The sequence below is a fragment of the Acidilobus sp. 7A genome (assembly GCF_003431325.1).
In the GTDB taxonomy this organism is placed as follows: Archaea; Thermoproteota; Thermoprotei_A; order Sulfolobales; family Acidilobaceae; genus Acidilobus.
On sequence record NZ_CP010515.1, the window covers coordinates 862,662 to 920,332 of the forward strand.

Here is a 57,671-nt window from a genome sequence, read left to right on the forward strand (position 1 = left end):
TGGCGACCTCCTCTGGCACCTCGAAGGCGGGGGAGGCGCCGCAGGCGCTGGAGCTGCCGGCAACCACGCAGGTGAACGTTATGACATACCAGGAGCCTGAGACGCTGAAGAGACCCGACTCCACGCCGACGCCGTGATCAGCGCCCCTCGACGCCAGCGAGGCCCTCAGCATAGCAAGCCTCCTCGTCTCCTCGAGCCCAACTGGCTGGGGCGGCAGGCCGCTCACGGCCACAGGCGTAACCCTGGCGCAGCTGTAGATGAGTTCGTAGGCCTCCCTGACGCCCTCCAGCTTAACCGGGTTGGAGCTCCCCACCGCGGCGCTTGGGCACGTCAAGCTCCCACGCCCTGGCACACGGCGCCGTACCTTGTTATTAGCTGGCGCCTAAGAGGAGGTGGCGCCGCGGGCGGGATTTGAACCCGCGCGGGGTTTCCCCCACCGGCTTAGCAGGCCGGCGCCCTAGCCAGCTAGGCGACCGCGGCACCGCTCTTCCGTAAAAAGCAAGGAACTTATAACCTTTAGCATCCTTGAGGGCGCGCCTCCCATGGTTAGTCAGGTGCCCTGGCGGTGACGCTGGCTCGCAGGCGCCCTGGCCGGCCTGCGGCGCCCCTGTGCCCCTCTGGCGCCTGCGGGGCGAGCGGTTGCGCTGACCCCGGCGCTGGCAAGGTGCCTGTTTTAAGGTAATTAAGCTCAAGGCACCTAAGTTTAACGGCCTCTGTGATGTGTTACCTCCGGCACTGAGCGGTGAAGTCAAGGCATTTGGCTGAGAGGCCTTAAGAGGACGGTGGAAAAGAAAGCGTGGCTTAAAGGAAAGGCCTGAAGGCTAGCTCTTGGCGACCCCCTCGGCCTGGCCCGCCTGCTGCGTCACCAGCTTCACCTTGGGCGCCTTGGAGGTCAGCTCCTGCCAGTCCTTGAGGTTGTATATGCACCCTGGGTCCGGGGCCAGCGGGTCGCCGTAGTAGCCGTAGGCCCTGGCCCTGCAGCCGCCGCATATGTTCCTGTATGGGCAGACCCTGCAGTAGCCCTTGAGGTTGTCCCTGTTCCTAAGCTGCTCAAAGAGCGGGCTCTTGGTCCATATGTCCCAGAAGCTCTGCTTCCTCAGGTTACCCACCACGGCGGGCAGGAAGACGCACGGCGACACGTCCCCGTTGGGCTGTATCGCAGCGTATATCCTGCCGGCGCCGCAGCCGCCCACGAACTCAGCCACGGCCTTAACTATTGGGTCTCCGCTCACCGCGAAGTGAGTCGGCGCCACCTCCTGGCCGCCGCTGACCTGGAGGGCCACCCTGCCGTACTGGGGGGCAGTGCTAACTATCTGGAGCCCAGGCCTCTTCTTCATCTCGAGGTAGATCTCCCTCAGGAACTTCTCCCTCTCAACAGGGTCCAGGTCAAGCCACGCGTTCTCAAGGCCCCTGCCCGTTGGAACGAAGTTGAAGAATATCACCCTCTTGACCCCTATCTCCTCAGCAAGGTCGAGCAGGTTCTTGACCTCACCTATGTTCATCTTCGTTATTGTGACTGCCATGCCGTGGTCCATGCCCAGCTTGACCGCGTTCTCAAGCGCCTTTACGGCCCTCTCCCATGAGCCGGGCACGCCCCTGAACTTGTCGTGGACCTTGGGGTCGGCGCTGTCTATCGAGACCTCGACGTACCTCAGCCCCTCCTCCTTAGCCTTGGCCAGCTCGTTTATGTCAGCGAAGAGCCAGCCGTTGGTCGCGACGGCGGTGTGTATGCCCCTTGATGACAGCTCCCTCACTATCCTGTGGAAGTGGGGGTGTATAGTAGGCTCGCCGCCGCTTAAGGCCACGGAGGCCACGCCCGCCCTGTCGAGCTCGTCAACGACCCTCAGCTTCTCCTCCAGGGTCAGCTCGTCAGGGGTCGGGGCTCCAGCCCTCTGGTAGCAGTGTATGCACTTCAGGTTGCACATGTTTGTGAAGTTCCAGACTATCAGGAAGGGGGCTGGCATCTTCTGCGGCACGGTGACGCCGTAGAGGCCAAGGCCCTTCATTACGAGCGCTACCCCCCTCCTTATCGCTGGGTCGCTTATGGACTTCTTGGCGGACTCGACGTCACCGTGAAGCGCCTTTATGCCGACCTCTATGGACTTGTTAATTATCGGTATGAGGAACCTGGCCGTGAGCGGGCACTCGACTATCTGCTCGCCGACGAAGGCGCTCAGTGAATGATATATGAGCGGCGCCTCCTTCTCCGTGCCGTCAGCATACTTAACCTTAACTGTCCTTGAGGCGAGCCTCAGCGACGCCCTTGTGACGGGGTTGTTAAAGATGAGCCTTATGCCCGCCAGCAGGTGGCCTATGTTCCCCTTATCCTTCTTATTACCTCCCTCCTCGCCCTCAAGCTTCTCAACTACCGGGTTACCGGCCTCGCTCAATCCCTCTCACCCCCTCCCCACCTCAGGGGCTCAAAGACGCGCCCAAGCGCGTCGCCAAACGCCGAGAGGGTCTCCCTGGTGATCACCGAGACCAGGTCACCGAACCTCCCGGCCCTCACCTCCTGCCACATGAAGCCGAGCCTCAGGTAGAACTTCCTGTAGGCGTAAATCAGGGCCCTGCCCAGCTGCTCGGCCGTGAAGTTGAAGCCCCTTATGACAGGCCTCACGGTGGTGTAGTGCTCCCAGTTAGTGTCAACTATCAGGTTGTTCTTAACTGCGAAGTCCCATAGCGGGGTGCCAGGGTAAGGCGTCAGTGCCGTGAACTGGGCGTAGTCGGGGCCTAGCTTCACGGCGAGCTCAGCGGTCTGCTTCATGTCGTCAACAGTCTCCCAGGGGAATCCAAGGATGAAGGAGCCTGTGGCGAAGCCCTTGAGCTCCTTCTTCCACTGGAACACCCTCCTGGCCTGCTCCAGGGTTATCTTCTTCCCTATCCTGTTCAGCGTCTCCTGGCTGGCTGACTCGACGCCGAAGTAGAGGGCGTTGCAGCCGTTGTCGTATAGCAGCTTCATTATGTCCTTGCTCATGTGGTCGACCCTGGCGCCGCAGGAGAACTTGATGTCAAGCCCCCTCGTCCTTATCTCGTTCACGAAGTCCCTCACGAACTTCCAGTTAGCCGTGAACTCGTCGTCAGTGAACACTATCTGCTTCGTCCCGTACTTGTTAACGAGGTACTCTATCTCGTCGGCCACGCCCTTGGCGGACCTGTACCTGTACCTCCTGCCCCAGTAGTAGCTGGTTATGCAGTACATGCAGCCATAAGGGCAGCCCCTGCTTGCCATGACGTGGGCTATCCTAATGGGCTTATCGAAAAGCGTGTACTTGTCCATGTCCAGGAGCTCCCTGTCAGGCCACGGCAGCTTGTCGAGGTCCTCTATGAAGGGCCTGTCAGGCGTTACTACGGTCCTGCCCTGCTCCCTGAAGACGAGGCCCTTGATCGCCTTCAGGGCCTCGTAGTCCCTCCCCCTCTTCTCGAGCGTATCCGTCAGCTCAAGCATAGTGAACTCGCCCTCGCCCCTGACGACGAAGTCATAGCCGGCGTCAAGGGCCTCGTCATACATGTAGGTCGCGTGGGTGCCCCCGGCCACTAGGGTGACGTCGGGCATCTCCCTCCTCAGCTCCTTTGCCGCGAGGTAGCCCTTGGGGGCCAGCGGGGTCATCATGGAGACCCCAACTATGTCCGGGTCAAACGACTTGACCTCGGCCATCCACGACTTCAGGTCGAGCCTCCTGGTCGGGCTGTCAACTATCTTGACCTTGTGGCCAGCCTGCTCGAGGACTGACGCTATGTATGCCAGCCCCAGGGGAGGGGCCCTCATACCTGTTACCTTGTAGATCTCCAGGTTGTGAACATCTGGGGGCAGGGCCAGCAAGACTTTCGTTTCTTATCCCCTAGTTACTAATTATATTGTTTTGAGAGATATATGTAAAACTGTAGATGAGACAAGGGAGTAGTCTAAGGAAGCCTGTAGATGAGCCCTCTCCTTTCTCCCCTTCCAAGGCCATGGGCGTCAGCAGAGCGCCAGCACCCTGGCCATGGCTCCCTCTGCGCCCCTCACCCTGAGCGGAGCTATGACGAGGGTCACGTTGTTGCAGCCTACCAGCTCCTTAAGGTTGCAGGCGCCCTCAACTATTATGACGCCTGAGGAGAGCAGCCTGGCGTGAACGTATGACACGTCGTCAGGGCTCACCGTTGGCTTCCACGGGAAGCCCTCGGCCCCAGCCCAGCCGGCCACGCTCATTCCCTCAGTTACAACCGCGCTCACTTTGACCTCAGCGAGGTAGTCCGCGGCGCCCCTGTCAAGGTAGGGCCAGGCGTAGAGGTAGAGCTCTGAGCCCCTCATTGACGAGAAGCCCGTGTAGAGGACCGCCGCCCTCCCCTTCCTAACCTTGCCTTCGAGGTCGCGCCTCGTTATCGGTTCCCCTGGCCTCTTGTTGCTGAGGTCCACAACGTCCGCCCCTGCTATGAGCCTCGAGGGCTCTATTGAGTCAACGGACCCCCCTCCAGGTATGAAGTGAAGAGGGGCGTCAACGTGCGTGCCTGAGTGGGAGCCCGCCTCAAGCCTTGAGAGCGTCACCTCGCCGGGCCTCGAGCCCCTCATCACGAACTCGTGCTTAAACGGTGGGTCGCCTGGGTAGGTTGGCATGCCGTTGAAGAGGTCGCACGTCAGGTCAACGACCCTACCGAGGCTGAGTCCCAAGGCAGTCCCTCGCGGCTGGGGTAGAGCTAGCTTAAACGCCCTCCTGTAGCCAGAGTATGCCAGAGGCCCCGGGAAGTAGTCCCTCACTGTTCGGGACCGCGAACTGGCATCGCCCTATAAGAATTGATAAGAGGGGGACCGTAATATCTGTAGTTATGCGTGAGGTTGTCCCTGATCTTAACTTAACTAAGGGCGCATCACCCTCTTCCCATAAACCTCTACCACCTCAGGGGAGATGATGGAGCCTGAGGACTGGGGCCTGTTCTTCCAAGAGGATCACGCCCGTGGGGCCGATGACTTCTGAGATAACTGGCGAGGGAGAGGGGGTCACGAGGGGGCCCTCTGAGCTGTTAAACAGGGCTGAGAAGAGGTGAGAAGCTCTAGGGGCCGAAAAAGGACGATATCGGTAGGTGGTAAGAAAGCGGTTCAGGTAAACAGGCCCTGGGTTGCGTTCTCTAACGTAACTGAGTAGGCCTCAACCAAGTAGAGGCCCTGGACCCTCCCCTCGACAAGGCCCAATGTCACTGCGCCGACCGGTAGCCTTGACGCCGTCAGGTTGCCCGTCACTTTGGTTGAGCCCGTGATCTCAACGAGCACAAAGACCACGTGGTGGGACGAGAGGTTGACAACCTTAGCTATGCCTATGTAGGCGCTGGAGTTAACCTCGTAGAGCAGTACGGCCCTCAGCTCCACCACCTTGCCAATTATGTTCTGTGAGCTGATGAAGGCGTAGAGCCTCTCGTCAAGCTTTATGACGAGCTCGTCTGCACTGGCTATAGCGTGGCCGACCGCCCTTGCCGGCCCGTGGGAGCTTGAGCTCAGGTTCCCTGCAAGGCCCAGGCTCTTGTTAGCTAGCACTATTGACTGGTTAAGCATAACAAGGGAGCCCGTGTCGTTGCCCCTGGCGAACAGGAGCACGGCCGTGTAGGTGTCGTTCAGCGCCTCCTCGAGCAGGTTGAGGGCCCTCTCAGCTGTCTGGTTCTCGCTGCCGCTTAGCTGCTGGAGCAGCGGCTGTACGGCCTGGATGCTCTCGTTAATGCCCCTAATTACGTGGGCCTGGGCCTCAACGACCATCACGCGGCCTGAGGCGTTGGGGAATGGCATCAGCTCAGGGGCCTCGGACTCCAGCTCCTCAGCCGTCCTTGCCATCTCAACCAGCTGGGCAGGGGTCGCGTTGACAGCTGACCTGTTGAGGAGCCCCTCGATTGCCCCGAAGACCTCCTCCGCCTCGTCTGACGGGCTCACGTTGGCCTGCTGCAGGAAGGCCCAGGCCTGCTCGGCCTCGTGCTTTGCATGCGCTATGTGCTCCGCTATCCTCCCTATCATCGCCTTCTTGGCGTACTCTGAGACGTTTATTGAGAGGTTGGAGAGCTGTTGCTTAAGCTGGGAGAGAACCTGGGCGGCGGCGCTGGCGTTGCCCTGCGCCGCGTACCTAAGCCCCTGCTCCACCATTGAAATTAGCTGCTCCCTCTCCGTGCTGTTGAGGGCTGGGTTTGATGACACGAAGGCCTCTATCGCCCTGAGCTGGGCCTCAACGCCTATGGCCTGAGGCATTGGGGCCGGCCTTGCCTTCTTGAGCTGCGTCGCCAGGACCTTCATAATGCCTATGGCGACCCCTATGCACTGGCTGTAGTTCCCTTGCCTGTAGTAGGAGAGGGCCTCAGAGTAGAGCTCCTCGGCCTCCGTCACGTTAACACCCTGGGCCTTGGCAACAGCTATGGCCCTCTGGGTTATGTTAAGTAGCACCTCAGCTGACGTTGCCGTGGCGTTAGCGCCGCCCTGCTGCCCCTGGGTCGTCTGAGCCGCCGCCTTTATCAAAGATAGAGGGGAGAGCAGCGCCAGGCCAACCATAAGGGCCAGCGCAGCTGCCATCAAGCCGCTCCTCACTTGCACCACCGCTCGCGCTCACGCTGGCCTTGCGGCGCCTATTAGGGCCGCGGCGGGAGTCTGCTCCCGCCCCCTCCCGGGGCTTCCCGCTACCCGTCGCGAGCGGCTCCCTAAAAGGGGGTCCCTCAACTACTGGGGCGGGACTGCGTGATGAGAAGGTCCGTCTCAGCGGCAGTGGCGGCGGCCGTGGTGGTAGTGGTAGTTGCAGTTGCGGCCGTTGGGGCCTACTACTATTACACCAGCAGGGGAGGCACCGTCTACTTCTACATGACTGACCCAGGAGGCCACTCCAGCTCAGGCTCCGGCGCCTCCAACAACACCTCCTTCGCCATCTACCTCACAGTTACGTCAATAATGATACACAGCGCCTCCAAGGGGTGGATGACCGTCTCTAACAAGACTATAACCGTCCAGCTGAGCTCATCACTGTCACTGATAACATCGAAGAGCCTGCCGCCCGGCAACTACACTGAGATAAGGTTCGTGGTGTCCTCCGTCACGGTCCAGGTGGGGGGCGTCAACGTCTCAGCCAGCCTGCCGAGCGGCGTGCTGAAGGCGCCCATAATCAACGGCGGCCTCCAGGTGACCAGCGGCAAGAGCGCCTACCTAGTGATATATATGGGGCCGCACCTGGTGCTGACCGGCAACGGGCAGTACGTGCTGAGGCCAGTTATAACTGTCGAGGCCTACTACTCGCCGCTCACGTCTAACGCCACAACTACCACGTCGTGAGAAGCCTTAAATTGCATGAGTTTCGCTTTTTTATTAGAAACCCCTCACAGGTGAAGTGATGGCATTGAGGAGGGCCGTGGCGGTAGCGACACTTGCGGTTGCGCTGCTGGCACTGCTGGCGGTCGCCAGGGCCCAGGCGACATCGATTTCAGCCACTGCTAGGATAGATGAGGCCGGCGACCTGGAGCTCTACGCCGTCTACAACGTGACGAGCGCCCCGGCCCTCCTGGTGGTCCCAGCTAAGTCGCCTGCAGCCTACTTCGCCGTCGAGAACGGCACCACCGAGCTGCCAGTGCAGTACAACGGCACCGACCTCCTGGTGGCGGTTGACCAGCCAGGCATCGTTAACGTCTCCTACCTGACGCTCCAGGCGACCTCAAAGGAGGGGGCCCTCTGGGAGGCCAACTTCACCATGCCGTGCCCTGGCGACGTCTTCCTGCCGCCCCAGTCGACGCCAATATACGTGAGCCCCGTGCCTCAGCAGGTGTTCTACGTCAACGGGTCGCCGGCCCTCGTGATGCCCTCGGGCCCAGTTACCATAGAGTACATGATGTCGCCGCCCGTGAGCACCACGACTACAGTGGTTGCACACAGCGTCACGACGACCAGCAGCATAACCCCAACAACGACCACGACGCGCGCCCCCTCACCCTCGTACCTGTTGCCTCTCATAATAGTTGTGGTGATTGTTGCTGCAGGGGGAGCCGGCGCCGCCCTAGTTATGCGCAGGAGGGGAGGTGGCGGCCCGGCCGAGGCCCTGGACGACAGGGACAGGGCAATACTGTCAGCTATATCAAAGCTTGGGGGTGAGGCCACGGCCTCCCAGGTGATGGGCGAGACAAACATACCCAGGAGCCCCCTGTACAGGAGGCTTGACAAGCTGGTCAGGCTGGGCTACCTTGAGGAGGGCGTCAGGGGGAACACAAAGGTCTACAGGTGCAGGAGGCCGGGCTGCTCCTAGCGGGCCGGCCTGAGGAGCAGCGTTATTATCTCCCTGGGCCTGTAGGAGAACCTCACAGCGTCGCCCTCAACCTGTATTGTCCTTGGCACCTCTTCCTCCTCAAGTATGTTGACGCTCCTGGCCTCGGCGACCCTGAAGGGGGCCCTCAGCACGCCGACGCCGGAGGAGTTGTGGGTCTCAAACATCCTGACCACTAGGCCGTCGCCGTCCTCAGGCGCCTTAACGGCCTCAAGCACCAGGTTCTCCGGGGAGAGCTCCATAAGCGACGCCTCCCTGTTACCGCTGGCCACGACCAGCGGGAAGGCGTACTCGTAGGCAGCTCTCGGCACCCCTGCCTGCCTCCAGTCGCCGGCGTGCGCCATCAGCGCGTAGGTGAAGTCCTGGGCCTCAAGGTCGGTGGCCGGGTCAGGGAACATGGGGGTCCTGAGGAGCGTCAGCCCAACTCTGTTGCCCTCAACGCTCGCGCCGTACTTCTTGGGTGAGAGCAGCGCAACGCCCCTGCCGGAGTCGTAGAGGTCTATGAACTTCTGGAAAGGCACCTCAAACATGGCCTTCTCCCAGCTTGTGTTCTTGAAGGCGGGCTCCTCCAGCACCCCCATGGGGGCGCCGTAGGCGTAGCGGTCAGCGTTCGTGTTGAAGGAGTGCCACGCCTTCACCATGAGCTCCCTGTCGACGAACTCGGCGTGCACCTTGAACTCAAGCAGGGGGAGGCCGGCGTAGAGCCTGACCTCCTGGACCAGCCTGTTCCTGCCGAGGCTGTAGCTTATGAGGGCCGACGCCATGAGCGGGCCGCTGTACTTCACGGCGACGGAGTCGGCCCTCAGCCTCAGCTCGCCGGCCCTGTAGCCGGGCTCTATGTCCCAGGCGTCAGCCCAGCCTGGGGAGTTCTGGTAGACGGCGACCTCGTTGGCGGTCCCGCTCACGAGCTCCTCGCCAGCGGCCTTAAGAACCAACGACGTTATAGTGCCATCCCTGGATATCACTGCCCTGACGGCGGAGTTCTCAAGGACTGCCGAGTCCCCCTCGGCCCTCGCCGAGGCCCTGTCGCCGGGGTCCAGGGGCCTGAGCGGGGCGAAGCCCATGGCTGGGGCGCTCACGTAGGCCAGGTAGCCCTCGTCTATGCGCTGTGACCCCTTGATCGGCCTGTCAGTTATAATATAGCCGTGCCTGCGCCACGGCAGGGAGTTGAAGACCGCAAGCCCCTCGCCGCCGGCCGCTGAGGCCATCGCCTTCAGCGCGTCCGCCCTGAGCTCGTCAGTCAGGGACCTCAGCTCCCTGTAGACCTCCTCGTAGACCTCCCTGACCGCCGAGCCCGGCAGCACGTCGTGGAACTCGTCCCTCATTATGACCTTCCAGCGCGCCTGGACCCTCTCCCTGTCGTACGTGCCCGAGAGGGCCTGCCAGGCCTCAAGCTCCCTCATCCACCTCTCAGCCTCGAAGTGCAGCGCCTTCATGAGCGAGTGGCTCGTGTAGGTCCCCCTGTGGGTCTCAACGTATAGCCTCCCCCTCCACCTTCCCGCCGAGCTGAAGTCCACCGCCTTGAAGTACTCCGAGGGGGTGGCGTGCACGAGCCTTGGGAGCCCGGGGAGCTCGTTTACTATGTTGAACTTCAGCTCCATGTCCTCGTTGGGCCCGCCTCCCCCGTCGCCGTAGCCGTAGGACAGGAGCGCCGGGCGCTCCTTGGTTGGCCAGCTCTCCCACTGCTCAAGCACAGCTGAGGCCGTCAGGGGGCTGTTGTAGCCCCCGCCACCGAAGCCGTAGACCACGGCGGGGAGCGGCTCGCCGTCGCCGCCGTCCCAGAGGAAGGGGCCGTAGGGGAACCTGTTGGTGTCGTTCCAGGTCAGCTTGTGGGTGGCGAAGTACTTTATGCCCCCGAGCCTGGCTATCTGCGCCAGCGTCGCCTGGAAGCCGAAGCTGTCGGGCAGCCACAGCACCTCGGCCCTCCTGCCGAAGAGCCTCTCGAAGTACCTCTGCGAGTAGAGCAGCTGCCTCGCCATAGACTCCCCTGAGGTCACGTTGGGGTCAAACTCAACGTAGCTAGCCCCCAGCTCCCACCTGCCCTCCCTGACGAGCTGGGCGACCCTGTCAAGCAGCTCGGGCGCGTCCTGGGAGAGCCACTCGTAGTAGAGGGCTGAGGACTGGACGTACTTCATCTCCTTGAACTTCTCCATGAGGCTGACCACGGTCGCCGTGGTCCTCAGCACCTTCCTCCTCGACTCGCTGAAGGGCCAGAGCCACGCTGCGTCTATGTGGGCGTGGCCAACCGCGTAGATCACGCCTGGCCTGCCGTACCTGCCCTCAAGCGACCTCAGGCCCTCCTTGAGCTCCCTGAGGGCCTCCTCAACCCCGGCTGGCCGCTGCTCCACGTACACCTTCTCAGCGAGGCCGGGGTCTATGGAGATCAGTAGCCTGTTGACGTCATAGCTTGTCCTGTAAACGGCCGAGGCCAGCAGCACCTGCGTCGGCGAGACAGCGTTCACCCTCACGCGCGAGAGGGCCCTGGAGAGCAGCGAGCTGAGGTCGTCCCTCAGCTGCGCGTCCCTCGTGGCCCTGGCCAGCTCCAGGGCGGAGGAGGCGTAGAGGTAGAGCTCGTAGCCGACGGGGTCCCTCTCAACTATGAAGGCCTCGGGCGGCATGGGCTGGGCGGGCTCCCCGAAGTCGCCGTAAGCCGTGGGCTCAGCCATAACTTCGTGGCTGCCGGGCGGCAGGGGGACCTGGACGTGCTCGGCGTCGACCTCGTAGTAGGGCCTGCCGTCAAGCCTTATGAGGGCCGGCGACTGCCTCAAGGTCACGATCATGTAGAGGTTCTGCCCGACCTCGTTGTAGAGGAACCTGTAGTCAAGGCCTCCGGCCGGAGACCAGCTGACGGCCCTGGGCCTCCTGAAGGAGGAGGCCAGCACGAGCAGCGTCCTCAGCTCGATGGCCTGTTGGCTCAGCCTGTCCATCTGGGCACCCAGCTCAGCGTTGCCGGCCCAGAAAAATAGAGGTCCCAAGCCGCCTAGGCCTTTAACATAATAATCTTATTAAAAGAAATATATTTCCCTAGGCAACTGATTTTCAAGGTCAATAGTGATTTTTAAGAAATGCTATTTCTTATCTCTATAAAGGGGATGTCATGGGACATTATCATAAGGGTAAATAAGGACTGTTGGGCCTTGTTCGTCTTTCTTCGGCCTGACTTGAGCCTGTTAGGCTCTGCTTGGTTTAGTTAGACCTTGTTCGGCTTGGCTCGGGCCTGTTCGGTCCTGTCCTAAGCTGTTCGGCTTTTTCTAAGTTTTTTAAGCTAAAAATAACATATATGCTGCAGCTCTGTGCAGCCCGCCCCTGCGCCCTCGCTTGGCCCCCCGAGCGGGCCTGACCCCCTGTTACCTTAGCTCAGTAAGGTAACCGCCAGGACCTCGCCTTGGTCAGGAGGGGCTGGGACTCAGGGCTGGACTTCGAGGAGGCGTATAGGCGAATACTAAACCACATGCTGAGCTCCAGGAGCCCCTATGACGTGGTCCTTCTGGTTCAACTGCGCAACGGCAGCCGTGTAGGGGAGGCAGTTGAGGCCGTCAGGCAGTTCTGCGAGACTGGCCAGGACCTCGTGCTGGTCAGGGTCGAGAAGCACAAGGACAATGATGTGCGCCTAATGGTCCTCCCCGAGGAGCTCAGGTCAGGCGAGGGCAGGCAGCTGCTGAGCGAGGCCTGCGCCGCGCTCTCAGCCCTCAGGAACCCAAAGGCAGCCGTCAAGGTGTACTGCTGCAGGGCCTACGGCTTTAACACTCACGCCCTGAGGTACGCCTTCGTTTCGTACCTTCTGAAGAGGGACGTGTCGCCCTCGATAGTCGCCAAGATAACTGGCCACAGGTCCCTCGACCACATCCTTCACTACACAGAGGTCAGGCTCGCTGAGGAGGTCCTGGCTGGCCTAAGGGGCTGGGGCGCCTCGCCAGCTGAGGGCCAGGCGCCTTGACCTTAGGCTGCAAAACTATATTAACATTTTCATACACAGAAAGTAGCTCGAGGTGCGGTTCTCTTGAGGGCGGCCAGGGCCCTGGCCCTCGTCATTGCCGTCGTTGTATCGGCCTCCCTGCTCGCCGGGCTGTCCTACCTGGTGCCTAGCCTGTTCCACAGGGGGAGAATCATAATAAGGGCATACGCTATGGGGGGCGACGGAGACCCGACCCAGCTCACCAACGCCTCGTTCTCAGTCTGGGCCTGGGCCCCAGCGCCCAACGGGACAGAGTTCATCCCAGTCTTCAACGGGACTGGGGCCCAGGCCGTGATAGACCTGAGCAGGTTAGTCAGCTGGGCCGAGGACTGGATACATGCTTATGGCAGGGCAGCCATAAGGTCATTTGAGCCATCGATAATCATGTGGGTCTCGTACCCCATAGCCCTGCCCAACGGAAGCGTTGAGCTTTTGACCCAGCCCTCCTTCCAGCCCCTTAACCTGAGCCTCCCGCTCAGCGGCAACGGGACCATAGCAGTAAACGTGATGGTGAACCACCCCTTCAGGACTCTCCTGAAGGCAAATGGCAAGGGAGCTGGGATAGCTGTAAGGGGCCTTGGTGAGGCATCGCCAGAGCAGGGCACCGTCACCGTCCCAATAACTACGAGCTTCACGTACTGCGGTATGCCTTGCTACCTAGTACCTCACGTCATGTTTTGGTACCCCAACGACACGGGCACGGCCCCCATAAGCCTCGCCGTGGCCCTGGGGCAGCCCAGCTCTGTTGGTGGAGCAGACGTGGTCATAAGTATAACGGAGTTCTCTCAAGTGGTCAATCAATCCGTTATAAACGGCCTCATGACACCTGGCAGCGCGGTCGAGGCCGCTACAGGGGAGTACGAAGAGACGGGGAATTTGCCCCAGGTTCTCAGTCAGTTTTCCGTAGAGCTGGAGACCACTTTCACGTTCACGAGTGAAGGGGAGGTCCAAGAAGGTAACTCCATAGAGGCCTACGTCCCATGGAATAAAGAGCCTGACATAGGCCAGCTCTACATAGTTGGCCAGGCCGCGCTGGTAAACTGGACTCTGCAGAGTCCTTCAGGCGCGACGGTGGGCTGGTACCTCGGCCTCCAGCTGACGGAGGTTGAGGTCGTGGGGATCGACAACGTCGAGGTCCCCGTGATCTATAATTGGTGGGCCTACGACCCATGCGTCAACCTGAACGAGTGGGCCTACGAGCAGCAGGTCCTCATGCAGGACCCAGGCGACTTCTATAGCAGTGAAATTAACTACTCGTGCCCTCTCCCCAACACGCCCGCGCCAGTCATATGGCAGTACTACGCCACGAACCTGACGTATTTTGATATAGTGAACCCCTACCAGGTATCCTATGCATCCTATGTGGACCTCTCCGTTGGCGTTAACGGGGCCAAGTCGCCCCTGGGCATAGCCATAGACCTTGGCTCGGCCATAGTGAAGTCTGCAGAACCTGTGGTCTCTCTGGCCTCCTCAGAGGTAGGCGACATTCTAAAGGTGATAGGGGCGCTCCTAGGCTCCTTCCAGTACCAGAGCAACTCAGTGGCGGTGAGTGTAAACACTATTACAATAAGCAACCCCTACACGAATTATTACGTTAACGTGTACTACAGCGGCCTGACGCCCGTGTACTATACCGTCGGCGGCCAGAGCTTCACCCTGCCCAGGGAGCTGATACTTATAAACGTGACCTCATAGCCTGAAGGCTAAGGGGCGCCTAAGCGCCTTAGTGAAACTCTTTTTCTTCGCTTTCCCCTTTTCGGCGTGAACCTCTAAACCTCGTGGCCTCAGCCCGCAGAGACAGAAGTGCCAGGAATCTTACGCATGGGGAGCGCCGTGAATGGGGCCCTTGGGCGAGGCGGAGGTCCCTGGGCGCAACTAGTGATCGTAAGCTGACGAGAATGAGCGCCCAGGGACAGACGGCTGGGCGGGCCCTCGAGGCGCCTGTTGAGTTCTACGCACGCTTTTGTGCGTACGGCGTAGGGCTCGAGGCGCCTAGCGAGCGCCCTGGGCCCTCCTGAACTCCCCCTTCACCGTCTCCTGGGTCCTCTTGACCTCTCTGTCTATGTCCTCAGGCGTCAGCTGGGCCTGCGTGGTTACTTGGGGCGCCTCGAGGGGCTGGGCCTTGGCGACAGTCTCGTTAGGGGCAGCCAGGGCGGCAGCCCCCGCCTCCTGGGCCTCGAGCTGCCTCACGTAGCCCTCTAGCCTGTCGGCCAGGGACTGAAGCCTCGCCGCAGCCTCCCTCACGGCCCTCAGCCAGCCCCTGGCCCGCTCAAGGTCTAGGGAGCCGCTCTCAACCTCAGCGCCTAGCTTGCTGGCGAGGCCGTTGATGTAGTCTATGAGCCTCGAGCCTGGGCTCCCAGCCTCATAGGCCATGCCCTTCAGCTCTATGCCCATGTCGCTGTGGGTCTTGGTGGCGTACGTGTACTTATCAGGGCCAAGGTAGCACTTGGTTATCTTCCTCCTGCCGTCCTCCACCTCACGTGGGCGGCGTAGATGTAGGCGCGGCCGTTCACGACCCTGTGTTACCCCAGCCCGCCGCCTGAGGCTTGCCCTGGTGCTCGTGGGCCCCCACCTCCTGCCCGTCATAGTGCTAGGCGGCGGCTCCGTCTACTTTGTCCCCATGGGCGTCGGAGGCGGCGCCAAGTCCACCTTCCCCTGCCTTCGCTACCCCAGCGGCAAGTACCTCTGCGCTGGCTCCCCTAGGCTCATTCAGGAGCTCATGGCCTCCACGGGCGGCAGCCCTCCGAGACCGTGGCCTTCGGCGGCTACGACACCCAGCTAGTTGTAGACATCCCAGGCAGGGGCCTCAGCCCCTATGAGACTGCCCTAGACTTCGCCCCGCGCCTCGAGCCTGGCGTGCAGCTCTTCGGCAGCGCCCTGCAGTCCTGCCTACGCAGGTGGCACATTACTGATCACGGCAGGCCATAAGCTGCCCCAGGAGCTCAAGGGCTGGCCCTCCCTGATTTAAGCTTAAGCCCACCGGCCGCAGAGATACTGCTTGGCGACAGGCTCTGAACGCTAAGACCATATCATTAGTTCTCCTGGCGCTCATCATCGCGTCTGCTGCCCTGCCCGTGAGCCACGTTAAGGCAGTGGCCGGGCCCGCCAGCCCTAATGATATACTATCAAGCTACGTTGGGGACCTGAGGGGCTTCAGGTACGTGGGTCCCCTACCGGGTAACATCAATGTAACTGGCGTCCTCTACGTGCCCCTAAGGGACGTGCCCCTGATATTCTACTACGCCCAGGCAGTCAGCGTCCCGGGCTCCCCGCTCTATGGCATGTTCCTCAGCCCTTCCCAGGCCTCCAGGCTCTTCATACCCAGCAAAGAGCTCAGGGAGGCCGAGGAGTACCTCAGCTCCCACGGCATCAGCGTCCTCCTGGTCGCCGGCTCAATGATAGTGTTCAGCGGGCCTGCCTCCAGGGTGGAGAAGGCCCTGGGGGTCTCCATAGGGGTATTCAGTAACGGAACCGAGAGCTACTACGCCGTCACCGAGTATGGGGGCCAGTTCCCGTGGCCCGTGCCATACATATCCAATATTACAGGAGTAGTGCTGCGCACCCCTAAGTTCCTGCTCACGTCGCAGGACCTTGTCAGGCTCAGGTCCCTCTACGGCGTTAACATCTCTTACCCCGAGGAGGTGTACCCCATGACATCACTTGCAGGGGCCTACAACGCCACGTGCCTGTACTCGCTTGGCGACGAGGGCCAGCGGGTCAACGTGGGAATTGTCGACTTCTACGGCGACCCAACGCTGTCCCAGGACATAGCTTACTATGACTCCCTTGTCGGCCTCCCACGGGCCAACATCACGGTAGTCCCCATAGGGCCCTACGACCCCAACCTGGGCGTGCTCACTGGCTGGAACGTTGAGGTTGACCTGGACGTCGAGGCTGTGCACTCCATGGCGCCCATGGCGCACATATACCTCTATGTGGCGGGCGGCGTCCTCCCCCTCTCCGCTGTAATAGCCTACATAGACCAGCGTGACAACGTGTCTATAGTGAGCCAGAGCTTCGGAATACCCGAGTCCGAGTTCTCCTACTATGGCTTCAGCTTCTACTACTATAACGTCTACCTGGCTGACGTCTACTACGCGCTGGGTGCAGCCGAGGGCATAACGTTCGTGGCCGCCAGCGGCGACGGCGGGGGCATGGGGTACAGCGCGGGCCCAGTGGGGGACGTCAGCTACCCCGCCTCCTCGCCCTGGGTGCTAGCGGTCGGGGGGACCACGACTTACCTGAACCTCTACCCAAACGGCAGCGTAAGCTCATATTACAGCACCGCCTGGTCGTCAGCAGGCTTCGTGCCTTACATGCAGAACTTCGGCGGCAGCACGGGGGGCTACAGCGCCTACGAGCCCATGCCCTGGTGGCAGCAGGGCGTGGTACCGACGCCTCCCCAGGGCTTCCCCTACGGCAGGGCAGTGCCTGACGTCTCAGCCAACGCCAACATATTCCCAGGCGCCATTATGGTCACAGAGGACAATGAGACTGTTCTGGCCGGCGGCACGAGCGAGGCGTCGCAGCTGACCGCGGGCCTCCTAGCCCTGGTCGAGGAGTACGTGGGCCACAGGCTCGGCCTCGTGGCGCCGACACTCTACAGCTTATACTCAAACTCATCTACCAGGAACGCGTTCATACCGATCACATTCGGCTACAACATACCCTGGGCCGCGTCCAACGGCTACAACCTCGTCACAGGGCTTGGGGCTATAAACGCTGGGAACCTGGCCAGGTACCTCTCAAGGAGCGGCAGGCAGGGGCTCTCAATAGAGGTGCTCCTGGGCAACGTGTCCCAGTTCATAGCGTCGGGCACCACAGTTAACGTGAGCGCTAACATAACTTACAGGGACTCCGAGGTTGTCAGTGGCTCCTTCACGGCCAGCCTGGAGCTTATGAACGGCACGGCGGCCGAGGAGCCCATGTACTTTAACTCCACGAGGGGGTTGTGGGAGGCGTCCCTCCACGTGCCCCTGAACTCCTCAGGCCCCGCCTTCATTGAGGTCAGCGGCAGCTACAATGGCTCCCGGGCCTCATATGACGTCGAGGTCTTCGTGGGCTACTTCGGCAACATGCCCCTCCCGACCCCCATGTATCCATACCTGCCGTACCTCGGCGTGCCTCTGGCGGCCTTCGCCACCTCGCCTGCGGGGGCTCCAGGCAACGTCAGCATGAGGGTGGACGTCCTCAAGTATAACCCGCTCAACAACACCTACACGGAGGTCTACTCGCAGCCCATAGGCCTGGGGACGTCAAGCGTGAACTTCACCGCCTCGCCGGGCTACTACATAATCAAGGTGTCCGGCCAGGCCTACGGACTGACACCCATATACGTGGGCTACCTCATGCAGCTCTTCATCCTAGCCCCCCAGGTGCTCTCAATGCCGGGCGCCGTGCCCGAGGGAGGCTTCTTTGCAGTTGAAGGGGTCCCGGTGCCGCCCATAGAGACGACGGCCATGGTGTCCTCCCAGACGGGGTTTGACCTCTTCGATACCATGCTTTACGGCTCCAACGTCACCGTCAGCCTGGTGAGCCCGGCCGGCGGCAGCGTGGCGTCATCGCAGGTGCCGTTGACAGCCTCAGGCCTCTACTACGGGCTCCTCCAGGTCCCCAGGCAGGTCCGACCAGGCCTTTACTGGGTGCTGCTCAACGCCTCCTACAACTCCACCACGCTTGGCGGCCTGGTTAAAGGCTACGGGGTTGACATGATCTACGTGGGGCAGCCCCTGAGCGCCCAGGTCGCCGCGCTCCCGCCCATAGTCGAGGAGGGCGGGAGGGTCACCGTGGAGGCCAGGATTACATACCAGAACGGCACCCCGGTCAGGTGCGGCCTCTTCTCGGCCACTATACTCCCGGCCAGCCTCAGGCAGCTCTACGAGAACGCCAGCCAACAGGTTGAGGTCCCCCTCTACTACAACTCAACCCTCGGCCTCTGGGTCGGCCAGGCCTACCTCCCCGGGCCGAGCTCCATAGGTAACGCGAGCCCGTTCGAGGTCGGCAAGGGCGAGGAGTGGTACATAGTGGTGACCGGGGTCAGCCCCTTCGGCGACGTGCTGGCCTACTCGCAGGCGTCCGTCGTGGAGGGCAGGGTTGTCTACTACGCCAACGAGGTCCTGAGCCCCCCGTTCGAGGCCGCGGGCGCCATGTTTAACAACGTCACCATAGAGGGCTACAGTGGTAACATAACCTGGAGCTACTTCAAGGGCGTGAACCACATAGACAATGGCACCCTTGGCCTTGAATTCGACGACGTGGAGGGGGAGCTCATAATATATGACAGCGTGGTCACTATGAGCTACGTCAGCGCTAACGAGGTTGTGCTCATCGACAGCAGGCTCTACCTCAGGTACTCAAGCGTGGGCAGGCTTATACTTGGGCCAGGCTCCAACTACACCTCGAGCTACTCCACGGTGGGCTCCGTGGGCGGCCAGTACCAGATAGCAAGGATAACAGGCTGGGTGCCGCAGCGCTCCGCGGCGTTGCCATCGTCAAGGCCCTACATTATATCGATACAGCAGGTCCAGGCCTCCCAGCCCAGAGGGGGAGAGCCACGGCGAGCTACGTGAACCTGGCGGTGGCCGCGACTGCAGCGGTCGTCCTCGCGGTGACCGTGCTCCTCCTGATGAGGCGCTCTAGCTGCTGACCTCCTCCCCGCCCTGAGCCCCCTCGAGACCAGTATTGGTACGCGGCCAGGCGTCTGAAACTCCTTCCTGAGCTTCCTCCTGGCCCCCTCCCTGTCCCCACTCAAGTACACGGAGACCACGTTATAGAGCCCCTCACAGTCAAGGCTTCATGAGCATACATAGTGACAGTGCCTGGGTCCATCATCAGCCTCTGCGGGGCGCTAAGCTCGCCGTACGTAGCTGTTTCAACTTTCATATAGTTTTATGAGTTGTCACCGCAATCAGCATATACAACAGGAGGTACGTAACCGAGCACTCAAGATGTGGGGCCCCTGGGGTGGCCCTGAACGCCCCCAAGCCCGATGAAATCCCGAGCGGGGTGCGGGGGAACAGGGATGAGGCGATGACCGTAAGGCATCATGAACCTGAATGAGAGCTGAACCCCTGTGCTAAATCCTGAGCTTCTTTTCTTAAGAGCGCTTACAGTTATGCAAATATAGGTTATCTAGACTATAATAACGCGATTCCCGTCATATTTTAAGTAAAGAGCCCAAGAGGACAAGGGTTAGGCGTGAACCCTCAGCTGATGCAAAGTCCTAGCCTGAGCCTCATTATGACGTCAAGTAGATAATATTGCCTATATTCTTATCCACGTCAGCCTCGTAGAGGCATAGGCTTGCGACCCGTTAAGCCAGCGCGCTAACTCTCAGGTCGGTCGGGCCGAGAGCACAGAGGCCTGGCCCCATCCTGAGGGGCGAAAGCCTCTAACCCCATAACGGGTTTTTGAGAAAAAAGCAAGAAAGGGCTGTCACTCGCCTACTGGGCCCTTTATGCCGAGCTTCTCCCTCACGGCCGCCTGGGCCGCCGCCAGCCTTGCGACGGGCACCCTGAAGGGCGATGCGCTCACGTAGTCGACGCCGGCGCCGTGGAAGAATATCACTGAGGCCGGGTCTCCGCCGTGCTCGCCGCAGACGCCGACCTCAAGCCTCGGGTTGGCCTCCTTGCCCTCCTCGGTGGCTATCTTTACAAGCCTCCCGACGCCCTTGGGGTCTACGGTGTCGAACGGGTCGCTTGGCAGTATGCCCTTCTCAAGGTACTGGGCCATGAACTTGTTCTCAACGTCATCCCTGCTGAAGCTGAAGGTTGCCTGCGTCAGGTCGTTGGTGCCGAAGCTGAAGAAGTCCACCTCCTTGGCGATCTCGCTCGCCGTCAGGGCGGCCCTCACGGTCTCTATCATGGTGCCTATCTTTACGTTGAGCTTGACGCCGTACTCCTTCTCCACGTCCTCCAGGGCGGGCACTATGGCGTTGTTCTTAACGAACCTTATCTCATTGACGTCAGCGACCTGCGGCACCATTATCTCGAGCACCGGGTGCTTGCCCTCCCTTAAGAGCTCGGCGGCCGCCTCGGCCATGGCCCTCGTCAGGTAGTAGTAGATCACCGGGTAGGTGACTCCAACCCTCACGCCCCTGTGTCCCATCATTGGGTTGGCCTCCTGCAGCGCCTTAACCCTGTTGTAGAGATCCTGGAGCTCAGCTATCTTCTGGTCCAGCTGCTTTGCCTCAGCGGAGTTGCCGGAGGCCTCCGCCTTCCCCTTCTGCTCCCTCAGCTCGTAGATCTGGGTCAGCAGCTCCTCGCCTGAGGGCAGGAACTCGTGGAGCGGCGGGTCTATGAGCCTTATCACCACTGGCTTGCCGTCCATTATATCGAGCATCTCCTTGAAGTCAGGCTTTATCATGTCAGCGAGCTCCTTCATGTGGGCCTCCCTCTCCTTGTCGTCGACGGCCAGGATCACCTTCCTGAGGGCCTCGAGCCTCTCCGGCTTCCTGAACATCCTCTCTATCCTCAGCAGCCCTATGCCCTCAGCCCCGAACTTCCTGGCCATCATGGCGTCCTCAGGGACGTCGGCGTTGGCCCTGACGCCAAGCCTCCTCTCCTCGTCAGCCCACCTCAGCAGCTCGTCGAGCCAGCCGCCTATCTCAGGGGTCACTGTGGGCAGCTGGCCCAGGTAGACGTTGCCGCTGTTGCCGTCAATTGTCACCCAGTCGCCCTCCCTAACGGTGGTCCCGTTGACCGTGAAAGCCTTCGTCTCGTAGTCTATCTTTATGGCCTCAGCGCCCACGACTGCGGGCTTACCTATGGCCCTCGCAACTATGGCCGCGTGTGATGTGAACCCTCCCCTCGAGGTCAGCACGCCCTGGGCAGCGTAGAAGCCGTGGACGTCGTCCGGCTTCGTCTCAACCCTAACAAGTATTACCTTCTTGCCCTGCCTCGCCCACTCAACCGCCGTGTCAGGGTCGAAGACCACCTGGCCGCTGGCTGCACCGGGCGAGGCCGCCAGGCCCTTGGTTATGGGGTTCGCCTTGACCTTGGGGTCTATCGTCGGGTAGAGGAGCCTCCTGACCTGCTCGGGGTCGACCTTCAGCAGGGCCTCCTCCTTGGTCAGCAGGCCCTCCTTCACCATCTCAACGGCGGTCCTGACCCTTGCAAGTGGCGTCATCTTGGCGGGCCTGTTCTGAAGGAAGTACAGCTTGCCCCTCTCCACCGTGAACTCTATGTCCATTACGTCCTTGTTCACCTGCTCGAGCTTCTTGCCGGCCTCTATGAGCTGGCTGTAGACCTCAGGCATCCTCTTCTTCAGCTCCTCAAGCCCCAGGGGGGTCCTTATGCCTGCAACGACGTCCTCACCCTGGGCGTTTGGCAGGAACTCGCCGTAGGGCCTGTCCTCGCCGGTGGCCTGGTCCCTGGTGAAGTAGACGCCCGTGCCCGAGTCCCAGCCCATGTTGCCGAAGACCATGGTGACCACGTTTACTGCCGTGCAGTCAGCCATCTCAGGGGTTATTTCGTTGGCAATCCTGTAGAAGATGGCCCTCGGGTTCATCCATGACCTGAAGACTGCCCTTATGGCGAGCTCGAGCTGCACGTAGGGGTCCTGCGGGAAGTCCTGGCCCCAGAGCCTCCTCACGAGCCCCTTGTACTCGCCCACCAGCTCCTTTATGAGCTCAAGGGAGCGGGCCCAGAGCCTGGGGGCCACATCCCTGGGAGGCTGGGCGTCAAGCCTTGGGGTGTACTCAGGGTAGAGCCTCCTTATGGCGTCAAGCTCGTCCTTATAGGTGGTCTCCGCCTCCCTGGCCAGCTGCTCGCTCCTCCTGTCGAAGGCCTCGTTGAAGGGCTTCTCGTCGAGGGCGAGGACTATCCTGGCGAACATCTGTATGAACCTCCTGTAGGCATCATAGGCGAACCACTCGTTGTTGGTGGCCCTCGCGAGGGCTACCACGCTCCTGTCGTTAAGGCCGAGGTTGAGCACAGTGTCCATCATGCCGGGCATTGAGAGGGCCGCCCCTGACCTGACTGAGACCAGGAGCGGTATGCCCTCCTCGGAGCCGAACCTCTTGCCCGTCCTCCTCTCGAGCTCGCGCACGTGCTCCTTGACGTCCTCCATGAGGCCCTGCGGCAGGTCGCACTGGTCTATGAGGCCCCATATCCTCTTTACGACCTCGTCCCTCACGGAGGGCGGCGGGTTGCTCCTCAGCGTCCTCTCGAGCTCATCGATCTCAGCCCTCCTCGAGGCGTAGAACCTCCTGCACGCCTCCGTGGTTATTATGAACCCTGGGGGCACCGGGAGGCCTATCTGGGTCATCTGGGCAAGCGAGGCGCCCTTGCCGCCAAGCAGTTTCTTGTCCTTCCAGTCGGCCTCCTCAAACCACAGCACAAGGCCTGTTCTAGGCAACTCAGCCCACTTCCGACTGGGCAGTGTACGCGTCTTTTTAAAAGCTCAGCTTTCAGATGCTTAAACTTCCGCCGTGAACGGGAGGCAGGATGGAGACGAAGTCGCCGTCTGAGAGCTTAACCTGGGAGGCCGCCGAGGGGCTCACCGACCTGCCGTTGACAAGCACTAGGAGCTTCTCGCCGGCGACCTCGAACAGCCTCCTGCCGTGGGCGGCCTTAAGCCTTGATAGCAGGTCCTCGAGCGTTGAGCCCTCAGCCAGCTCCACGGCCTCCTTTGATGCACCAGCTATTGAGACCAGCTCGCCGCCGTAGAGCACGGTGACCCTCAAGCTTCCCGGCCCGCCTGAGGGAAGCGCCTAGGGCCTTTAAGGGCCAGCACGTAGGCCGCGGACCTTGAAGGCCTTGGCTTAAGGTTTTTAACATGTCGCTCAACCCACGCCAGGGGGTGCCCTTGCCTAAGTTTGAGAACCCCGTGATAAGGGAGCTCCTTGACAGGTACAGGAGGCTCTGGGCCCTCAACCACGCCATGGCCCTCATGGGCTGGGACGAGGAGACCTACATGCCCCAGAGGGGCGTTGAGGAGAGGGCCGTGGCCACCGCCGAGCTCAGGGCCCTCTACCAGGAGCTGCTCCTTAGCGATCAGTTCTCCTCTCTCGTGGAGAAGGCCAAGGCCCAGGAGAACCTCAACGACTACGAGAGGGGCGTCGTGAGGGTAGTCGACAGGGAGCTGAGGATAGCCAGGAGGGTGCCGCCGAGCCTGACCTATGAGATGGCCAAGACGTCCTCGGAGGCCTTCGTGGCCTGGAGCGAGGCGAAGAAGAGGTCCGACTTCAGCGCGTTCAGGCCGTACCTGCAGAAGCTCATAGACCTGAACAGGCAGATGGCCGAGAAGCTGGGCTACGAGGAGGTCCCATACGACGCCCTCCTTGACCTCTACGAGGAGGGCCTGAGGACCAGGGACGTGAAGGCCATATTTGACGTCCTGGGCCCAGGCCTCAGGGGGCTGCTCGACAAGGTAATTAGCGACGGCTACTACACAAAGCCCAGCCCCCTGGAGGAGGCCAGGTATGATGAGCAGGCCATGAGGAGGGTCAACGCTAAAGTCCTTGAGCTCCTCAGTTTCCCTCAGGACAGGGCGAGGCTTGACGTCAGCCCACACCCGTTCACCACAAACATGGGGGTCAACGACGTCAGGATAACGACGAGGTACGAGGGCTTCGACTTCAAGAGGAGCCTCTTCAGCGTTGTCCACGAGTTCGGCCACGCGACCTACGAGCTCCAGGTAGACCCTGAGCTCGCAATGACTCCCATAGGGGGAGGGGTGAGCCTCGGGGTCCACGAGGGGCAGAGCAGGTTCTGGGAGAACGTCGTGGGCAGGAGCAGGGCCTTCGCCTCCCTGATCAAGCCCGCCCTTGACCAGGAGCTGGGGCTGACCAAGGACCTGAGCGAGGAGGACGTCTACCGCTACTTCGCGACAGTGAGGCCCAGCCTCATAAGGACGGAGGCTGACGAGGTGACATACAACCTCCACATACTCCTCAGGTTCGAGCTCGAGCAGCTGATGATAAACGGCGAGGTCAGGGTTGACGACCTGCCCGAGATGTGGAACGAGGAGAGCGAGAAGCTGATAGGGGTCAGGCCCAGGAACCACGCCGAGGGCATACTACAGGACATCCACTGGGCCCACGGCACGATAGGCTACTTCCCGACCTACACCCTTGGGAACATAGTGGCTGCAATGATGTACTTCGCCTTCAGGTCAAGGGTTGGCGACATCTACGAGCGCGTCGCAAAGGGTGACTTTGAGTCCATAAAGGCCTTCCAGAGGGAGCTGATACACAGGTACGGCGGCACCTACGCCCCCAAGGAGCTGCTCAGGAGGCAGCTGGGCGAGGAGTACAACGCGAGCAGGCTCCTGGACTACCTGAGCTCCAAGTACTTGACGCGCTAGCCCTAAGCCCTTTTACCTTCCCCCCTCTATCCTCTTGCGGCGCGCGGGTAGGGCCGGAGGGGCCGCCGCCCTCCCTCTGCCCGAGGGCGCAAGGCGGGGGCCAGTAACCTCGCCGCGGGCCAGGGGGCGGGCCGAGGCTCCCGCAGGCACGGTGAGCGCCCAGCCCGCGGGGTCAGCGGTGGCCGAGCGCCCGCCGGAGGACGGGCGTCGACGGCCTCAGCCGGGCTAACCTGGCCAGGCCCGGAAGGGAGCAACCTAGCCCGGCCGCTGTCGTTCGCGGTGCCTGGGCGCAAGGGGCGGCGGGGTCAAAGCCCGGCCCGTCCCCGAGGAACGCGGCGGGGGTCCGCGCGCCGTAGCCGGCTTATGTCTTCGTCAAACATGGCAGCCATGGAGGCTGTAGGAGGTCCATGGGGTGACATAACGAGCGATAGACCTCACCCCTCAGGGCGGGGAGGAGGCCAGCCCCCAAGTTACAATCACTGTTTGTGATGCTGCCATCTTACACGCCTGCGCGGCCGCGCTACACGCTATCAAACAATTTAACGCGGCCCGCACCTAGGCCCTGGGAGGCCGCTTGGCCAAGCTGTTCGGCACTGACGGCGTCAGGGGAGTAGTTGGGGACCTCATGACCCCCACCTTTGCCCTCAGGATGGGGCACGCCATAGGGGCATACTTCGGCAGCGGCTCAAGGGTGCTCCTTGCCAGGGACGCCAGGGCCGCCGGGGACGCCCTTGCCAGGGCCGTGGCCGCGGGCCTCATGGCAGAGGGCGTCAAGGTCTACTACGCTGGCATGGTACCAACGCCCACCCTGCAGTACGGCGTCAAGGCGCTTGGCTTTGACGGCGGGGTTATGATAACCGCCAGCCACAACCCGAGGGAGTACAACGGGATAAAGGTCATAGAGCACGACGGCGTCGAGATACCGCACGAGAAGGAGGCTATAGTTGAGGACTACTACTTCAAGGGTCACGAGGCCAACCTGCCCTGGAGGTCAATGGTCTACGACGTGGCCGACGTGACTCAAGCAGTGATAGACACCTACGTGAGGGCCGTGGTCTCGCAGGTTGACGCCGAGCTCATAGCGAGGAAGGAGTTCAGGGTCCTGGTTGACTGCGCCAACAGCGTGGGGGCGGTGACGACGCCGCTGATACTTAGGGAGCTCGGGGCCAGGGCGCTCACGCTGAACTGCAACCTCGACCCAGGCTTCCCGGGCAGGAACCCCGAGCCGAACGAGGAGAACCTGGCGCTCACCCTCAGGTTTGTGAGGGAGGCCGGGGTTAACATGGGGGTGGCACACGACGGGGACGCCGACAGGGCCATACTTATTGACGAGAGGGGCAGGCTTATATGGGGCGACAGGGCCGGGTCGCTGCTCACCAGGTTCGTAGCTGGGAGCGGCAGGTGGAAGGGCTACCCGCCCAAGACTTACACAGCGGTGTCAAGCAGCCAGCTCGTGGAGGAGTACCTTAAGCCGGTTGGCATAAGCGTCGTCTGGACCCCCGTGGGGAGCGTGACCATAGCAAGGAGCATACTGAGGGACGGGGGGGCCATAAGCGGGTTTGAGGACAACGGCGGCTACATGCACGTGCCACACCACCCCGTGAGGGACGGAGGCATGACGACGGCCCTGGCCCTCCACATGCTGGCCAGCGAGGGCAGGAGCCTGGGGGAGCTCTACGACTCGCTGCCCCAGTACTACGCCGTGAAGACTAAGGTGGAGGCCACGAGGGAGCAGGCCGCGTGCGGCGTTGAGGCGGTCAAGGAGGCCTTCTCCGGCTACAGGCAGATAACCATAGACGGCGTCAAGGTGATAGGCGACGACTTCTGGGTGCTCGTGAGGCCCAGCGGCACGGAGCCCATAATGAGGATATCAGCGGAGGCCAGGACGAGGGAGAGGGCTGAGGCCATAGCTGAGCAGGTGAAGGAGCTCTTCATGGCTAAGTGCAGGGGCGAGGGGAGGAGCCCTTGAGGTACTACTTCTTTGAGCTGTTGGCGTGCCCAGTCTGCAAGAGCCCTGACCTGGTGCTGGTGGAGTTCAGGGTCGACGAGGTCAAGGCCAACGTTGACCCAGCGAAGGTCAGGTGCAGGGACACCTGCTACTTCCTCAGGAAGCCCGCCTCGCAGGTGCCGCTGGAGACCTGCGCCCAGTGCGTCAACAAGGACGTGGTTGAGGGGGTCCTCGTGTGCAGGAACTGCGGCAGGTGGTACCCAATAATTGACGGCATACCTAGGATGCTGGACGACAAGTTCAGGAAGGTCAAGGAGGACGTCGCGTGGCTGACCTCCCACATAGACAAGGTGCCCGAGGACGTGAGGAAGCTTATGAAGTGGCCTCCCCTTTCCCAGGGTGGTTAGGGGGCAGCCCTCTCATCTCCCTCCAGCTTCATCCTCGCCTTAACAAACAACCGCTGGTGGGGCCTCAGCGCGAGGCAGCCGGTGAGGGGTGCCTCGCCGCTGGGCGCCCCGCAAGACCATGGCACAAAGGTTATGATAGAACGCATTTAATTGCGCCCATTAATTACGCCGTGGTGTAACCTTGGGATCGGACGTCGACGCGCTGTTTGAAGCGATAGACAGGGGCGACGTGGAGGAGGTGCGGAGGCTGCTGAAGGTCCTGGGCCCAAACGCAAGGGGCAGGGATGGCACCACCCCGCTCCACGAGGCGGCGCTAAACGGCCTTGCGAACGTCGTCAAGCTGTTGCTCGACTCCGGCGCAGACCCGAACGCCAGGGACAGGCACAGGGTGACCCCGCTCCACGTAGCCGCGTACCACGGCCATGTGGAAGTTGTGAGGCTGCTCCTTGAGAGGGGGCGGACCCCAAAGCCAAGGACGCCTTCGGCGTAACCCCCCTTCACGACGCCGTGCTCGGCAATAATAAGGGCAGCGCTGACGTCGTCAGGCTGCTCATAGACAGGGGAGCAGACCCAAACTGTAAGGGCAGGGACGGCGATACGCCCCTTCACATCGCTGCGTCCATAGATAACGCGGAGGCAGCTAGGGCGCTGCTTGATAGAGGGGCTGACCCGAACTCAAGGAATATGCACGGTCAGACGCCCCTTCACATCGCCGCGTCGGCGGGCAGCGTGAACGTCGCCAGGGCGCTTATTGAGAAGGGCGCTGACCTCAACGCCAGGGGCAGGGACGGCGAGACCCCGCTCCACGTCGCCGCGCTCAGCAGCAACAGGGGCAGCTCTGAGGTCGCCAGGGCCCTCCTCGGCGCCGGCGCAGACCCGAACGCCAGGGACAGGTATGGTGAGACGCCCCTCCACATAGCTGCATATAACGGCAACGTGGACGTGGCAAAGGCCCTCCTCGACGCCGGGGCCGACCCAAACTCAAGGAAGGAGCGCGGCGTAACGCCCCTCCACATGGCCGCATACCACGGCCATTTGGAAGTTGTGAGGCTGCTCCTCAGCGCTGGGGCCGACCCCGGCCTGGCCGACGAGGAGGGCCTGACGCCCCTGGACGTCGCGGACGAGGAGGTCAGGGAGCTGATGGAGCGGATGGTTAACCGCAAGGCCAGCTAACGGCCCACGCCGTCACTGCGCCTTCACTGGGCCCCCTTCGGCCTCCCGCCGCGGCCCAGGCCCTGGACGACGCCGCCCAGCGTCGGGTCCTCGGACAGGGCGTTTATCACGGTGTCAGGGCTAACCGCGAGCTCAACAACCCTCGTCTTGCCGTACCTGCCCCTGCTTATCACCCTGCTGCTTATTATGCCGAGCATGTCAAGCTCCCCGAGCACACCAGAGGCCCTCCTGAGCGTCACCTCCTCAAGGCCGAGGGAGGAGGCCAGCTGCCTGTAGGCGTCGTATATCTCCCCTGTGGTGGCCCTGCCCTCCGGCGACGACTCCGAGGCCCTAAGTATGGCAGCAAGTATGAGCTTGCCGTGCAGGGGCAGGGTCCTTATGACGTCGGTCGCCCTGTCCCTCTCTATCTCGAGCCTCGCCCTCCTGACGTGGTCCTCCGTGACCTTCGGCGCCCCCTCCCTCTCAGCTATCTCGCCCGCGACCCTGAGCACGTCGAGGGCCCTCCTGGCGTCCCCGTGCTCCCTCGCGGCCAGCGCCGCCACCAGCGGTATGACCCCCTCCTCAAGGGCCCCCTCGTTGAAGGCGGCCGAAGCCCTCTGGGAGAGTATGTCCCTCAGCTGCTCGGCGTTGTAGGGCGAGAACACCAGCTGCTCCTCGCCCAGGCTGCTCTTGACCCTCGGGTCGAGGGAGTCGAGGAGCTTGACGCTGTTCGTTATGCCTATGAGCGACACCCTGGCCCTCTGCAGGTACTCGTTCACCCTGGTGAGGTCGTACAGGACGTCGTCGCCCCTCCTGACGAGGAAGTCTATCTCGTCAAGCACAACTATGTAGACGCCCTCTAGCCTTGAGAGCCTTCTCACGACCCTTGAGAACAGCTCGCCTATGGAGAGCCCGGTGAAGGGCACCCTGAGGCCCAGTTGCTCCCCCATGTCTGCCAGAACCTTGTAGGGCGTCTCCCTCTGCCTGACGTTGACGTAGAGCCAGGAGACGCTGGCGCCCCTGGCCTTGGCCATCTCCTGCAGGCGCCTGAGCACGTACTTAGTGACGGCGGTCTTGCCGGTGCCTGTCAGGCCGTAGATGAAGGCGTTGCTGGGCCTCTCCCCCCTCAGCGCTGGGGCGACGACCTCTGCAAGCCTCTTTATCTCGGCCTCCCTGTGAGGCAGCTCGAGGGGCACGTAGTCAGGCAGCAGCACCTCCCTGTTCTTGAACAGCCTGCTCCTCGAGGCGGCCTCGAATATGTTGTCGATCTCGTCCAAGTGAAACACCGGCTCCAGAGGAAAACTTGGCCTAAGGGGGTGAGCGGGCCTCAGGGCCGGTAACACTGGGCGCGCACCTCTAGAAGTGGCCCCTGGTGGACCGGCCGGGACTTGAACCCGGGACCTCTCGGATGCCAACCGAGCGCTCTTCCAGCTGAGCTACCGGCCCACAGGGACCAGGGTTGAAGTGAATGGGTAGGGCATATAAAGGTTTAGCAGCTGCGCCCCGTGTCCGGCGAGCTAAGCCATGCCGTGAGCCTTAGGGCGTGGGACGTTAACTTTTTATCTTTAATAATATGATATTGTAGTACCATATGTGTTTTTCCAAAATATTTAATTAAGAGCTATAAGCGTATAAGTGTTATATTTAACTCCTAAAAACTTTGAGGTGTATGCAATGGCGAACCCAACTGTCCCGCAGGAGTCGGCCGAGGAGAGGAGGGACAGGGAAGCCTACTGGGCCATGTCGGGCCTGCTGCTGGTGCTGGCCTTCATAATGCTCGGCCTCGGCCTCTACTTCCAGCTCTACAAGGACCATGAGCCTGCCCCCCTGCTCCTCGGCATCCTAGCGGGGTTCACATTGGCCACCCCGCTGGAGATCTGGAACTGGGGGGACCCTGACATAGTTTGGAGGGTCATGGCGTTCCAGGACAGGTTCCTGATAGTCTGCTTCGGCTTCGCCATAGGCCTCGGCGCCCTGCTGCTCTACGGCCTCTACCTGATACCTGGCACCGCGCCCCACTTCGGCATAAAGGACTTCTTCGTGCCAGGCATCGTAGTTGGGGGCCTGCTATTCGGCATAGGCGTTGGCCTCAGCGGCTACTTCCCAGGGCTGATATGGATAGCCCTCGGCCAGGGCAGGAGGGACGCCGTCTACGCAGTGATAGGAGGCCTCCTGGGCGCCCTCACCTGGTCGCTCATATTCGGGGCCGCAAGGGGCTTCTTCTGGAACACCCTTAACTTCGGCCCCATAACCTGGGCCACGCTGGCCGGCTTCAGCCTGTCTGACAGGCTAGGGTACTTCATCGTCGCGGTTGTGTTCTTCATAATAATGTTCAGCATGTTCCTGTTCCTGCCGAGGTACCCAGGGCAGCCCGTCAGGCAGTCCTGCGCCTATCACATAGCGGGCGTCAGCAAGGAGAGCATGGTCTGGGAAGAGGTCGTGGCTGAGGAGATGAGGAAGTACCCGAAGGCAAACAAGTTCATAACCAGGCTCACAAACGAGAGCAGCATAAGGAACTCAAGGTCCATAATTGCGCTTGGCATAGCCTTCACTGTAACTGCCGTGGCAGTGATATACCTGAGGCAGATATTCGGCGAGTCAACTACCTACTCCTGGATAGGCGCCCAGATAGCTTACGCCATAAACCCGAGGTGGGCGGCCGCCAACCCGTACTGGCAGCTCTTCGGAGGCCTCGGCTTCCACAACGGTGTGCCCTATAACAAGCCCTTCAGTGAGATAGGCTGGGAGCCCTTCAGCGACCTCGGCACCTTCCTAGGGGCGCTCATAAGCTCCCTGTTCGTCAGCAGGAGGTTCCTGACCTACAGGAGGCAGGTGCCGAGCCTCTGGGCCAGGAGGTTCGGCAACAGCGAGGCCAAGAGGGCGCTGGGCAGCTTCTTCGGCGCCTACCTGGTGCTCTTCGGCGCCAGGATGGCCAACGGCTGCGCCAGCGGGCACATACTCAGCGGCAACACGCAGATGGCCATCTCCAGCTTCGTCTTCATGATATTCGTGATGATAGGCGCCTGGATAACCCTCTACGGCGTGCTCGGCCTCAAGATAAACAAGTGGGGCTTCAGGAAGTAAGGGGCTTAATCACTCCCTATAACTTTTAATTTTCTTTTTCTTCCTTTTACTATAAAAATGTGTATAGGTCCCTTCGCCCAGCAGCGACAGGGGAGCCATGGAGGACATAAGCGTCAACACTAAGGTGCTGAGGGTTGACCCCCAGAACATAGACATAGACATCATAAGGGAGGCTGCCGAGGCCATAAGGAGGGGGGGCACGGTGGCCTTCCCCACGGAGACGGTCTACGGCCTCGGCGCCGACACTTATAACCCGGAAGCCGTGAAGAAGGTCTTCATAGCCAAGAGGAGGCCCATGGATAACCCGCTCATAGTGCACATACACTCAATGGAACAGCTCTACGAGATTGCAGTGAAGGTCCCGCCGGAGGCGGAGAGGCTGGCCAGGAGGTTCTGGCCGGGCCCCATGACCCTGCTCCTGTGGAAGGCCGAGAGGGTCCCCCCAGAGGTCACCGCCGGGAGGCCCACGGTCGCCGTCAGGATGCCGGCTCACCCCGTGGCCCTGGCCCTCATAAGGGAGAGCGGGGTCCCCATAGCGGCCCCGAGCGCCAACCTGGCCGGGAGGCCGTCGCCAACCACGGGGGAGCACGTCGTTAGGGACCTCTTCGGGAGGGTCGACGTCATACTTGACGCCGGCGAGACGGTCTACGGCGTTGAGTCCACGATAGTTGACTTGACCAGGGACCCGCCGGTGCTCCTGAGGCCGGGGGGCCTGCCTGTTGAGGAGGTGGAGAGGGAGCTTGGCAAGAGGGTTGAGGTGCCCCCGTTCGCCAGGGGCCTCGGGCAGGCCGACGTGGCCCTGGCCCCAGGCATGAAGTACAGGCACTACGCTCCCCTCAAGAGGCTTGTGATAGTTGAGGGCGACTACGGTGACCTGAGGGCGTACGCCTCAAAGGTAATTGATGTAGTCAGGCGGGAGGCGGCCAAGGGAGTTAGGCCCGTTGTGCTGTGCTCATCGGAGACCGCCCCCTACTACGAGGCCCAGGGCATAAGGTACGTAGAGCTCGGCCCCAGGGGCAACATATTCATAGTAGCCAGGAACCTGTTTAAGACGTTCAGGCTGATAGACGAGCTGCCTGACGTTGACGCGGCCTTCATGGAGGGCTTTGAGGAGAGGGGGCTCGGCCTCGCAGTAATGAACAGGGCCAGGAAGGCCAGCGGCTTCAGTATTATTCGCGTGTAAATAGTTCCTTAGGATGCCGCGATGGAGTGATGCCTTCACTTTTAAGGAGCCGGGCGCAAGATTTACTTGGTGCGAGTTTTGGGCGAGGCCCTTAGGAGGCGGCTCGCTGTTGAGCGCGGCCTTACGAAGGTTGCAGCTGGCCTCATAGCTGACCTTGAAGTCTTCTTCAGGGAAAGCACCGGCAAGGGCTTCGTGCAGAGCCTCCTTGAGGACCCTGCGGCAACGTACAGGCTGGCCACCTCTAGGTACCCTAGGAGCGTCATAAGGGCCGCCCTGAGGGCCGCCCTGAGGCTTGCTTTTGGCGCCCCCTCCGAGGACATTGATAGGGCCTTGGACGCCCTTGAGGCCGGCCTGCCCTCTGAGTTCCTAAGGCTCCTCAGGATGAGCGCCAGCTGAGGGCCTCCCAGGCTCAGACCTCCTGCTCGCCGCCAGGGGCCTGCCCCGGCCTGTAGTACCTCATGCCAAGGTAGATCGCCACGACCGTGGCGGCGACGGCAGCCCCTATAACGTAGTAACTCAGGTTAACGCTGACGCGCCTAACGGCTTTAACCGGGGCGAGGCCGATGCTGACGTTAACCGTCTGCCCAGCGCTCACGCTGACGGTCCTGTTGACCTGCCTATAGCCGGCGGCCCTGGCGCTCACCACATACGCGCCGGGGGCCACCCCCACGGCGACCCTGCCTACACCTATAGCGACGGGCGTGCCGTTTGGGAATGCCACCTCTACTGAGGCGTCGCTCACGTTTGTGTAAACCTCTATGGTGCCCCTCGTCGGCCTTGGAGGCGCGGTGGGCGTGACGTTGTAGCTGTAGAGGGCTGGCCTCGTGGCGTTGACCAGGGCCGAGAACGTCATGCCGTTAGCTGACGCCGTTATGTTATAGCTCCCTGGGGCCACGGGCATGTAGACCTCCTGGCCGGCCCCTATGACGCCGCTGAAGACAGTTACCCCGTACTTGGTCAGAGAGAGGCTGGCCTCGACGGCGCTGAAGAGCCTGAGCACGGGCATTGTAAGGGAGCAGCTCAAGTCGATTGTCGCGTTGGAGCTCAGGGCTATGGTCTCGGAGACGGGGGCGCAGACGTTGTAGGGGTAGAAGCCGACAACGTCAACTCTGTAGGGCACCCTGGAGAGGAGCCTAACGCTGCCGTTGACAGCCCATGTCAAGGGGGTGCCGTTGACGTAGGCCTCGACGTAGTTGACTGGCACGGGGGAGCTGACCGAGAGCCTGGCGTAGACGAAGGCGGGGCTTAGGGAAAGCCTCACGCTGGTGTCCGCCAGGGGCACCACCACATATGAGAGGGGCGCGTAGCCAGGCGCCTCGGCTGTAACGTTAACGGGCATAGCGCTGTCGTAGAAGTAGGCGGAGCCAACCCCTATTGGGGTGCCGTTCAGGTATATTGTGGCGTCGCTGGGGCTCGCGCTCACGTTGACCCTCCACTCGCCGCCCACCATGTCGCTGTAGCTCACGACCTCGGCCGTGAAGCTGGTCTCATTATAGATTAACAGCTCGCCGCCCCAGAGGGGCAGGAACTTGAGGCTCCCCTGGGGCGCCGTTATCATGATGTACTCCTCCGAGGAGCTGAGGTTGACTATGTAAAGGTCGCCGTTGGCCCCTGCGAAGGCGGCGGAGAGGCCGTTGACGGAGGCCGTCTGGACGTCGACTGGGATCGTCAGGTTGACCCCTGGGCCCTCCAGGCCGGAGGGGGTCACCTCAAGGCCCGTCATGGGGTCCAGGGCCACGGGCCACGGGAGGCTGAGGCTGGAGGCGCCGCCCGGGCCGTAGATTGTGAGCTTGCAGCCGCTTAGAGTCTCCTCCTCAACCATGACGTAGTAGCCGCCGTAGGCCACGTAGACCCCCATGTATGTTGGCACATATGATATGTTAGCCCTGTAGTAGGCCACGGGCCTACCGGCGTAGTTGAAGACTATAATGGTGTTGTTAGTTGAGTAGAGGGCAACGCCCCCCGGGCCGACGCCGCCGAAGAGCCACTCGCCTGGTATCTCAACTGGCCTCGGCGGCAGGCCCTGGCCGCCGGCCTGGGTGAGCACTATCGCCTCAGCTGGCACGACCAGGAGCGCTGCCCCGGCGCCGGAGGAGGCGTAGGTGACCGGGTAGAAGGTCTCAATTGGCACCAGTGCCCTGGGCCTTACGAAGTAGGCCGTGAGCCTTGGAGCGCCGTACCTGGGCGGGTACTCCACGGCGCCGCCGAGCGCCTCAAGCTGAGTGCCGTTGACGTAAAGCGTCGAGGGCGTTGGTACCTCGTAGGAGCCCGGCGGTAGCCTGAGCGAGACCAGGAGGCCGCTGACGTTGACAAGGACCTGGGCCCTGGCGCTGAGGTCGAGGGCTGTCGGCAGGGCGGGCGCCAGGGCTGACGCCCCCGCGTAGTTCACCACGAAGGCTATGTTGCCAAGGGAGCCAACGACCTCGCCTGGAACGGGCTCCCAGGAGCCCCTGTAGAGGATGTAGCTGTAGCCCGTGAGGGGCATGTAGTAGCCCCCTGGCACAGGCACGGCAGAGCCTATGGGCTGGTAGCTGGCGCCCGTCAGCGAGGCCTTTATGAGCACCAGGCCGGCCCCGCTCAGCGCCATGACGTAGCTGCCAGAGGCCCAGTAGACCCTGAGGGGCACGAGGCTCACTGGGACAGCTGACAGCAGCTGGGCCGAGAGGGGACTGCCGCTCACCCTATATATTAACAGGTAGGGCCCGGCCCCGCCCATGTAGCCGAAGACGTATGCGGTGGAGCCGTTAAGGTAGCCCGAGGGCGCGGGCGAGGTGACGTTGAGGCCCAGTAGGCCCTGGGGCGACTGAATGTAGAAGGCCCCGCCCGGGGCCCTCTCGAGGAGGACGGGGGAGTCGACGTAGCTGAAGGACACAACGCTGAAGTTAGCTGGGAGCTCAAGGGTCGCCTCGAGCCCCCTCGGGCCCTCCACGTAAACGGAGCCGCTCACGTTGTAGGCTATGAGATCACTATAGATGCCCACCACGTCGCTGGCCGGCAGGGCGACCACGCTGGAGACGCTGGCGTTGCTCATGTAGAGGAAGTACGCGCCGTCCTCCCCTACTACGGCCATGTAGCCTTCCCCACATGATGCATTGACAGCCACGTCGCCGGGCCAGGGGCTGTAGGACTGGCCGCTCGCCAGGTTGATAACGCCGCTCGCAGTTATGAGGTAGGGGTAACAGAGGGCCACGGGCGTAGAGTTTGACAGCAGGGGCAGCGACGCGCCGCCTGCGGCCCTCGCCCCGTGGCCGCCCGCGGGCATCAGGGCTACTAGCAGGAGCGCTAGGAGCAGCGTCAGGGCCAGGCGCCTGGCCAACGTAACACCTTAGGTGTACACATAAACTCTGGAGCTAATCAGCGTTAACCTCTTCCAGGCTGGTCGTCCCACGTGAAGCCTTGGCTGGTGGTAGCACCGGGCCCTCAGCCTTAAAGCCTTGGGGCCTAACAGAGAGGCAGGTGAAAAAACTGTGTCACTGCTCAGCGCCCTGGGCATAAACCTCTCCTCGCCTGCCTCTATAGCAGTAACAGTGATAGAGTTCCTGCTGGGCCTTGGCGTGGGCTACGTGCTGGCCAAGGGCCTCAAGTACGTCCTCGCGTTCTTCCTGCTGCTCATAGTGGGCGACCTTCTCAACGTGTGGAGCCTGAGGGGCCTTAACGTCAGCTCGCTGGCAAGTAGCGTAAGCTCAGGAAACGTGACGGCCATTGAGCAGGGCTTCAGGGCACTCTACCCGTTCCTTGCTGTAATAGAGCCCATATTCACGAGCATCGTCATAGTGCTGGGCTTCATAGTGGGGGCCGCCATAGCCTTCTTCAGGTAAGCGACGGCTGCCTGGAATAAAGTAATTTAATTATGATATAAACTATTTAACGCTCCTCGCCTTTTGACGGCGCGGGGTCATCCCTGAGGGTCAATGGCTTCAGGCAAGGGGCGCGCCGCTCGGGGCGCGAGCAGGAAGGCTACTCGGTCAAGGGGGTCTTCAGGGCCCTGGCTGCGGCTTGGCCTTACCTCTCAATAGCCGCCCTCCTGGCCCTGCTAGCCGTCACGGTGTACCTCAGGCTCATACCTTACTTCAGGTACGGCCCGACCCTTAACGAGGTGGACCCCTACGAGTACCTCTGGCTCGCCAACTACTTCTACAGCCACGACCTCGGCGGCCTCAGCGGCCTCTCCAGGGTCGCCTTCTGGTGGTACCCCTGGGGCAGGGACTTCCTTAGGAGTGAGTACCTCGGCCTCCCGTGGCTCGCCGCTGCCATAGCGAAGCTCACCGGGGGCAGGGTCTCAACAGAGCTGGCGCTCTCTATGTCGCCAGTTGCCTTCACGGCGCTGGGCGTGGTCGGGGCTTACCTGGCCGTTAAGGCGGCCACGGACTCGAGGGCCGGCGGCCTTGTGGCGGCCCTCGGCGTCGCGTTTATGCCGACCCTGGCCCTAGACCACGGCTTCGCCAGCGACCCGGCCAAGGTCTACATGGGCCTCATGATAATGCCTTACCCGCTCTACTTCCTTGCCCTCTCCACTAGGGCCAAGGAAAGGGCGAGGGCCCTAGCGCTGGCCGTCGCCTCAGGCGCCTCCGGGGGCCTCATAGCGTGGTTCTGGGGAGGCTACCAGTACTACGCCCTAATCATCTCCCTGGCGGCCCTCCTGGAGCCCTTCATAATAAGGCCAACGCCGTCGAGGCTCCTCATCTACCTAACCGCGTGGGCCTCCTTTGCCGCCGTCTCACTTACATCACCTGCCACGCCTCTGAGCCTCTTCTACAGGGGCGTTGGACTTGCCCCTGAGGCAACGCTCATAGTGTACGCCCTGGAGGCCTGGTACGACAGGCTCGGCCTTGCAAGGCTCAGGCTGAGCAGCTCCTACAGCGTCAGGGTCCACGTCTTTATGCTGTTGCTGCTCGCGCCGCTGGCCATTGACGTGCTCCTGAGCGGCCTCATAAGCGCCAGCTCAAGGATGCTCATGGGCCTCGGCCTCTCCCCGCCGCCCACATCAGTAGTGCCCTTAACGGTCCAAGAGTACATGGGCGTCCCGGCCTCTCAGGTGCTGGCAGACCTGGGGCCCTTCTTCATAACGACGGTCATAGGCCTAGTGGCCCTGGTGGCCGCAGCTGCCTCAAGGTCGTGGAGGCCCTCGGGGCCAGAGGTGGTCTTCCTGACAGCGTTCGTCCTCTCAGTAATCTTCACCTACGGTGGGGCCAACCAGGCCTACTACATACCGTCGGCCGCTATCTTCACGGCAATCTCAGCCGGCATGGCAGTGGCCTTCCTGGCCTCGCAGAGGTCCAGGACCTACGTGAAGAAGGAGAGGAGGACTGTTGAGAGCCCCAACTGGCTCGCTGTTGGCGTTGCAGCGACGCTAGTTGTAGCGGTGGTGGCCTTCTCAGGCCTCTACGCGGTGCAGGACGCCGAGGCCCTCAGGCTCCAGGCGCCGGCCCTTGAGACCGGCTGGACGCCTGCCATGACAGTGCCCAGCGGCAGCGGCTCAAGGACCGTGGTGCCAATAAACAGCGCCTGGACCGACGCCCTTAGCTACATTAAGGAGAACACGAGCCCTGGCTCAGCTGTAGTGTCGTGGTGGGACTACGGCTACTGGATAGGGGTCCTAGCGAACAGGACCACGGTCGTCGACGGATCAACCATAAACGGCACCCAGATAGGCCTCGTGGCCAACGCCTTCACGGCCCCCGTGAACCAGAGCCCCGCCTACCTTGAGATGATGAGGCTGAGGCCCAACAGCACCTACATATTGGTCTATGATGTCTTCATCGGAATCTACAGCAACAGGACGGGCTCCGTCATAATGTTCCCCTACCCCAGCTTCTACCCAGTCAACCCGCAGGCCGGGGTCTACGCCATAACCTACGGCCTCGGCGACATGGCTAAGTCATACCAGATGCTGAGGATAGCGCTTAGGGTCAACCCGTACGCTGGCAGCCCGTTCTTCTCAAACTACACGTCTGTGACCACCTACGGCAACTACGAGTTCTACCAGTTCCCCGCCCTCGCGGGCGGGCCGCAGGCAAACGTGTCTGAGACCCTTGACACCACCATCTACGACCTAATGATGTACGGGGTGAGCGCGCTAAAGCAGTGCGGCAACATAACTGGGGCCCCGTTCCTGGCCAACGCAACCTCCTTCACCCCAGCGGCGGTGCAGTACATTGACCCCACCACTGGCGCCATAGTGCCCCAGCCCATAACCCCGCCCAGCCCCCTGCCCTACTACCAGCCTGTGAAGGTGTTCGCCTCTGTCTACTACGCCTGGAGCCCCGCGGGCTCAGGCGTCACCTACTTCTACAGTGTCGTTGTGTTCCTCTACAGGTGGACGGGGGTCGTGTAATCTAATAGGCCAAAGCCCCAGGCAGTGGGCCCTTGGCTGCAGCTGAAGGGGGCCCTCGCTTTTCCTCCACCTTAAAGTCTAGGCGCCGCCCATAGCTCTAAGCCCTAGGTACTGGAGGGCGCACGGGACGTACCTTATGGACCTCAGGTTGCCGTACTCCCTCCCCCACGCAGTTACGAACTTTGAGCTCGCCCTGTCGAGCAGCTCAACGTCCTCAGGGCTCAGCTTGACGTCAGCTGACCCCGCGAGCTCCCTGGCCCTGTCGGGCTTAGTGGTCCCTGGTATGGGCACGGCGCCCTTAGATATTAGCCACGCCAGGGAGACCTGGGCTGTCGTTGCCCCTAGGCGGCCCGCGACCCCCTTGAGGGCATCCATGAGCTCCCTGTCGGAGGCGGCCGCCTTGAAGCGCGGGTCAACCCTCTGCACGGCCCTTGAGGCAGTGACCCCAGCTAGGGCTCCCTTGGCGAGGGGCGAGTAGGCAATGATGCCAATTCCTTTGGCCCTGGCCACTTTAGCTACGTCGAGCTCAGGGGTCCTGTAGGCCAGGCTGTACTCGACCTGGTCGCTCACGGGCTCCAGGGAGCTGAAGCAGTAAAGCGCCTCCTCGAGCAGCCTCCCCGAGAAGTTCGAGAGCCCCACGTACTCCGCAAGGCCAGCCTTCACCGCCCTCTCAAGGCCTCTCAGGGGCTGGCAGAGGGGTATCCAGGCCGGCGGGGGCCAGTGGAGCTGCAGCAGGGCGGGGGCGAAGCCGAGGCGCCTCCTCACGCCCTCAGCGCCCTTGAGTATGAAGTAGGGGGTGGGCCTGAAGCCGCCCACTTTACTAGCAACAACAACGTGCTCCCTTATGCCGAGCCTCCTCACGGCCTCCCCGAGGGCCTCCTCGCTCCTCCCCATGCCGTAGACCTCGGCCGTGTCGAAGAAGTTTATGCCCTCCTCGTGGGCGGCCCTGACTATGGCCTCAGCGACCTCAGGGCTGCCCCTCCAGGTCCTTGAGCCCACCTCCCAGAAGCCAAGGCCCACGGCGCTCACCTGAGGGCCGTCCCTTCCAAGCCTCGTGTATATCAAGTCCGCAGCCCAGGTGTGGGAATATGAGCCGGTTTTAAGCTCGCGCTAATGCCCCTGGGCAGGTGGCCTGAGTGGAGATAAGGCGCCTCCTCGAGCCCTCGGAGCTCTCCCAGGTGGTTGACGTTCAGCGCTCGGCCTGGGGCATGGACAGGTCGAGCTGCGAGGCAGTGCCGCTCCACATGCTCAGGGCCCTGGTGGAGAACGGCGGCATAGTGCTTGGGGCCATAGACAGTGGCAGGGTGGTGGGCTTCTCCTTCGGCTGGTTCGTCGAGGCCCCCGAGGGCACCTACTTCTACAGCCACATGACTGGGGTCGTAGAGGGGGCCAAGTACAGGGGCCTGGGGACCCAGCTCAAGCTTGCCCAGAGGCGCGAGGCGCTGGCCGCAGGTGTCAGGCTCATAAAGTGGACCTTCGACCCCCTGCAGAGCCTCAACGCCCACTTCAACCTCGGCAAGCTTGGGGCCATATTCAGGCAGTACAGGGTGAGGTACTACGGCGAGATAAGGGACTCCATAAACGCCGGCCTTGAGACCGACAGGGCCATAGCGGAGTGGCACCTGGACAGCAGGAACGTAAACTTGAAGGTGTCGGGGGAGGCCAGGGTGCCCAAGGCCGAGGAGCTGGTCAGCATGGGTGCCCACGTGGCCGTGAGGCCGAGGAGCCAGGCCGGCCTTGAGGTCCCCGAGGGGCCGGACCTCTCTAGGTCGCCTGACGTTGTCCTCGTTGGCCTGCCCAGGTCAATATCTAAGGTGAGGGACGCCGACCCGGGCCTCGCCTCAAGGTGGAGGGGGGCCACGAGGGAGGCCTACACCTATTACCTCTCCCAGGGATACATAGCCTCGGACTTCACCTGGGGCGCCGAGGGGCACGGCTACGTGGTCATGGTAAGGGAGCCGCTGGGCGAGGTCCTTGACGGGGTGAGACCGTGGAGCTGAGGAGGGTTGAGCTCCTGGAGGTCTGGGTCAGGCTTAAGTCACCCTTTGAGACCAGCTTCGGCAAGACGCTGGAGAGGCCTGCGATACTTGTGAGGGCGGAGGAGAGGGGTGGGGAGGTCGGCTGGGGCGAGGTGGTCGCGGACTCAGGCCCTTGGTACAGCTATGAGACGAATGAGACAGCTTGGCACGTTATAAGGGACTTCATACTGCCCCAGCTGAAGGGCGACGTGGGCCCGAGGGGCTTCCCTGCCCTGGTCTCAAGGATAAGGGGCCACAACATGGCTAAGGCCGGCGTTGAGATGGCCCTCTGGGACCTCGCCGCAAAGCTCGAGGGGAGGCCCCTGTGGCAGTACATAGGGGGAGTGAGGGACAGGATAGCCAGCGGTGTAAGCGTCGGCATCCAGCCCTCCCTCGAGGACCTCGTGAGGGTGGTTGACAGCTACGTCCAGGAGGGCTACCAGAGGGTGAAGATAAAGATAAGGCCGGGCTACGACGTGGAGCCCGTCAGGAGGCTCAGGGAGGTCCTCGGCCCCTCCCTTAAGCTTCAGGTTGACGCCAACGCCGCCTACACGCTGAGCGACGTGGAGGTCTTCAGGAGGCTCGATGACTTCGGCCTGCTCATGATAGAGCAGCCGCTGGGCTGGAGGGACCTCGTGGACCACGCCGAGCTCGCAAGGCACATAAGGACCCCAATATGCCTTGACGAGAGCGTAGCTGACGCTGACGACGCGAGGAAGGCCTACCAGCTGGGCTCAGCCATGATAATAAACGTCAAGCCTGCGAGGGTGGGAGGCCTCGGCGAGACGCTCAGGATCCATGACCTCTGGTACCGCCAGCTGGGGAGGCCCATCTGGATAGGCGGCATGCTTGAGACGGGGGTCGGCAGGGGCCACCTGGTGGCCGCCGCTACCCTGGAGGGTGTCAGGTACCCTAACGACATAAGCGCCAGCTCAAGGTACTACGAGGAGGACATAGTTGAGCCCCCCTGGGAGCTCAACAGGGACGGCACCATATCCGCGCCCAGGGCCAGCGGGATAGGGGCTGAGGTGCTCGAGGACAAGGTCCGCTCAGCTGCTAAAAGAGCCTATGAGTTCAGGCCTTAGGGGCGGCCTCCCTGAGCCTCCTCTCGACCTCGCCGAGGCCGACATAGCTTATGATGAGGCCTATGAAGCTGGTTATGACGAGCGGTATGGCTGTCAGTATGCCGCCCGCCTCCAGCAGTGCGTCGTTGTAATATGAGCCCACCTCGAAGAGGCCGACGCCTATAAGTATGAAACCCACGACGGCTATTATGAAGCTCAGGTCCACTGCTATGAAGCCGCCGAACATGAAGGTCGCCGCGCCCACCAGGGCAACTATCACGGCAGCTATGATGAGCCAGACCCCCGCGACCCCGGCCCAGCCTCCCTTGCCGGCCGCCTCAAGGGCCTTGAAGCCCGCGCTGAGCCTCCCAAGGGCCAGAAATGAAACCACCAGCAGCACCGCGGCTATAGCGGCGACGCCTACGGCAGCCCCTAGCGAGGCAGCTAGCGGCAGGGGAGCAGGCCCCATGTGGACCACATACCTGGTGGCGCCGTTAACACTAACGACTGCCCCCACAGCCGGCCTTGTGGCAAGGAACGCGCCTATGCCTATCACAATTGATGCAGCGAGCAGGAGCAGCGGCACCACTATTAGCAGCAGGGTACCGCTCCTCAGCTTATCTATGCCCTCAAGCTCGTACTGGAGCTGGGACGCCAAAGTCCCTCCTCACAGCTTAACGGGCGTCGCGCGCACTTAAAATTAACGATAAAATAATTAAGCGCTCCTAGGGAAAAGGGTCTCGGGGTCACTGCACTTCTATGCGCCTGACCAGCTGGCACCTCTTGGCAAGCTGGAGGACTGGCACCCCCTTGGGCACCACGAGCTCGTTCACGACCTTTATTGACCTAACCTTGGAGTTTATTGTGTCCCAGTCCACGTCGGGCGCGAAGACGAGCCTCTTTATGTTTGAGAACACTATGGGCTTGTCCGCCGCCTGAAGGTCGGCCTTCGTCACCGTGAGCTCGTCAATGTTGCTTATGAGGTCGAAGTCAGCCACCGCCCCCACAACGGTCTTCATCGCGCTCGCCTGGGCCTCCTTGAGCTTATCAACTATCCTTGACAGGGCGCTCGACACCCTCTGGCCCACGTCCTTGGTGGCCTCTATGCTGACCAGCAGGTTACTCATGGCCATGTTCATCAGGTCCCCAACCGTGACGCCTAGGTCCTTGGCGGTCCTGCTAAACCTCTCGTAGAGCTCGGGGTCAAGGCCCCTTATCGTGTACGCCTTCCCCTTCTCCTCGCCCTCGCCGCCGCTGCCCTCCTGGGAGCTCACACCTGTCACCTCTGTATTACAGAGGTGACAGAGAGGACTTATAAGCTTTGCCTTCTTAATTTTATGCTAAATATTAATTAAGGTCAGTTAAGCCTTTTAAGTGACTTTCTCTATATAAGAAATGGTGAGTTCGTTGCGCAACCCCGCGCGATAGCCATCACGGGCAGCGACGAGAGAGTCCTCGGGGCAACCAAGGCGACGCCCTACGTCGGCCTAACAGGCATTGTGCTGGGCGCCGACTGCGTCCTAGCGTGGATGATAACTGACGGCCTCGGCCAGGTCCTGGCCGCCGGCCTAGCTATAGTTGTCCTCACGCTCTTCATAGTAGTTTACGCCATGGCTGTGGCAGCCCGCGGCAGGACGGGCAGCAACTGAGCTCTACTTAGTTCCTCCTACCTTTTTAAGCCACTGATGAACCCTTTAACAGGGTTATGCCGACATGGCTGCGCCGCCAGTACCTCGAGGCGTAGGCTCCCGAGCCTCGGAGGCCCTGCTCCCTGAGCCCCTTGAAGTAGTGCAGCGACCCTTGAAATTTTAAGAAAACTGTATATATTTATATTTTAAAGTTGAGTGCCTTAACGTTTAGGGGAGGCGGCTTGAAGCAGGTAGTAGTTGGAGGCGTCGGCTTCGTCGGGGCTAACCTGGTGGCTGAGCTGAGGAAGAGGCACGAGGTGCTCGTCGTAGCTAGGCCCTCCTCAATAAAGAAGAGGCCCAGGATAGCTGAGGACATAAGGAGGATGGGGGCTGATATCCTGTTGCTGGACAGCATAACCCCAGAGGCCCTTGCAAGGGTCGGGGGAGACGCCTACCATCACGTGGCCGGCGTGCTCACGGGCAGCAGGGAGGCCTTAGAGGAGGCACACGTCAACCTCCTGAGGAGGGTTATATCAGCTGCCTCCCAGGTGAAGGCGAGGGTCGTGTACGTGAGCTCGACGGGCGTCTCCACAGAGATAAGGGGGATGCCCCCCGGCTCAAAGGTCTCGGAGGAGGAGAGGCACCTCGACCCAGCAACCTTCGTGCACAGGACGCCCTACGAGATCACCAAGGCCGAGGGCGAGAGGCTCCTCCTCTCAAGCGACGAGGCACTTGGGGGCAGGTGGGCCATACTGAGGCCCTCGGTGATCTTCGGCCCCTGGGGCTACGAGCCGCAGTGGAGGGCCACCCTCTGGGCTGCTAGGAGGGGCCTGACGCTCTTCACGGGCTCAAGGAACGCCGTCTACGCGGGCGACGTGGCGAGGGTCGCCGAGATGGCCAGCTCCGGCTCCCTTGACAGGTCCTGGGTCTACGTCAACTGGCCCTTCGAGGTGGACATAGGCGACATAGGCATGGAGATCTGCAGGCAAATGGGCAGGAGGTGCCGCAGGCTCAGCCTCAGGTGGGCCGCGAGGCTGGCCTACCTGGCCCCCAGCTCGTCGCTCAAGCTGCTGTACAGGACGCTGAAGTACAACTACTTCTACGTGAGCAGAAGGCTCGAGGGCTTCAGCTACACCTCCCTCCAGGAGGCGGTCTCAAGGTTCCTGGAGTGGGCCTCAGGCGGCACCTCAGCTTAAAACGCCGAGGCGACCCATCCCAGGGGGCTTTATGGCTGGAAGTCCCATAATATTGGCTATAGACGGCCCCCTGTCGGGCTCGTGCGAGGCAGCGGCCAGGCTCCCGTTGCAGCTTGATGACATAGTGAGCGGCGCCAAGGTGGGGGTGCCGTTCCTGCTCAGGTGCGGCGTGGGCTCCCTGGCAGCCATGAGGTCGAGCTACGGGGGCTTGATTGTGGCTGACCTTAAGCTTGCCGACGTGGGGGACGTGATGCTAAGCACGGTCTCAGCCGTGAAGGACTTTGTTGATGCTGTCATAGCGCACTCCTTCATAGGCTACTCAGGCGCCCTGGACGAGCTCTCGGAGGGGCTCAGGGGGTGGGGCCTGAAGCTGGTCCTCGTGGCCTCCATGAGTCACCCCGGCTCGCAGGAGGTCTACGACGGCAGCCTGGGGCAGCTGCTGAAGGTCATATCAAAGGCTAGGCCGTGGGGGGTGGTAGCCCCGGCGACGAGGCCTAACGTTATATCAGCCGTGAGGGCCGCCCTAGGCAGCGAGGTCAAGGTGCTCTCCCCGGGCGTGGGGACCCAGGGGGCCAGGCCGGGGGACGCCCTCTGCGCCGGGGCAGACTACGAGATAGTCGGGAGGAGCATAACGTCAGGCCCTGACCCCAGGGCTGCGGCTGAGGAGGTTGCCAGGCAGCAGGCAGAGGCCCTGAGGGTGTGCCGCCGTGGGATGGCTTGAGGGGGAGCTCATAAGGTCGGGGGCCGTGCTCTTCGGCGAGTTCAGGCTGACCTCAGGCGGAGTGAGCCACGTCTACGTCGACATGAGGAAGGTCATAGGGGACCCCAGGCTCTTCAGGCTGATATCCCTTGAGCTCTCCCACAGGCTCCTTGATATTGGCTGCGGCGACTGCGTCGCAGTGGGCGTGGCCACCGGAGGGGTCCCATGGGCGTCAGCCATAGCCCTTGAGCTCGGCCTTCCCCTGGCGTACGCCCGCCACCCCAAGGGGCACGGCACTGAGAGGGACCTTGAGGGGGCCGAAGTCTCAAGTAGAGGGGCCGTGGTCATAGACGACGTTGCCACGACCGGGGGCAGCCTGGCCTTCGCTGCGAAGGTGGCCAAGTCGCACGGGGCCAGGGAGGTCATAGCTGAGGTCATAGTTGACAGGGGCCAGGGGGCGAGGGAGGCCCTTGAGCAGATGGGCGTCAGGCTGCTGTCACTCACCACGCTCAGGGATATACTCAGCGAGGCGCTGAGGCTGAAAGTCATAGACGAGGCCCGCCTGAGGTCAATAGAGGAGGAGCTGTGGGGCCAGGCTAGGCCCTAGACGGCATGCCCCCCTCAAAGGGGTTTATAGTCTTAGGCCTGCCCAGTACCTCCATGTCCTCCGCGACCAGCCTTCCGCCTACTACCACGGCCTTTGGCGCGGCGTAGAGGTCGCCCATGAAGTAGTGCCAGTAGGGGGCCTTGCTGTAGGTGCCCGCGAACCTCCGAGGCCGCTCTTCAACCACAACGAGGTTGGCCCTGTGGCCTGGCTCCAGGAGGCCGTAGAGGTTGCCGAGGCCGAGCACCCTAGCTGGCCCCGTCGTTAAGAGCCGGAGGAACTCGCCCCTGCCCATCGCCCCTGAGCTCACGAGCCTGTAGAGTGCCCAGGGCCACAGGCCGAGCCACGGTATGCCCGCCGGGCAGTGGGGCCACGACGACTTCTCCTGCGGGGAGTGAGGGGCGTGGTCGCTGGCCAGCGCGTCGACCTGGCCCTCCACCACAGCCTTAAGCATGAGGGACCTGGTGACCTCGTCCCTGAGGGGCGGGTTGACCCTGAAGTGACAGCCGCCCAGCAGGTGGCTGTAGAGCAGGTAGTGCGGCGTGGTGTCAGTCGTGAGCCCCATCGACTTTGCCAGCCTGAGGGTGCCCGGGCAGGAGACGTGGGTTATGTGAACCCTGGCCCTGGCTGAGGCCACGTAGTAGAGGCTCGCCCCCTCGGCCCAGCAGCCCCTCAGCTCGTCCCTCTCGTAGTTCTCCTCCGCCCACGCCCTCTCGGCCTCGGGGAGCTCCGGGTGAAGTACGACCAGGAGGTCCCTCATGTTTAGGATGACTTCGACGCTCCCCCACCTGCTGGCGAGGTCCTCGGGGAACACTTTGAAGCCGGCTATAGGCATTGAGGCCAGCCGCCCCACGAGCTCAGGGGAGTCGGGCACGCCGGCGTAGACGGCGTGGTCAACGTATGAGGCGCCCCTGAGCGCCTCAAGCTTAGCCCTAAGTGCCTCTGGCGTCGAGAGCCTGGGCCTCGTGTTAGGCATGTCAGTCACGAGGGTTACGCCTGATGCCAGGGCCGCCATGGTGCCGCTTGCCTCGTCCTCCTTGTAGGAGAGCTCGAGTCCCCTGAGGTGCACGTGCAGGTCTATGAGCCCTGGGGCTACGTAGAGGCCGTCGCCGTGGTAGCTGTGCACCTCCTCGCCCCTGGGCCCGGAGCTTATGGACTCTATGATGCCGTTACTGACGTTGACGCAGCCCTCCCCCAGAGGCCCCCTGGCGTCGTAAAGCCTGCCGCAGAAGGAGGCGTCGGCCATCAGCTACCTCCCACCAGCTGAGATATCACCTCGCGCTCCCCGAGCTCGGTGCCGCAGTAGTAGCACCTCAGCCTCAGGGGGGAGCTGCTGATTACCTCAAACCTGCTGACGACGGGCTCGCCCGACTTACGCGATATGCACGTTGGGTTAGGGCACCTCAGCACGCCCTCTATGACCTTCGGCACCTCGACCCTCCTCTTCTCCACGACATTGTAGTCCCTCACTATGTTCACCGTGGCCTCCGGGGCGACAAGGGAGACCTTCATTATGTCCTCCATCCTCGGGTAGTAGCCCTCGAGCTTCACTATGTCCTTGACCTTCATCCTGGCGCTGTCTACGTTCATTACCACTGCCACCCTGAAGCCCTCAGAGCCTGTGACGCCCAGTATCCTGAGCACAACAAGGGCCCTGCCCGCGGGTATGTGGTCGATGACAGTGCCGTCCCTTATCTTGCTCACGAGCAGCTTCCTCCCCTCGCCGCCTGTCCCCTGGCTCATGCCCCATCACCTTGTTGGAGGCTTCGCCCTTTAGGGCGGGGAGCCGTCAGCTCCAAGCACAAGGGAGAGGAGGGCCATCCTGAGCGGCACCCCCAGCCTCGCCTGAGTGAAGTAGGCCTGGAACTCAGTGTTGTCAACGTCGGGCGTGAGCTCATCAACCCTGGGCAGCGGGTGGAGCACCTTAGCCCCCCTCCTGGCGTAGGCCTCGAGGAGCCTCCTGGTGACCCTGTAGCTCCCCCTAACCTTCTCATACTCCTGCAGGTCCGGGAACCTCTCCCTCTGTATCCTCGTCACGTATATCACGTCCGCCCTCGAGAGTCCCTCCTCGAGGGGCACCTCAATAAGCTTGAGGCCCCTCGACTCAACGTCCTCCCTCACCTCGTCCCTCAGCCTCAGCTGGGGCGGCGACGAGAGCATGACGGAGGCGGGCCTGAACGCAGTGAGCATCCTGAGCAGGCTGGCGACCGTCCTCGCGTACCTGAGGTCGCCGAGCAGGAGGAAGTTCAGGCCGTCAACAGAGCCGAAGAGGGTCCTCACTGTGTAGAGGTCAAGCATGGCCTGCGTGGGGTGGTGCTGGCTCCCGTCGCCCCCGTTTATCACTGGGGCCTGGGCGACCTCAGCTGCCAGCATTGCGGCCCCCTCGTACTTGTGTCTGACAACTATCAGGTCCGAGTAGCCGTCCAGCATCCTTATGGTGTCAACGAAGCTCTCGCCCTTTGCGACGCTGGTGCCCTCCTCCGCCGAGAACCCTATGACGTCAGCCCCCAGCCTCTTGGCGGCCGCCTCAAAGCTCAGCCTTGTCCTAGTTGATGGCTCAAAGAATGCGGTGGCCACTATTCTGCCATCGAGCCTCCTCTTGACTGAGCCCGCGGAGAGCTCCTTCCTCATCTCATCAGCCCTCTCAAAGAGAGCCTCCAGGTCCTCCCTGGAGAACTCCCTCGGATCTATTACGTCTCGACCGCGCCAGGGCAAAATGCCCACCTCAGCTTTGCCTGGCCTCCCTTTTAACCTGTTCTGGGCCTCCTGCCGCGCCGTTGGGCTCCAGGGGCCCCATTACCCACCTGACACAGTGGAGGCGGCCGAGGGCCAAGCCCCTGCGCTCTACAATGAGTAAAGGTAAGGTGACTGAAGTTATGGTATAGGGGCAAAAGGTTGCCGAGGCATACCAGGGGCTTGAGAGGGCCAGGGCGCCTGGCCTTGACGCGCCCTCCAGCAGGCCTAGCGTAAACCGGGGAGTTAACACGGCGACGCGCAGGACCGCCGCTCAGCCGACCTGCGACCTGAGGACGTAGACGAGCGTTATGTAGTGGGGCGCAAGCCTGATTATGTCCCTCTTGGAGACCACGCCAACGGGCCTCATGTTCTCCCTTGAGAGCACGGGGAGGTGACCTATGGTGTGGCTGCCCATGAGCTCAGCGGCCTCCTTAACGGTGTAGTCCTCAAAGACGAAGTAGGGGTTCCTTGTCATTATGTTGCCTATGGGCACGCTGCGCGGGAGCCCCCTTGCAACCACCTCCCTCACTATGTCCGTCTTGGTGACTATCCCCATGAGGCTGCCGCTGTCGTCAACAACTAGGAGGGAGCCGACGCCCCTGTCTATCATTAGCTGGGCGGCATCGTTCACAGGGGTTATTGGAGTCACCGTTATGGGGGGAGAGTGCATTATGTCCCTGACAAGGGGCTCAGCCGTCATAAGCTCACCGGGACTCTTGAGGCCCGGCAAGTTAAAAGCGCTCCTCCCTGCGCGCCGCAGCGGGCAGGGGCTAAGCGATTTTACTCGCCAGGCCTGGGCAGGCGCTAGGAACTAGCTTGAGCCGCTGGGCCTCCCTGCTAGGAGTCCTCATACCCTTCATGCTGTCGGCCTACGCTGTCTTCTCAATATCCCTAGCCGCTGACCAGCTCTCGGCCTCCCTCAGGGTCCCCAAGGCCCTTGTGCTGGTCGCCATACCGGTGGACTTCATAGGAGGGGCGATAGGCGGCGTCGCAATTGGCTACCTGGCTGACAGGGCCGGCAGGAGGGCGGCGCTCTACGTCGCGGAGGCCGTGTTCAGCGTCGCCGTTGCCCTGGCCTCCCAGCTCAGGGGCCTTGCCCAGCTCTACGCCGCCTGGTTCTTCGTCGGCTTCGGCGTCAACGCCCAGAACGGGGTCTCATACCCAGTGGTGGTGGAGCTGCTGAGGAGCTCAAGGGGGCTAGTGGGGGGCATCATGCAGGGCCTCTACTTCATAGGCTTCTTCCTGGACGCGCTCACCTTCCAGCTCGTGCCCCACTGGAGGACCTACTTCCTGGTGGTTGGCCTTGTTAGTCTCATCCTCACCGTGGCGCTTAACTCCCTGGTAGCTGAGACGGCCGCGAGAAGCTACAGGGGCCTCGGCCTCAGGGCCTTCGACAGGAGGCTGGCGCTGCTCACAGCTGGCCTCTCCGCGATATCCGTTGGGGCCTTCATGTTCACAATACCGCTGCTCTCAGTGGTGCCCTCATTCATAACGTCAATGGGGCTCAGCAGGTCGTGGGTTGAGCCGCTCTCAATAGTTGGCTTCATTGGCTTTATTGTTGCGGGCTGGGCCTCCGACGTAGCCGGCAGGCTGAAGACCGCCCTGGCGTTCATAGCGGTTAGCCTCGCGTCCGCGGCCGCCCTCGTGGCCCTTGCAAGGGGCTACGCCGGCCTAGCTGCACTCTCCCTCATGTTCTTCGCCTCCGGCTACTTCTCCTTCCTAGGGGTGTGGGCGAGTGAGACATACCCTGCAGAGCTCAGGGCCACCGGCACCAACGTTGTCTTCCTGGTGGCAAGGGTCGTCGGGGGCTTCTCAACTGCGATAGCCGCCTTCATATACCCCCCTTCGCTCAGGGTCGGCACAGCCCTCACGGGCATAATTGCAGGGGCAATAGCGCTGGCGGGCGCGGCCGCATTTTACCTTGCAGCTAGGCCTGCGCCTGCCGCCCGCCCCCTCGCTGACGCCCTGGACGAGGAGCCTGGCCTCGCTGACGATCCTCCTTATGTTGACCCAGTGTCCTCCCTCCCAGTAGACGTGGCCGCACCTCGTGCAGACGTAGAACTTGTCATACTTGGCTAGGGCGCCCGGGGGCACCCTGCCCCTCACGGCGTTCCTGTCTGTGACCTCCCTCAGCTTGCCGTTGCATATGGGGCACCTGCTGAGGGAGGGGTCGACCCTCAGCTCTATGAGGCCCTCCGAGGCGAGCCTGGCAAGGTTGCTGGCCACGTTGGCCTCAGGCAGGAGGACGGCCCTCAGCTCGGCCCTCTGGGCCCTCGCGTACAGGCCCCTGTCGCTTGTAACTATCACCCTGCCCGTCCTCGCGGCTATGCTGATTATCTGGGCGTCGTTGTAGGACCTAGAGTATAAGGTGTCGTAGCCCAGCATCCTAAGCCACTTGGCCAGCGTGCCAAGCATGGCGTCTACTATGAACCCTCGCTCCGCCACTTCTCTTCCTCCTCCCAGCGAGCGGCCGGGGCTTTATTAGTTAGGCCTGAGCCTGAGGGGCCTCGCCAGCCCGAACGTCCTATTGTATATGTAGACCCAGGCCCTCTCGCCGACGCCGTCAACGAGGGAGCAGGACCACAGGCCCACCACCACGCCGCCTACTATGTCCCAGAGCCAGTGGACCTGCAGGAGGAGCCTGCTCACCATTATTGCAATAGCGTAGGCGGAGGCTGCGTAGCCGAGGCCCTTCCTCCTGGTGGAGGGCGTGGTCATCATGTAGTAGGCCAGGACAGTGACCCTCACCGTGTGGCCTGACGGGAAGCCGTAGTAATCAGCGTTCACCAGGTTGCCCAGGAGGCCGAAGTAGATAAGGGGCTCGTGGGGGCGGGGCTCCATGACGTACGCCTTGAGCAGGGCGGTCACTATCATTGAGAGTATTATGGCTACCGCAAAGGAGACCAGCCTCCTTGAGGCGCTTCTATGGAGGCCGACGTCCAGGAAGTAGGCTATTGCCGTGACGGCAGCGAACGCCTCCAGGCTCGCCGTGTAGGAGAAGTAGTAGATGGCCGGCGACCTCAGGTCAAGGTAGCTTAGAACTGCCTGGTCAAGGGCCTGGACCCCATCGTACTCCCTGAGGACGGCGGCTATCACGACGGCCGCCAGGACCACTGACAGGGCTGCTAGTGCCTTGACGCTGGTCAGCCTTGAGCTCAAAGTCGAGCCTTGGTGTACGGTGAAAGGTTCATATTAAAGCGTTTACAACTGAAAGCCTCGCCTTTCAAGGCGGGGAGGAGGTCAGATCAGTCCCTGTTGGCGGCCCCAGCCATGTCTGAAATAGACCTGAAGCCCATGTAGTCCATGTACTCCGAGAGCCCCCTCCTGACCTCGCCTATTACCTGCAGCCCCCTCCTCACTAGCCCTGAGCCCACCTGAACAGCCCTCGCCCCTGCCAGGATCAGCTCGGCCGCATCCTCCCACCTCTCCACTCCCCCAGCCCCCACTATGTCAGGCCTCAGCTCCCTGTAGACCTCGTAGACCGCCCTGACCGCTATGGGGTGTACTGCGGGCCCCGAGAGCCCGCCTATCCCGTGGCCCAGGGACGGCCTGATGTTGTAGATGTCAATCCTCATAGCCCTCACGGTGTTTATGAGCGTCAGCCCCCTGGCCCCGGCCTCCAGGGAGGACTCGGCTACCTCAAGCAGCCTGTCCGAGACCCCCAGCTTGGCTATCACCGGCACCTTAACTGTTGAGGCGACAGCGCTGACCACCCTCCTGCTCATGTCAGGGTCCATACCTATGTCGAGGCCCATCCTCTCCACGTGGGGGCAGCTGAGGTTCAGCTCAACGGCTGAGGCCCCAGACTCCTCTGCCGCCGCGGCGACCCTAGCGAAGTCGTCAGGCGTGGAGCCGGCCACGCTCACTATAATGGGCAGCCTGAGCTCCCTCAGCGCCCTCATGTGCTCCCTCAGGCCCTCTATGCCAGGGTTGGCGAGGCCTACCGCGTTCAGTGAGCCAACGTCAAAGTGCACGACCCTCGGCATTGGGTAGGGCTGCCTGGGGGAGGGCGTGTAGGACTTCGTCACGAGCGCGCTGACCCCTGACCTAGCTATAGCTATCAGGCCGTCCAGGCTCTCGCCCATTATGCCGCTAGCATTCATAACGGGGTGCTGAAGCTCGAGGCCAGCAACCCTCACCCTTAGGTCAACCCTCAACCCAAGCCCAAGGTAGGGCGGACGCCTTCTCTTTTAAGCGCAGCGGCCGGCGTCCGTGCTCCTCCATAATATTCTCAGCGCCCTCCTCCAGGTCGGTGGCTGGCTTGAGCTACGCGGAGAGTTCCAGGGAGTACTACCTTGAGACTGGCACCAGGTTCCCGAGGCTCATAATATGGGCCATGGGGCTCATAAAGGCCTCAGCGGCCAAGGCCAACTCCCAGCTGGGCCTCCTGGACGAGCGCGCGGCCTCATGCATATACGAGGAGGCCCTGAGGCTCTCCCAGGGCGCTTACGACCCTGAGGTAACAGTTGACGTGTTCCAGACGGGCTCAGGGACCGGCCTCAACATGAACGTGAACGAGGTCATAGCCCTCCACGCGGGTGAGAGGTGCGGCGCCAGGGTGCACCCGAACGACCACGTCAACATGGGGCAGTCCAGCAACGACGTTGTCCCCACGGCGATAAGGCTTGCAGCCTACAGGGCCATCACAGAGCTGGTGCTGCCGGCGGCCAGGGGGCTCGCGACCTCGCTGAGGTCAAGGGCCTCGGAGTACACGGGCCTCGTCAAGCCAGGCAGGACGCACCTGAGGGACGCCATGCCTGTCACCTTCGGCATGGAGCTGGAGGCCTACGCTGACGCAATAGAGGGCGACGCGTCAGCCCTTGAGGCCGCCTCTGCTAGGCTGCTCGAGGTCCCCCTGGGCGGCACCGCCGTGGGCACCGGCGTCAACTCCCACCCGAGGTTCGCCGAGCTGGCCCTGGGGGAGCTGTCGTCCCTCACGGGGCTCAGGCTGAGGCAGGCCAACAGGATGAGGGCCATGAGGAGCCTCGCCGACCTGGCCGCCGTCAGCGGCGTCATGAGGTCCCTGGCCTTAGACCTTCACAGGCTGAGCCAGGACCTGAGGCTCCTCAACTCGGGCCCCAACACGGGCCTGGGGGAGATAGAGGTACCTGAGGAGATAGCTGGCAGCAGCATAATGCCTGGCAAGAAGAACCCCGTGACCCTTGAGGCGGCGATGCAGGCGGTGGCCCAGGTCGTTGGCCTCGACGCGGCCGTCGCCTGGGCCTCCTCCCTCGGCGAGCTCGAGCTTAACATGGGCGTCCCCCTGGTCGGCTACGACGTCCAGCTTGAGGCGTCCCTGCTCTCGGAAGCACTGAGGAAGGTTGACGCCATGGTCGTCAGGAGGCTGAGGGCCAACGCGGAGAGGATGAGGGCCCTGGCCGAGGCCAGCCAGGCCCTGGTCACCGTGTTCTCCCCCATAATAGGCTACGACGCCGCCACGAGCGTCGCCGAGGAGGTCAGCAGGGGGGCAAGGCTTGAGGACGCGCTGAGGAGGCGCGGTGTGCCTGAGGACAAGGTGGCTGTGCTCAGGGACCTCTCCAGGCTGGTGAGGCCTGGCTACCCGGCTAAGGAGGTGTAAACCGGGGAGTTAACACGGCGTCAGCTGAGCTAGTCGAGGCCAGGTATCCTGGCCTTCTCGAACCTCTCGCCGCCGTTTATCGGCCTCGTGGCATCTATGCCAACCTTGGATGTCATGCCGTCGACCTCGCTGCTCGGGTCAAGGGTTGAGCCCCTGGCGCGGGTTATCACCACAAGGCCCCTGTCGGCCTGGAACCTGGTGGCTATGGCCCACTCCACGTCCCTCGGGTCGTCAACGTTTATGTCGTCATCAACCACTACGACGTGCTTCAGGCTTGGGTGGGCGGCGAAGGCCGCCATTATCGCGTTCTTCGGGTCGCCGTCGTGGCTCTTCCTGACGGATATGACTGCGTGGAGCCAAGTGCCGCTGGCCGGCGTGAGCCTCACAGCAACCACCTCAGGCACGACCTTTGAGACGGCGTCGTAGATCGCCGCCTCCCTCGGGAAGCCCATTATCATGCCGTGCTCGAGGCCGCCCGGCAGGATCACGTGGGAGACCTCGTCAGGGTTTATGAGGACCTGCCTCACCTCCAGCACGGGCTGCCTCCTGACCCTGTCGTAGCCGGCCATGGCCTCCACGAAGGGGCCCTCGTCCGCCTGCTCAGCGGTGAGGTAGCCCTCTATGACGGCAGAGGCCCCCGCGGGCACAGGGTTGCCGTGCACTGGAGTCCTGAAGACCTCAATGCCGCCCACCACGGCGGCCGCCCCCCTCAGCTCGAAGAAGCCCAGGGGAGGCGAGGAGGCGGCGGCGAGCATCACGGCCGGGTGAACCCCAACTATAACTGTCACGGGCAGCGACTGGCCCCTGGATATGGCCTTGTTGTAGAGGTACCAGAGGTGCCTCGGCACGAGCCTCACGGCGGCCCTCCTCTCGCCGAGCAGCATTACCCTGTGGACGCTGGCGTTGCACGCGCCCTCGTAGCAGGCTATGAAGATGGCGCTGGTTAGGTAGAGGCCCCCGTCTCTCTCGTAGAACTTGACAGCGGGGAGGGACATGAGCCCCCTCGAGGCCTCCCTGAGCCTCGGCTGGCCGACCTCCCTCAGCTCGCCCTGCACGCTCATGGCCCTCAGTATCCTGTAGTAGGCGTCCCTGAGGTCGCTGGCCCCCAGGGCCCTGATCACCTTGTCCCTGCTGTCAATAACGTTACTAACGGCGTCCTGCTCTGAGCCCTCGACGCGGAACCTCAGCGCCCTCCCGGAGCCCTGCCTCCTCTTGATCTCAGCGGCGGCCTCGTACTCCCTCCTGACCTGGCCTATGTTCTCGTAGCCTACCTCCTCCACAAAGGAGCTCAGCGACCCCCTCAAGCTGAGAGCCCAGGGGAGCTGAAGTCAAGGGAGTTAAAAGCTGAGAGGGGGAGTCATGGCCAGCCTCAGGGCGGCCCTGAGGTTCCTGTCCTTGAGCCTCACGGGCAGCTCCAGGCGGCTGCTGGTGGTGCCGTACTCATCGACAACCTCAAACTGCAGGCCTGCCTCAAGCAGGGACCCGGCGACCTCCTCCCAGCCCGTGCCCGAGCCCAGGAGCACCCTGTACCTCTCGCTGGGGGCTGCCCTGACGATCCTTGAGACCTCCCTCCCCACGTCGCCGCAGGCGGAGGGGGAGGCGTGGAAGACCAGGCCGTCAGCTATCGCTGCGACGCCGCAGGCCCTCCTACCTGGGTCGACACCTACCTGGAGGGAGCTGAAGGAGCCCGAGGGGTAGGCCAGGGCCAGCAGCAGGGCCCTCAGGGGGTCGGGCTCAAACACCTTCGGCCTGCCGTCAACGGCGCCAGCCAGGAGGGCGTACTCCGGCGAGCCGGCGAGGGGCATCACCGCAACCTCCCAGCTGGAGGAGGGGTCAAACGTGACCCTGACGCCCTGCTGCTGGAGCAGCCACAGCCTACACTTGAGCTCCCTTATGGCCTCAGGGTCCGCCCTGAGCCAGAGCAGGCTCCTGGCGACCAGCCGCTCACCGCGGCCGACAGGCAAGGGGAGCCTAATAAGGGACACTGGAGGGACCTGTCGTGGCCTGGCTTAGTACGCCCCAATCTATGGCCTCCCTTATGGCAAGGGAGAGGCTTGTCCTGTTGCTCTTTGAGTACCCAAGGTAATCCCTGATGTCCCTTGAGCTTAAGACGAAGCGCTCCCTGTTCCTTTCCATCCTTGTCTTCTGCAATATCTTGGCAAGAACCCAGACCATGGGCGGGGGCCTTAGCCTACGCCACTCCACCTGGGGCTGGAGGTAGCGTGACAGCGGCCCCTGGGGCTCCCCCTGGGGGCTGTACAAGAGTGACCGCGGGGGCTGGAGGGGGCCTGGGGCCCTGAGGAGGGTAATATGACATGCGCGGGCCCATTTATCTGTAGGGCTCCTTTTAGGTGGTAATGTTTAAAGTCCCTGTGTCTATAGCTTATGTGGGAGTGCGTGGGGGAACGCCTCCGAGGGGCTAGGGGCCTTGCCTTGGGGGGCGCGGGCCCCTAGGAGCCCCTTTTACTTATCCTGCCTTCCTGAGGCGGTCAGGCCATAAATGGATTACTTTCACTTTCCTCGCTGGCCTCCCGCAGTCCTCCTCCCCGCGGTCCTAGCACCCGAGCGGAGGTGAGCCGTGAGGGGCGAAGCTTAGCGCGAGGAAGAGCTGGGGGCTGTATAACCTGTTCAGGAGACATAGAATGCGTCAGTGGAGACGTAAACGTTGTCTCCTGGAGACAGCGGCCCAATCGCCCGCTGTCTCTGGCATTTGTCCCAGAGACGATGTCCTGCTGAAGACGTCAGGCTCGCTGGGCCGCTGTCTCCGCTATTTGTCTCGGAGACAGAGCGCAGCGGCCCCAGGGGGCTAGGAGAGGCTACAGGCTGGGCCACAGCATGGCGTAGGAAGCTGTTGCGCCTGGCAGAGACGTAGAGGCAGAGACAGAACCCACATGACAGCCCTGCCCCGTGTCCCTGAGGCCTGGCCAGGCTGGGCGCAACAGAAAGCTGGGCCATCATATGGCCCAGGTAGGAGCTTCAGCCAGGGGCCTGCGGACACCTCAACGTGTCCGACGGACACATAGGGCGGACACGCGCCCAATCGGGAGGGTGTCCGTTACGGACACCGTTGTGTCCGCAGCGGACAAGGCGCAGGCTGCCCGTAGGGATTTGACGGACGGGCGAAGGCCTGCCCCGTGTCCCTGAGGGCCTGTCCCGCACGGGCGCAGCTGCTAGCCGCACCATCATATGGCCCAGCTTGGAGCCTCACCCAGCGTACAGGGGCCAAAGTGCTGTGTCCCTGGGACACATGCTGGGGACACGCCTCCAATGCGCCCATTTGGCCCTGGGGACAACGTTCTGTGTCCCCAAAACATGTTTTATGTCCCCAGAACGCTTTCTATGTACCTAAGAAAGGAAAGTGAGTATTTCCTATATAAGAAACCCGCGCGTGCCCCCTACGACGTCCCTGGCCTAGCTGGGCAGGCCCTGAACCGCAGGGAGGCCTAGCGTCATACGCACAAATTTGGACGTTAAGCTCAATAGGCGCCTCGAGGGCCCGCCCAGCCGTCCGTCCCTGGGCGCTCATTCTCGT

General features: G+C 62.2%; 47 protein-coding genes, 2 tRNA genes, 1 other RNA gene and 1 pseudogene (1 of these 51 only partly in view). 25 read left to right on the top strand and 26 right to left on the bottom strand.

The features are described 5' to 3' along the window. The 6 genes from SE86_RS04340 to SE86_RS04365 all read right to left on the bottom strand — a co-directional run. Nucleotides 1–334: the 5' portion of an inosine/xanthosine triphosphatase gene (locus tag SE86_RS04340; protein WP_158543119.1), read on the bottom strand. The gene continues 200 nt to the left of window position 1, outside the view; only the first 334 of its 534 coding nucleotides appear in the window; the start codon lies at nucleotides 332–334; the stop codon falls past the left edge of the window. 59 nt (nucleotides 335–393) lie between these two features. Next, nucleotides 394–480: transfer RNA gene (locus tag SE86_RS04345), tRNA-Ser, on the bottom strand. A gap of 341 nt (nucleotides 481–821) precedes the next feature. Beyond that, nucleotides 822–2,315 carry a radical SAM protein gene (locus SE86_RS04350; protein ID WP_342755368.1) on the bottom strand — a complete coding sequence of 498 codons (1,494 nt, stop codon included), beginning with the start codon at nucleotides 2,313–2,315 and terminating at the stop codon, nucleotides 822–824. A gap of 71 nt (nucleotides 2,316–2,386) precedes the next feature. Next, nucleotides 2,387–3,820: a radical SAM protein gene (locus tag SE86_RS04355; protein ID WP_211096475.1), complete on the bottom strand. Its 1,434-nt coding sequence runs from the start codon at nucleotides 3,818–3,820 to the stop codon at nucleotides 2,387–2,389. A gap of 138 nt (nucleotides 3,821–3,958) precedes the next feature. Continuing rightward, the gene (locus SE86_RS04360) at nucleotides 3,959–4,648 is read right to left on the bottom strand and encodes a cyclase family protein (RefSeq protein ID WP_211096476.1); all 690 of its coding nucleotides are present in this window, start codon (nucleotides 4,646–4,648) and stop codon (nucleotides 3,959–3,961) included. Between the two features lie 426 nt (nucleotides 4,649–5,074). Further along, nucleotides 5,075–6,535: a hypothetical protein gene (locus SE86_RS04365; protein ID WP_117354436.1), complete on the bottom strand. Its 1,461-nt coding sequence runs from the start codon at nucleotides 6,533–6,535 to the stop codon at nucleotides 5,075–5,077. 150 nt (nucleotides 6,536–6,685) lie between these two features. Between SE86_RS04365 and SE86_RS04370 the strand changes: the two genes are divergently transcribed. Then, on the top strand, nucleotides 6,686–7,267 hold the full coding sequence (locus tag SE86_RS04370) for a DUF4382 domain-containing protein (protein ID WP_117354437.1): 582 nt from the start codon (nucleotides 6,686–6,688) through the stop codon (nucleotides 7,265–7,267). A gap of 58 nt (nucleotides 7,268–7,325) precedes the next feature. Continuing rightward, nucleotides 7,326–8,228 (top strand): transcriptional regulator, encoded by a 903-nt coding sequence (locus tag SE86_RS04375; protein WP_158543120.1) that lies wholly within the window; start codon nucleotides 7,326–7,328, stop codon nucleotides 8,226–8,228. Here the strand turns inward: SE86_RS04375 and SE86_RS04380 are convergent. Then, nucleotides 8,225–11,221, bottom strand: coding sequence for a glycoside hydrolase family 38 C-terminal domain-containing protein (locus SE86_RS04380; RefSeq protein WP_117354439.1), 2,997 nt, complete (start codon nucleotides 11,219–11,221; stop codon nucleotides 8,225–8,227). The two genes, SE86_RS04375 and SE86_RS04380, sit on opposite strands and share 4 nt — an antisense overlap. Before the next feature lie 410 nt (nucleotides 11,222–11,631). Between SE86_RS04380 and SE86_RS04385 the strand changes: the two genes are divergently transcribed. Together SE86_RS04385 and SE86_RS04390 are read left to right on the top strand one after the other, a co-directional pair. Continuing rightward, the gene (locus tag SE86_RS04385; protein WP_117354440.1) at nucleotides 11,632–12,183 is read left to right on the top strand and encodes a tyrosine-type recombinase/integrase; all 552 of its coding nucleotides are present in this window, start codon (nucleotides 11,632–11,634) and stop codon (nucleotides 12,181–12,183) included. 63 nt (nucleotides 12,184–12,246) lie between these two features. Further along, nucleotides 12,247–13,896, top strand: coding sequence for a hypothetical protein (locus SE86_RS04390; RefSeq protein WP_117354441.1), 1,650 nt, complete (start codon nucleotides 12,247–12,249; stop codon nucleotides 13,894–13,896). 297 nt (nucleotides 13,897–14,193) lie between these two features. On the opposite strand, the gene SE86_RS04395 is transcribed toward SE86_RS04390, so the two are convergent. After that, a complete protein-coding gene (locus tag SE86_RS04395; protein ID WP_117354442.1) occupies nucleotides 14,194–14,676 on the bottom strand; it encodes a hypothetical protein in 483 nt (160 codons plus the stop codon). Between the two features lie 79 nt (nucleotides 14,677–14,755). Here SE86_RS04395 and SE86_RS04400 point away from each other — a divergent pair, with 79 nt between their 5' ends. Beyond that, complete coding sequence (locus tag SE86_RS04400; protein ID WP_117354443.1) at nucleotides 14,756–14,983, top strand: hypothetical protein; 228 nt, start codon at nucleotides 14,756–14,758, stop codon at nucleotides 14,981–14,983. A gap of 292 nt (nucleotides 14,984–15,275) precedes the next feature. After that, nucleotides 15,276–18,770 (top strand): protease pro-enzyme activation domain-containing protein, encoded by a 3,495-nt coding sequence (locus SE86_RS04405; protein ID WP_211096478.1) that lies wholly within the window; start codon nucleotides 15,276–15,278, stop codon nucleotides 18,768–18,770. An 865-nt stretch (nucleotides 18,771–19,635) separates the two neighbouring features. Here SE86_RS04405 and ppdK read toward each other — a convergent pair. Further along, a complete protein-coding gene (gene ppdK, locus SE86_RS04410) occupies nucleotides 19,636–22,557 on the bottom strand; it encodes a pyruvate, phosphate dikinase (RefSeq protein ID WP_117354445.1) in 2,922 nt (973 codons plus the stop codon). Nucleotides 22,558–22,609: 52 nt separating this feature from the next. Continuing rightward, nucleotides 22,610–22,885 (bottom strand): MoaD family protein, encoded by a 276-nt coding sequence (locus tag SE86_RS04415; protein ID WP_117354446.1) that lies wholly within the window; start codon nucleotides 22,883–22,885, stop codon nucleotides 22,610–22,612. Nucleotides 22,886–23,007: 122 nt separating this feature from the next. On the opposite strand from SE86_RS04415, the gene SE86_RS04420 reads away from it, so the two are divergent. The 6 genes from SE86_RS04420 to SE86_RS04445 all read left to right on the top strand — a co-directional run bounded on the left by SE86_RS04420 (nucleotide 23,008) and on the right by SE86_RS04445 (nucleotide 28,035). After that, nucleotides 23,008–24,507, top strand: coding sequence for a carboxypeptidase M32 (locus SE86_RS04420; RefSeq protein ID WP_211096479.1), 1,500 nt, complete (start codon nucleotides 23,008–23,010; stop codon nucleotides 24,505–24,507). 40 nt (nucleotides 24,508–24,547) lie between these two features. Continuing rightward, an RNA gene (gene ffs, locus SE86_RS04425) (signal recognition particle sRNA) lies at nucleotides 24,548–24,857 on the top strand. A gap of 224 nt (nucleotides 24,858–25,081) precedes the next feature. Then, nucleotides 25,082–26,476, top strand: coding sequence for a phosphoglucosamine mutase (gene glmM, locus SE86_RS04430; protein WP_117354448.1), 1,395 nt, complete (start codon nucleotides 25,082–25,084; stop codon nucleotides 26,474–26,476). Further along, complete coding sequence (locus SE86_RS04435) at nucleotides 26,473–26,862, top strand: Trm112 family protein (RefSeq protein WP_117354449.1); 390 nt, start codon at nucleotides 26,473–26,475, stop codon at nucleotides 26,860–26,862. Before glmM ends, SE86_RS04435 begins: the two co-directional genes overlap by 4 nt. A gap of 181 nt (nucleotides 26,863–27,043) precedes the next feature. Next, entirely contained in the window at nucleotides 27,044–27,352 is a 309-nt protein-coding gene (locus tag SE86_RS04440) for an ankyrin repeat domain-containing protein (RefSeq protein WP_117354450.1), read from the top strand. Nucleotides 27,353–27,369: 17 nt separating this feature from the next. Beyond that, nucleotides 27,370–28,035: an ankyrin repeat domain-containing protein gene (locus tag SE86_RS04445; protein WP_117354451.1), complete on the top strand. Its 666-nt coding sequence runs from the start codon at nucleotides 27,370–27,372 to the stop codon at nucleotides 28,033–28,035. A 23-nt stretch (nucleotides 28,036–28,058) separates the two neighbouring features. On the opposite strand, the gene SE86_RS04450 is transcribed toward SE86_RS04445, so the two are convergent. Both SE86_RS04450 and SE86_RS04455 read right to left on the bottom strand, forming a co-directional pair. Further along, nucleotides 28,059–29,291: an orc1/cdc6 family replication initiation protein gene (locus SE86_RS04450; RefSeq protein WP_174221338.1), complete on the bottom strand. Its 1,233-nt coding sequence runs from the start codon at nucleotides 29,289–29,291 to the stop codon at nucleotides 28,059–28,061. Nucleotides 29,292–29,384: 93 nt separating this feature from the next. Beyond that, a tRNA-Ala gene (locus SE86_RS04455) sits at nucleotides 29,385–29,460 on the bottom strand. Between the two features lie 228 nt (nucleotides 29,461–29,688). Between SE86_RS04455 and SE86_RS04460 the strand changes: the two genes are divergently transcribed. From SE86_RS04460 to SE86_RS04470, 3 genes are all read left to right on the top strand, one after another. Further along, nucleotides 29,689–31,098, top strand: a complete 1,410-nt coding sequence (locus SE86_RS04460; RefSeq protein WP_117354453.1) for a YeeE/YedE thiosulfate transporter family protein — start codon at nucleotides 29,689–29,691, stop codon at nucleotides 31,096–31,098. A 97-nt stretch (nucleotides 31,099–31,195) separates the two neighbouring features. Then, complete coding sequence (locus tag SE86_RS04465; protein ID WP_117354454.1) at nucleotides 31,196–32,281, top strand: L-threonylcarbamoyladenylate synthase; 1,086 nt, start codon at nucleotides 31,196–31,198, stop codon at nucleotides 32,279–32,281. Between the two features lie 78 nt (nucleotides 32,282–32,359). Next, entirely contained in the window at nucleotides 32,360–32,677 is a 318-nt protein-coding gene (locus tag SE86_RS04470; protein ID WP_117354455.1) for a hypothetical protein, read from the top strand. A gap of 13 nt (nucleotides 32,678–32,690) precedes the next feature. Here the strand turns inward: SE86_RS04470 and SE86_RS04475 are convergent, their stop codons facing one another. Next, nucleotides 32,691–35,597, bottom strand: a complete 2,907-nt coding sequence (locus SE86_RS04475; protein WP_117354456.1) for a PEGA domain-containing protein — start codon at nucleotides 35,595–35,597, stop codon at nucleotides 32,691–32,693. Nucleotides 35,598–35,748: 151 nt separating this feature from the next. Between SE86_RS04475 and SE86_RS04480 the strand changes: the two genes are divergently transcribed. Together SE86_RS04480 and SE86_RS04485 are read left to right on the top strand one after the other, a co-directional pair. Beyond that, nucleotides 35,749–36,099 (top strand): hypothetical protein, encoded by a 351-nt coding sequence (locus tag SE86_RS04480; protein WP_117354457.1) that lies wholly within the window; start codon nucleotides 35,749–35,751, stop codon nucleotides 36,097–36,099. A gap of 227 nt (nucleotides 36,100–36,326) precedes the next feature. Further along, nucleotides 36,327–38,615 (top strand): hypothetical protein, encoded by a 2,289-nt coding sequence (locus tag SE86_RS04485; protein WP_117354458.1) that lies wholly within the window; start codon nucleotides 36,327–36,329, stop codon nucleotides 38,613–38,615. Nucleotides 38,616–38,693: 78 nt separating this feature from the next. Here SE86_RS04485 and SE86_RS04490 read toward each other — a convergent pair whose 3' ends face one another. After that, entirely contained in the window at nucleotides 38,694–39,680 is a 987-nt protein-coding gene (locus SE86_RS04490; protein ID WP_117354459.1) for an aldo/keto reductase, read from the bottom strand. Between the two features lie 71 nt (nucleotides 39,681–39,751). On the opposite strand from SE86_RS04490, the gene SE86_RS04495 reads away from it, so the two are divergent. Both SE86_RS04495 and menC read left to right on the top strand, forming a co-directional pair. Continuing rightward, nucleotides 39,752–40,615, top strand: a complete 864-nt coding sequence (locus SE86_RS04495; protein ID WP_117354460.1) for a hypothetical protein — start codon at nucleotides 39,752–39,754, stop codon at nucleotides 40,613–40,615. Beyond that, nucleotides 40,606–41,718 (top strand): o-succinylbenzoate synthase, encoded by a 1,113-nt coding sequence (menC, locus tag SE86_RS04500; RefSeq protein WP_117354461.1) that lies wholly within the window; start codon nucleotides 40,606–40,608, stop codon nucleotides 41,716–41,718. Before SE86_RS04495 ends, menC begins: the two co-directional genes overlap by 10 nt. On the opposite strand, the gene SE86_RS04505 is transcribed toward menC, so the two are convergent. Together SE86_RS04505 and SE86_RS04510 are read right to left on the bottom strand one after the other, a co-directional pair. Next, nucleotides 41,708–42,355 (bottom strand): DUF973 family protein, encoded by a 648-nt coding sequence (locus tag SE86_RS04505; protein ID WP_117354462.1) that lies wholly within the window; start codon nucleotides 42,353–42,355, stop codon nucleotides 41,708–41,710. The genes menC and SE86_RS04505 overlap by 11 nt on opposite strands. Nucleotides 42,356–42,443: 88 nt before the next feature. After that, nucleotides 42,444–42,971: a hypothetical protein gene (locus tag SE86_RS04510; protein ID WP_211096480.1), complete on the bottom strand. Its 528-nt coding sequence runs from the start codon at nucleotides 42,969–42,971 to the stop codon at nucleotides 42,444–42,446. A 225-nt stretch (nucleotides 42,972–43,196) separates the two neighbouring features. Here SE86_RS04510 and SE86_RS07995 point away from each other — a divergent pair, with 225 nt between their 5' ends. The 4 genes from SE86_RS07995 (at nucleotide 43,197) to SE86_RS04525 (ending at nucleotide 45,828) form a co-directional block, all read left to right on the top strand. Next, nucleotides 43,197–43,346 (top strand): hypothetical protein, encoded by a 150-nt coding sequence (locus tag SE86_RS07995; protein WP_158543121.1) that lies wholly within the window; start codon nucleotides 43,197–43,199, stop codon nucleotides 43,344–43,346. Between the two features lie 221 nt (nucleotides 43,347–43,567). After that, nucleotides 43,568–44,521 carry an NAD(P)-dependent oxidoreductase gene (locus SE86_RS04515; protein ID WP_158543122.1) on the top strand — a complete coding sequence of 318 codons (954 nt, stop codon included), beginning with the start codon at nucleotides 43,568–43,570 and terminating at the stop codon, nucleotides 44,519–44,521. A gap of 31 nt (nucleotides 44,522–44,552) precedes the next feature. After that, nucleotides 44,553–45,242 (top strand): orotidine 5'-phosphate decarboxylase / HUMPS family protein, encoded by a 690-nt coding sequence (locus SE86_RS04520; RefSeq protein WP_117354465.1) that lies wholly within the window; start codon nucleotides 44,553–44,555, stop codon nucleotides 45,240–45,242. Beyond that, entirely contained in the window at nucleotides 45,229–45,828 is a 600-nt protein-coding gene (locus SE86_RS04525; RefSeq protein WP_117354466.1) for a phosphoribosyltransferase family protein, read from the top strand. Before SE86_RS04520 ends, SE86_RS04525 begins: the two co-directional genes overlap by 14 nt. On the opposite strand, the gene pyrC is transcribed toward SE86_RS04525, so the two are convergent. The 4 genes from pyrC to SE86_RS04545 all read right to left on the bottom strand — a co-directional run bounded on the left by pyrC (nucleotide 45,818) and on the right by SE86_RS04545 (nucleotide 49,261). Next, entirely contained in the window at nucleotides 45,818–47,071 is a 1,254-nt protein-coding gene (gene pyrC / locus SE86_RS04530; RefSeq protein WP_117354467.1) for a dihydroorotase, read from the bottom strand. The genes SE86_RS04525 and pyrC overlap by 11 nt on opposite strands. Next, on the bottom strand, nucleotides 47,071–47,568 hold the full coding sequence (gene pyrI / locus SE86_RS04535; RefSeq protein WP_117354468.1) for an aspartate carbamoyltransferase regulatory subunit: 498 nt from the start codon (nucleotides 47,566–47,568) through the stop codon (nucleotides 47,071–47,073). The genes pyrC and pyrI overlap by 1 nt, the downstream gene beginning before the upstream one ends. A gap of 30 nt (nucleotides 47,569–47,598) precedes the next feature. Continuing rightward, the gene (gene pyrB / locus SE86_RS04540) at nucleotides 47,599–48,549 is read right to left on the bottom strand and encodes an aspartate carbamoyltransferase (RefSeq protein ID WP_117354469.1); all 951 of its coding nucleotides are present in this window, start codon (nucleotides 48,547–48,549) and stop codon (nucleotides 47,599–47,601) included. Nucleotides 48,550–48,832: 283 nt separating this feature from the next. Further along, complete coding sequence (locus SE86_RS04545) at nucleotides 48,833–49,261, bottom strand: CBS domain-containing protein (protein ID WP_117355124.1); 429 nt, start codon at nucleotides 49,259–49,261, stop codon at nucleotides 48,833–48,835. 158 nt (nucleotides 49,262–49,419) lie between these two features. Here SE86_RS04545 and SE86_RS08195 point away from each other — a divergent pair, with 158 nt between their 5' ends. Then, the gene (locus tag SE86_RS08195; protein WP_236747361.1) at nucleotides 49,420–50,640 is read left to right on the top strand and encodes an MFS transporter; all 1,221 of its coding nucleotides are present in this window, start codon (nucleotides 49,420–49,422) and stop codon (nucleotides 50,638–50,640) included. Here the strand turns inward: SE86_RS08195 and SE86_RS08200 are convergent. The 3 genes and pseudogenes from SE86_RS08200 to pyrD all read right to left on the bottom strand — a co-directional run. Beyond that, a pseudogene (locus SE86_RS08200) lies at nucleotides 50,614–50,976 on the bottom strand (Mut7-C RNAse domain-containing protein); the annotation flags it as partial. The gene SE86_RS08195 and the pseudogene SE86_RS08200 sit on opposite strands and share 27 nt — an antisense overlap. A 66-nt stretch (nucleotides 50,977–51,042) precedes the next feature. Next, entirely contained in the window at nucleotides 51,043–51,720 is a 678-nt protein-coding gene (locus SE86_RS04560) for a phosphatase PAP2 family protein (protein WP_117354471.1), read from the bottom strand. A gap of 86 nt (nucleotides 51,721–51,806) precedes the next feature. Next, nucleotides 51,807–52,718: a dihydroorotate dehydrogenase PyrD gene (gene pyrD, locus SE86_RS04565; RefSeq protein WP_211096482.1), complete on the bottom strand. Its 912-nt coding sequence runs from the start codon at nucleotides 52,716–52,718 to the stop codon at nucleotides 51,807–51,809. A gap of 104 nt (nucleotides 52,719–52,822) precedes the next feature. Between pyrD and SE86_RS04570 the strand changes: the two genes are divergently transcribed. After that, nucleotides 52,823–54,139, top strand: coding sequence for a lyase family protein (locus tag SE86_RS04570; RefSeq protein WP_211096483.1), 1,317 nt, complete (start codon nucleotides 52,823–52,825; stop codon nucleotides 54,137–54,139). 29 nt (nucleotides 54,140–54,168) lie between these two features. On the opposite strand, the gene SE86_RS04575 is transcribed toward SE86_RS04570, so the two are convergent. The 3 genes from SE86_RS04575 to SE86_RS04585 are packed head-to-tail and all read right to left on the bottom strand — an operon-like array spanning nucleotide 54,169 to nucleotide 56,401. Then, the gene (locus SE86_RS04575) at nucleotides 54,169–55,443 is read right to left on the bottom strand and encodes a UbiD family decarboxylase (RefSeq protein ID WP_117354472.1); all 1,275 of its coding nucleotides are present in this window, start codon (nucleotides 55,441–55,443) and stop codon (nucleotides 54,169–54,171) included. 33 nt (nucleotides 55,444–55,476) lie between these two features. Further along, on the bottom strand, nucleotides 55,477–56,124 hold the full coding sequence (locus SE86_RS04580; RefSeq protein WP_117354473.1) for a hypothetical protein: 648 nt from the start codon (nucleotides 56,122–56,124) through the stop codon (nucleotides 55,477–55,479). Further along, on the bottom strand, nucleotides 56,111–56,401 hold the full coding sequence (locus tag SE86_RS04585; RefSeq protein WP_117354474.1) for a hypothetical protein: 291 nt from the start codon (nucleotides 56,399–56,401) through the stop codon (nucleotides 56,111–56,113). Before SE86_RS04585 ends, SE86_RS04580 begins: the two co-directional genes overlap by 14 nt. Nucleotides 56,402–57,671 lie beyond the last annotated feature (1,270 nt).

Excerpts from the sequence above, each read along its gene's own strand:
- SE86_RS04370 (WP_117354437.1), top strand. The coding sequence starts at position 6,686 with ATGAGAAGGTCCGTCTCAGCGGCAGTGGCGGCGGCCGTGGTGGTAGTG.
- SE86_RS04375 (WP_158543120.1), top strand. The coding sequence starts at position 7,326 with ATGGCATTGAGGAGGGCCGTGGCGGTAGCGACACTTGCGGTTGCGCTG.
- SE86_RS04460 (WP_117354453.1), top strand. The coding sequence starts at position 29,689 with ATGGCGAACCCAACTGTCCCGCAGGAGTCGGCCGAGGAGAGGAGGGAC.
- SE86_RS04465 (WP_117354454.1), top strand. The coding sequence starts at position 31,196 with ATGGAGGACATAAGCGTCAACACTAAGGTGCTGAGGGTTGACCCCCAG.
- SE86_RS04520 (WP_117354465.1), top strand. The coding sequence starts at position 44,553 with ATGGCTGGAAGTCCCATAATATTGGCTATAGACGGCCCCCTGTCGGGC.
- pyrC (WP_117354467.1), bottom strand. The coding sequence starts at position 47,071 with ATGGCCGACGCCTCCTTCTGCGGCAGGCTTTACGACGCCAGGGGGCCT.
- pyrI (WP_117354468.1), bottom strand. The coding sequence starts at position 47,568 with ATGAGCCAGGGGACAGGCGGCGAGGGGAGGAAGCTGCTCGTGAGCAAG.
- SE86_RS04545 (WP_117355124.1), bottom strand. The coding sequence starts at position 49,261 with ATGACGGCTGAGCCCCTTGTCAGGGACATAATGCACTCTCCCCCCATA.
- SE86_RS08195 (WP_236747361.1), top strand. The coding sequence starts at position 49,420 with ATGCTGTCGGCCTACGCTGTCTTCTCAATATCCCTAGCCGCTGACCAG.